The organism is Acinetobacter halotolerans (assembly GCF_004208515.1).
GTDB lineage: Bacteria > Pseudomonadota > Gammaproteobacteria > Pseudomonadales > Moraxellaceae > Acinetobacter > Acinetobacter halotolerans.
This window is the reverse complement of record NZ_SGIM01000011.1, coordinates 1-57,671: the sequence shown is the minus strand read 5'-3', so window position 1 is coordinate 57,671 and position 57,671 is coordinate 1. Positions and strand designations below refer to the sequence as shown.

Here is a 57,671-nt window from a genome sequence, read left to right as displayed (position 1 = left end):
AGGCGCTGGACATTTGGTACAATTACTCAACGAGATCCCATGCGCATTTGGATAACGATACACAATCTTGCCATTAAATTGCCCATTATCACCTTTTCGAATTTCGATAATTGAAAGCTGTTGACCCGTTCTCTCTTCGATGCTTTTCCAATAACCCTCGATAGCGGCAGCGAAAGTCGTTGTACTTGCGAACGCAATACAAAGCCCCATGAAGACATGCTTATACATATTAACCCCATTAAAAAGTAACCTATTTATATTTATAGATTTAATGATTAAAAAAATAGCATATTTAAAGAGAGCTTACACTGTACGCCCCAGTACTTGACTATATAAATTTTCTAACAATCAAATACGTACAGTGTAATTTTAAAATTATAATTTAAGGGTTAGCACTGTCAGTGCGAATCCAAACCTGTGTGCGCCCAAGTGCTGAAATCCCCATATATCCACGCATACGCATACGCTTGCCATCCGCGCTCAATTGCGCTTTGCCCTTGTAAATATTACCTGTTTTAGGTTCAAGTATTCGGCCATCAATATATTGATCTGGATTTTGTGGGTCTTGTTTCAAGCCCCAAGCGATTTGTAACCCCAATATGGGTTTGTTTTTAAAAGGCTCAGGACATTTAACACAGTTCGTTAGAACGGTGCCACCACCAGGGACTGGATAGCGATAGGCAATTGTGCCCGTGTAAGTTCCATCCGTTTTCTTTTTGACTTCAATGATCGAAAGTAGCTCACCACTACGATCATCAATACTTTTCCAAAAACCTTCTGGCGTTGCAGCATGACCCATTGTAGTCAAGACGGCCAAAGAGATTCCCATGATTCCATTCATGAGTAATTTTTTTTGCATACATTGCTCCATTATGCGACACAGATCCATCTGTTCTATATTTTCATGCCAATGCTCAGCAGCAGTCAACCGAATATAAGGATATTTAACTGATTAAATTCAATAAAAACACCAACCTATTCACATATTTATAATCAAAGCATCATGAGTTTACATTAAACTTTTTGATCCGAACCATCATCAATCCGCACTTACACAGCGATATAATCTTTGCATCACTTCTGCTGTCAGCAATGTATAATCTGTTTTTTACAAATTGCAAGTTGAGTATCAATGGAGTTACAGATTCTACAAAAACAGTTAGATGAAAGTAGCCATTGCCCTTTGTGCCAAGCATCTATGTTTTGGATAGAGGCAGAACAATATACCCAAGACTTTCAATTTCATGAGTGTAGTCATTGCCAACATCGGGTATTTAGCAGTGATAGTAAATTAAATTGTCACTGTGCTCAGTGCACCACCCAACGTAAAAAACAAACGCAACAAACCCTGCTACAAGAACAGCGTAAATACAAAATAAAAGATGACGTTGTTTATGGTCTCAATCAGCTTAGTTTTTTACATAAGTTATTCTTATTGAGCCTATTGGATAATTATGCCCGTGAAGACGTTCAACATGACGAACTGATTCACTGGAAGCAGATTAAATATCATCACTTTACGCCTAACTACTTATTTCAGCATCAGATTGTTCAGGAATTACTTAAGCTGGGTGTGTTAAGACCACAAGATTCAGATATAGAGACAGAGCACTTTTATTTAAATCTTCGTTTAGATGGTTATTCAGATCCTAGCCTGTTTAGCGTAGCTCAACAATTACGCTATTGGTTTTATGAAAACCTGAGTTCTGGTATCCCTTTTAAAAGCACGGAAGAGGTGAAAGATACACTCTATATGGTGCTATATCAGGAGATCATTCAGTTCACGCAGTTCTACTGCAGAACTTGGGGAATTCAGATTGCAGGCAACCGTCCTTTCCAAACCTTCTGTTTTCGTTTGATGGAAGGTTTAGCTGTAGGACAGATTTATTATCTGATTCAAACTGCGCTCGAATACCTACATAAACAAAAAGTGTTACAAGCTCGTAATGATAAATTTATTAATACCAATTTATTAAAAAAAACCCTAGAGCAATATCGCGAACGTGCTTTAACCGAACGCTGGGAAACCTCAACCTTACCAAGACCTCATAACATTCCATTGAGTAAAATGAGTGAAATTTTATTATTTAAATTCTTGGGTTATGATGAAAGTGTCTTTTTTCAGCCTGTTTGGAAGTCTTGGCGAAAAATAGAACCTCGTTTAAATTTCTATTCAGTAAAACGTTGCATGTATTGTGGTTCAAATGATCTGATTGTGGACTATGATGCCGAAGATTATGTTTCCCTCATCTGTCGTCAGTGTAAACATCAAGATCATTATTTTACACGTTAAAAAATCTAGGATTTAGTATGTCACAAAAACAACAACTGATTGATCAAGTGATCCAAGCTTGGCACGCCTTACAACAACAATCACCATTGGTTCAATGTATTACCAATAGCGTAGCCAACAATTATGTGGCAAATGTGCTGTTGGCTGCGGGCGCATCACCAGCCATGATTGACAATCCCTTTGAGGCTGAAAGTTTTACCCAAATCAGTTCAGCGTTAAATATTAATGTCGGCACACCTACCACAGAACAAACCCAAGCAATGCTGATTTCAGCTAAAACAGCCCAGCAACATCAAGTGCCATGGGTGCTTGATCCTGTCGGTTATGGTGAGATTTTAAAATGGCGTAGCGAAACCGTGGATCAACTTCTCCAGTTTCAACCGACTATCATTCGCGGTAATGCCTCAGAAATGAGTGCACTCGCAGGTAATTTAACCCAATCAAAAGGTGTAGACAGCACGCTCAATAGTCAAGATGTGTATGCTCAAGCACAAAGTTTGCTCCAACATACTGAGTGTATCGCGATCTCAGGTGAATCTGACTATATTATTTCTAAGGAACTCGGCATAGTGATTCAGGTGAATGGTGGCTGCCATTTACAGCCGAAGATTACCGCAACTGGCTGTGCTTTAGGTGCCTTAACAGCGGCTTACGGTGCTGTAAGTTCACCAACCATTGCAGCTCTTGCCTCACATATTCATTTCTCCATTGCTGGTCGGCTGGCCTATGATCAAGCACAAAATGTGGGGAGTTTTAATGTGATGTTTTTGGATTATGTTCATATGTTAGATGAAAACTTAATACGCCAATATCATAGTATCCAATGTCTTGAATCCGTCTAATACGCGTAGACATTTACAGATTGATCTCACTCGAATAGAGGAATTCTATATATGATGATTCATCTGATTATTCAATATTAATATTTTTGAATTATGAAACCATTTCTCACTCGAGTTGAACTTCTCAATACCATTCCAGATGACTTTCCGTTTTTACATCTTTATCCAATAGAATTTAAGAAAAATATCACCGTGATCACGGGTGAAAATGGAAGTGGAAAATCAACGATTTTGGAGGCTTTAGCGTTAAAATTTGGTTGTGCAGCTGAAGGTGGGAGTATCAACTTTAATTATAAAACTGAAGATACACATTTTGATTATAGCCCCCACCTGCGTATCCATAAATCTGCACGCAGGATCAAAGATATCTTTTTCTATCGATCAGAAACGTACTATAACTTTCTCACGGAAATGCGCCAGCTCGATGCAGCAGCCAGTTTTAGTCCGCCTATACGAAATGCTTATGGTGGTAAAGATTTACACATGATGTCCCATGGTGAAGCAATGAAAGCGCTGATTGATCATCGTTTTCGAGCAGAGGGTTTATATATCTTAGATGAACCCGAAGCCGCTCTTTCGATTAGTAATCAAATCAATTTTATTGAAAAAGTGATCCAACTAAGTCAAGCAGGTGCGCAATTTATCATTGCAACACATTCACCAATCATCATGCTAATGCCAAATATTCAACTGCTGCAACTCACTGAGAATAGCTTTAGAGAGGTCAATTTCAGTGATACGCATATTGCTTATATGTATAAAGAAATTCTGAACTCAAACGGCGAGTTTATTAAGCAGATCATTGATATTGATTGATTTTATATTTAAAAAACATTCGTTCTTCAAGGCTTGTTGCTGCTACAAGTGGAAGCGATCATCGCTGTTGCATAATGAAACCTAGAATCTTCAAAACTAAGCTGTTGACTTGAAATAATGTTCTCTTGGCATATCAATGACTTCAACGCAAAGCTGAATCGGATATCCAATCTCAGCTTTCATATAGCTTTTTTGTTCAAGAATCGCCAACAGCGTATCACCTAGAGTTTTCTTCTGTTGTTCAGTTCGACCACTTAGCAAATAGAGTTTCAAATGGATATAAGCTTCTTGAGTTTCACCCAAACCAATCAAGAAAACCTCATCTTTGAAAATACGAGACTTGATATCATTTGCACTAAATAATGCCGTCTCATACAAAGCAGCATTGACTTGTTTAAGTAATTTTTGCTGATCTAAATTTGTTAAATTTGCTGAATAATTTGCAATGATATGTGGCATTTTTCGATCCTACTCTACAAACAACAACGCCAAACGCACTTGATCATACGCCATTCTAGGACTCGTTGCTTCCACGATTGGGCGTAGTTTGATAGAACCATCATCGGTAAAATGCTCTGGGTTTTTTCTCTTGTGCAAACGTTTATAAATCTTACGTACTTCTTCGATCACCTCTTCCCCTGGGCTCGCCACAGAAATATCTAAGCTCTGCTCTTTATGTAATCGCGCCAAATGATTGATAATCGTGGCAGGTGTTAAACCACGTTCATGTGCAATATCTTCAATCTCATAGCCTTCTTCAAATAAAGCACGTGTTTCATCTAAAGTTGCTGCGGCATAACTCTGTTTACTGCCTTTTGAAAGTTTCTTTTCATTGCGATTGATTTCGGTCGCGTTTAATGTACCGCCGCAATGCCGAATAAATGCATTGTGCTGAGTAGTCAGATCCTCATTTGCAAAGTTTGTTTCTGCTTCATCAGACAATTCCTGAAAACGGCGGTCTGCTTTGATTGCCAAACTATCCAGTGCTAAAGCCTGCTCATTAAAACCCAATAACCGAAGACCAGTGAGCGATTTTAATCGAGATAATGCAACATAGCCCTGACCTTTTTCAAAGGTATTGGTGAGGTTAATTTCTGCCGCCTCTAGGGTCATCCCCTGACTTTTATGAATGGTAATCGCCCAAGCTAAACGCAAAGGGATTTGCTGAAAACTGGCAATGGCTTTACCCGCCTCATTTTCAATCGACCAAGTTTCAGGTTCAACCAACAAAGTCGTGCCATCGGTGAGTTTAACTTTAGGCAACAAGCCCTGTTTATCATCATCTTCAAAACCAATCACTTCACCTAAACTGCCATTGATATATCCCATATCAAAGTTGTTTTTTACAAACATGACTTTGGCGTGTTTTTTTAAGGTTAGTTCTTCAGGCGCACGTACAGAAGATTTTAAGGTTTCAATCAGTTTTTCATTACCATCAATAACTGCATTGAATTGGTGACTTTCGTTCTCGATACCATTTAAATGTTGATAGTTGATATTATCAACATCCATATTGTGCGTATATAAACGGGTAAAAGTGTCGCCAATATCCTGCTGGCGTGATTGTTGTAAAGCCGTAATATGATCTGGCTGAATATTTTGTGCACGAATGGCATTCAAAATCTGATTCAGAATTTCATCATCCTGACGATGTTGTTCGGTTAAATAGCATACTCGAAACTTTGCCTCTACCCACGCATCAGACATAAAGCAAAATTTATCTCGATTTGCTTCACCATTACGTCCGACAGGAGGCAACTGAAAGAAGTCACCCGCTACAATCACTTGTATGCCGCCAAAGGCTTCATCACTTTCTTTAAAGAATTTTAGAACTTGATTGACTAAATTAAGTTGTTTGGCATGCAACATTGAAATTTCATCAATAATCAGCACTTGGGCATTTTCTAAATGTTCTTTTAGATATTTTCGTTCTTTCATTCGTTTGAGGTCATCATCACTCAAACGATCTTTAATACCAATTCCAGCCCAAGTATGAATGGTCATACCGTTCATATGTGTTGCAGCAATACCCGTTGAAGCAGTGATCGCAACAGGGACTTTACGTGCTTTCAAATAATGAATGTATTGATTCAATGTATAGGTTTTACCTGCACCCGCCGAACCAGTTAAAAATACATTTTCACCTGCTTTTAAAAGTTTCAGTGCAGTCTCTTGTTTCATAATTACCTACCTTCTCGCAGCACATAGCTTAACGAGTTTCAATAAAAAGTGAAACGGCGAAGCCAAATTTTATAAAAAACATCACTCAATCCATGCAGATAAATCGGGAGTATTACTTGGTAGGTCTTTGGTAGGTAGTAAATATTTAATGCAATCACAATACTGGGTTCATGGTGCAACGCATCATCTATAACAAACAATGGACTTATGGAAGAAGGATTCACTCCATGGCTTTTAAAAATATTGCAGATCAAACAAACGGTTTTTATATTCCTTGCGTATCACTCTTTGGACCAGGTTGCGCCAAAGAAATTGGAAGCAAAGCACGAGATTTAGATGCCAAAAAAGCGTTAATTGTAACCGATGAAGGTTTATTCAAATTTGGTGTCGCAGATACTATTGCACAGTATCTCACCGAGGCTGGTATAGAAAGCCACATTTTTGCTGGCGCAGAACCGAACCCAACAGATATCAATGTTCATAATGGCGTAGCGGCCTATGTAAACAACCAATGTGATTTTATTGTGTCATTGGGTGGCGGTTCATCGCATGACTGTGCAAAAGGGGTTGGTTTGGTCACCGCAGGTGGCGGACATATCCGCGATTACGAAGGTATCGACAAAAGCAAAGTACCGATGACCCCTTTAATTGCAATCAATACAACTGCTGGAACAGCATCAGAAATGACACGGTTCTGCATCATCACCAACACAGACACCCACGTGAAGATGGCGATTGTCGACTGGCGTTGTACACCGCTGATTGCCATTGATGACCCTAAACTTATGGTGGCAAAACCTGCGGGTTTAACGGCAGCAACGGGAATGGATGCTTTGACCCATGCAATCGAAGCCTATGTATCGACAGCAGCCAATCCGATTACCGATGCCTGTGCAGAGAAAGCCATCAGTATGATTAGCCAATGGCTACAACCTGCCGTTGCAAACGGCGAAAATATTGAAGCACGTGATGCGATGAGCTATGCCCAATACCTTGCAGGTATGGCATTTAACAACGCATCCTTAGGTTATGTACACGCTATGGCACACCAGTTAGGTGGTTTCTATAACCTACCGCATGGCGTCTGTAATGCAATTTTATTACCACATGTAAGCCAATTTAATCTGATTGCCTGCCAAGATCGTTATGCCAAGATTGCAGAATTAATGGGTGTTAATATTCAAGGTTTAACCGTTGCTGAAGCAGCATACGCCGCAATTGATGCCATTCAGGAGCTTTCAAGTTCTATTGGTATCCCCTCTGGTTTAACTGAACTTGGCGTTAAACCTGAAGATCTACCGATCATGGCTGAAAATGCGCAAAAAGATGCCTGCATGTTAACGAATCCGCGTAAAGCGACCCATGCTCAAGTCGTGGAAATCTTTAAAGCAGCGCTATAACCCCAACCAAACTCGAGTCACAAAACCACGTTATGGTAAGTCAAACCTCTCCGACCATTGGCTTACTTTTTGGGGGAGTGTACTTCCTAGCATCCCCCTTTTTTTATTCACGTTTAGCTTCAACAAAACAAAATCGATTGACAATTCGCCAAATTCATTAAAGGATACTCAGCATGTCTTAATACAAAGTCTCAATAAAAATGAATACAACCCAGCTTTCTTCAAACCTTTACACTCCTGATCTTTTAGGAGATGGCTATGAACAACAAGTCCTGAATTATCCTGATGATTATGAAGGCCAAGTCGTCGCCACACTGATCCGTAAAAAATCAAAACAACCAACCACCAAAGCAGTGCTCTACATTCACGGATTCTTAGATTATTTCTTTCAGACGGAAATGGCAGCACAGTTTAATGCACAGGGTTATGACTTTTATGCATTAGATCTAAGAAAATACGGGCGTTCTAAATTAGCGCATCAAATTTTTTATAATGTATTAGATCTGCATGAATATGATGCTGAGATTAGCCAAGCCTTAGATATTATTTCCCAAGAAAAACACGACAAAGTTTTACTCGCTGGACATTCAACTGGTGGCTTAACCGCTACACTTTATGCTGCACACCACCCGAACCATCCTTTGATTAAAGGTCTATGGGCAAATAGCCCTTTTTATGATTTTAATTTAAGTCTGGTAGAAAGAAAATTTGGTATCCCGATGCTCAGTCGTATCGGAAAAAAACTACCCAAAGTAAAATTTCCAAGCCAACTCAATCGTTGGTATACCACAAGCTTGCACAAAGATCTCAAGGGTGAGTGGGATTTCAATTTAGAATGGAAACCGACCAGCGCACCAACAGTTCAACTCAGTTTTGTACATGCAATTCATACGGCACAAAAAGAGATTCATCGTGGCGTAAAACTAAATATTCCAGCATTAATTATGCACTCGCATCAAACCAAGAACCCAAAAAAATGGGGCGTTGATGCAACTCAAAGTGATGTCATTTTAGATGTTAAACACATTAAAAAATACGCGAAGAAAATGAAAGGAGATATCTCTATTGTCTCAATTCACAATGGCTTGCATGATTTAGTCCTTTCCGCTCTACCCGTGCGTAAACAAGTTTATCAAGAACTCTTTCAATGGCTAGAGCAGAAAATCAACTAACTTCTTTTTAGTTGTTCATCATATTTAGCAAGTAATTGGTGTGCAGGATGTTCAATGGGTAATAACTCCATTAAACGTTCTACCGCATCAATTGCTTCTGGAAAATGTGCTAAATGTTTAAGCAACAAATCTGTTTCTTGCGTCTTAAAAATTGCATCACTCAACCGAGATTCGAGACAATCTCGCCAAGCAGATAAAAATGGACTTTCTGTTTTCGCTAGAAACACTCCACTATACAATTGTAACGCTGAACTGAGATATCCAGCATCTAAGGCTTGTTCCACTTGCAAAAAGTCAGCCTCAATATGAACCAGCAAACGATATGGCCGTGAGCCTAACAAACCACCTAAAACATCTCTTAGTTGCGACATTTCTGCCTTCAACGTTCCCATACTCACCTTACGTTCGCCATAAAGCGCCTGATATAAATGTTCAAGCGTTAGCCCATGAGGACATAGGGCCAAAATCGCCAAGATTTCAATTTGGCGAGGCGTTAATAACAGACTTTTACCATTGAATTTGACTTGTGGTGTTGCAAATGCACGGATATATAAATGCTGACGTTGTTGCTCAAGTAAAGCGGACTGGATAATGGATGCACAGCGTTCAGCCGCTAAAATCCCAAACGTATTATGATTCTTCCACGTGGTAGATAAATCAACCACACCTAGTGTTTGTTTTGAATATGGGTCAATAATGGGTGCGGCATAACATACCCAATCATGCAACGATTCCATATAGTGCTCATTGGAAAAAACACAGCTCGATTGCTGTGTTTTGAGTGACAGTGCCAAAGCATTGGTACCAACTAATTCTTCACGCCATTGTCCACCCTTCACAAAATGAACCTGTTCAGCAGCACTTTGCATTTGAGGGCTGGGTGCTGTCCAAATAATAGTACTACCGATATCTCCCACAGCGATCACCATAGAAGATTGTTCCGCAATATGACGCAAATCATCAGCACATCGTTGTAATGCTAAGTCTAAAGTATTCTGTGAAGTAGATTTTTTTTCGAGTAATGGTGCTGCCATACGTTCTTTAGGAATATCAGCCGATATAGAGCGTTCCCATGAACTGGCTATACTTTGACCGAGTTTGGCTGCGTTTTGAGGAGAGAGACTATTTTGCGCGCGCAGTTGATCAGTCAATGCCCTTTGCTGCACTAAATCCTTTTTTGTGAACATTTGTAAGTTCCTTATATATCCACATTGGTATTCCAACCTTTCTCCAACCTTCTTATTTATATACTAAATACACAGAGTACGAAAGTACCTACTGACAGGGTTCTTGTTAGTCTTTAGTCCTAAAATGCAAAGGAATACATATATGCGTTATATCGATCCGAACCAATCTGGTTCAAAAATTCAATTCAAATCTCAATATGAAAATTTTATTGGCGGTCAATGGGTTGCACCTGTAAAAGGTCAATATTTTGACAATATTTCTCCTGTTAATGGTCAAGCTTTTACCCGCATACCTCGCTCATCGGCGGAGGATGTAGAATTGGCCTTAGATGCAGCTCATAAAGCCAAAATCGAATGGAACAAATCATCTCCAACCACACGCTCTAACCTACTTCTTAAAATAGCAGATCGTTTAGAAGCTCACTTAGAAATGCTTGCTGTTGCAGAAACTTGGGACAATGGCAAACCTGTTCGCGAAACACTTGCCGCTGACATTCCATTAGCCATAGACCATTTCCGCTATTTCGCTGGCTGTATCCGTGCCCAAGAAGGCGGCATTTCTGAAATCGATGAAGATACCATCGCCTATCATTTCCATGAACCACTCGGTGTTGTTGGACAAATTATTCCTTGGAATTTCCCAATCTTAATGGCAGCTTGGAAACTTGCGCCTGCTTTAGCTGCGGGTAACTGCGTGGTGCTCAAGCCTGCTGAACAAACTCCAGTGGGTATTTTGTTGGTGGCTGAACTTATTCAAGATATTTTACCTGCAGGTGTGCTCAATATCGTCAATGGTTATGGTGCTGAAGTAGGTCGTCCACTGGCAACCAGTCCTCGTATCGCCAAAATTGCATTTACAGGTTCGACCCAAGTCGGTCAGTTGGTGATGCAATATGCAACTGAAAATATCATCCCAGTAACTTTAGAGCTTGGAGGTAAATCACCGAACCTGTTCTTTGAAGACGTAATGGATAAAGACGATGACTTTTTAGAGAAAACGCTTGAAGGTTTTGCTATGTTTGCCTTAAACCAAGGTGAAGTCTGTACATGTCCATCTCGAGCACTGGTACAAGAAAGTATCGCAGATCAGTTCCTCGAAAAAGCCATTGAGCGAGTCAAACGTATTAAAACAGGTCATCCGCTTGATACAGAAACCATGATTGGTGCTCAAGCCTCACAGGAACAACAAGAGAAAATCTTACGCTGTATCGATACTGGGCGACAAGAAGGTGCCGAGATTTTAGTGGGTGGCGGTGATCGAAAAGAAGTGGGCAATGGTTTTTATATCGAACCGACCATATTTAAAGGTCATAACAGCATGCAGATTTTCCAAGAAGAAATTTTTGGCCCTGTTCTCTCCGTGACCACCTTTAAAGATTTCGATGATGCCATCAAAATTGCGAATGACACCATGTATGGTTTAGGTGCTGGTGTATGGTCACGCTCAGCACACACTTCTTATCGTGCTGGACGTGCGATAGAGTCAGGCCGTGTTTGGACCAATTGTTATCATATTTATCCTGCACATGCCGCTTTCGGTGGATATAAAAAATCAGGTATAGGCCGAGAAAATCATCGCATGATGCTAGATCATTATCAACAAACCAAAAATCTATTGGTGAGTTATTCAACTAAGCCAATGGGCTTCTTCTAATATGTTGCACTAAAATGGAACATATCAAATTAGGATAATGATCCATTCTGATTTCTCTTAGACAAAAAGCAAGCAGTGTAACCTGCTTGCTTTTCCATTTTTATGGCTATTTCATTTTTAGACATGTAATTCCCGAGTATTTTTACCATTTGGAATAAAAATAAGGCAGAAAATTAAAACCAAACACATTTCGGCATTGCTTTTGCATTGATTCATTCAAACCAACTCATTGGAGTTTTGCATGAGCCAATCAGAATCTACCGCTATAACACCCCCATCCTCAGAGGTCGCATCCACCGAATATTTTGCCCAAAGGCAGCTTAAACAAGGTTCTGTTGGCTGGTTACTTTTGATCGGTCTGGGCGTTGCGTATGTAATCTCAGGAGACTTCGCTGGATGGAATTATGGAATTGCCCAAGGTGGATGGGGCGGCATGTTTGTCGCTACGATATTGGTCGCGATCATGTACCTTTGCTTATGTCTGTCTATGTCAGAAATGGCAACCATGCTTCCTACGGCAGGAGGAGGATATAGTTTTGCGCGTGTCGCTTTTGGTTCTTTGGGTGGTTATTTAACGGGCACGGCGATTTTAATCGAATACGCAATCGCACCAGCAGCCATTGCTGTTTTTATTGGTAGTTATTGTGAATCCTTATTTGGCATGAATGGATGGCAAGTTTATCTCGCCTGTTATTTGCTTTTTATGGCGATTCATTTAAAAGGTGCAGGTGAAGCACTCAAACTCATGTTTGCGATTACTCTGATCGCGGTCATGGCGCTATTGGTTTTTATCATTGCGATGCTGCCCCATTTTCAATTGCAAAATTTATTTGATATCGCCGCAGGTACACAAACGGGTGCAAGCTTATTTCTTCCACATGGTTATATGGGGATTTGGGCTGCCGTGCCTTTTGCGATTTGGTTTTTTCTCGCTGTTGAAGGTGTACCACTCGCAGCAGAAGAAGCTAAAGATCCTGCAAAATCACTACCTCGTGGCTTGATTGGATCAATGTTGATTTTGACTTGTTTTGCCTTGCTGGTACTTTTCCTAAGTGCGGGTGCAGTGGGTGCAAGTACCATGCAAAATGCGGCTGCACCACTAGTAGAAGGTTTGGCTATTGTCTATGGGCAAAACAGCTGGGTTACCAGTTTTGTCAATTTCGTCGGCTTAGCAGGTTTGATTGCCAGTTTCTTTTCAATTATCTATGCCTATTCGCGTCAAATGTTTGCGCTGTCTCGTGCAGGCTATTTACCAAGGGTCTTATCACTCACCAATAAGAATAAAGCCCCCTATCTGGCAATCATTGTGCCGGGCATTATCGGTTTTCTACTTTCACTTAGCAAAGAAGGCGACATGCTGATTCTAATTGCTGTGTTTGGCGCAACGATTTCGTATGTGTTGATGATGGCGGCACATCTCAAATTACGTTTAAGCAAAGCAAATTTGCATCGCCCTTATAAGACGCCTGGTGGTATTCTGACTTCGAGTATTGCATTGGTTTTTGCATTGCTTGCGGTACTGGCAGGCTTTTTAGTCAATCCTAAAGTTTGGCTGATTGCGGCTGCTATTTATGCCTTATTTATTGCATACTTCATGCTATATAGCCGACATCACTTGGTCTCAGGAACACCTGAAGAAGAGTTTGCCAAGGTGCAAAGCTCACAACAAGAATTAAAATAATTGGGGATATCCGATGCGTTATAAAAATATCATCGCCAATCAACAATACGTTTTTGCAGATCTCAAAAGTGTCATGGCCAAAGCGACACCATTGAGATCAGGTGATGAGCTTGCAGGTGTCGCTGCTCACGATGCCACTGAGCGTGTGGCTGCTCAAATGACTTTGGCAGACATTCCCCTCAAAAACTTTTTAAATGAAGTCTTGATCGACTATGATCTAGATGAAATCACCCGACTGATCATTGATGAACATGATAAAAATGCCTTTGCGCCTATTGCTCATTTTACCGTAGGTGATTTGCGTAACTGGTTATTAAGTGAAGATGCCAACACGGAAAAACTACGTTTTGTCGCCAAAGGTTTAACCCCAGAAATGGTTGCCGCGGTGAGTAAAATTATGCGGAATCAAGATCTGATTTTAGTCGCTAGCAAATGTGAGGTGGTGACTCAATTTCGCAATACCATTGGTTTGAAAGGACATCTCTCAACACGCTTGCAACCCAATCATCCTACAGATGATATTTTAGGTATATCTGCCAGTATTTTAGATGGACTGATGTATGCAAATGGTGATGCAGTGATTGGGATCAACCCAGCAACCGACAATTTGCACAATTTGGCTGAGCTGTTAAAGCTACTTGATCATGTCATTCAAGAATATCAAATTCCGACTCAGTCTTGCGTGCTTACGCATATCAGTTCTGCCATCCAACTCGCGGAACAGAATATTCCGATTGATCTCATGTTTCAGTCGATTGCTGGAACACAAGCGGCAAATACAGGATTTGGTATTTCTTTGGCACTTTTACAAGAAGGTCATGAAGCCACCCTCGCTTTAAAACGAGGCACAGTCGGCCAAAATGTCATGTATTTTGAAACAGGACAAGGCAGCGCTTTATCCAGTAATGCCCACCATGGCGTTGATCAACAAACGCTTGAAACTCGGGCTTATGCCGTTGCACGAAAATTCAACCCTTTACTGGTCAATACCGTCGTTGGTTTCATCGGACCTGAATATCTTTACGATGGTAAACAAATTATTCGTGCTGGATTAGAAGATCATTTTTGTGGCAAGCTACTTGGCTTACCGATGGGATGCGATATTTGTTATACCAATCATGCTGATGCCGATCAAAATGATATGGACAATTTACTCACCCTATTTGGAACAGCCGGTATCAATTTTATTATGGGGATTCCGGGATCAGATGACATCATGCTGAATTATCAAACGACCTCCTTTCATGATGCCTTGTATTTAAGGCAACTATTGGGTTTGAAACCTGCACCTGAGTTTTCTATCTGGTTAGAACAACAAGGCATTTTACGGCAACAACAGCATCACATTCAGTGGGCAGAACATATGCCCGATCAATTTGCCAAATTACTCATGCACTAGGAGCTTTGGATGAAACTGAACAAAGATCAAACTTTTCCAGCTCAACCCCATCTTGATGTATGGCAAAAGCTCAAGCAATTTACCGATGCAAGAATCGCACTTGGACGAACAGGTTGTAGTGTTCCAACCAAAGCACTGCTTGAATTTCAACTCTCTCACGCACAAGCCAAAGATGCCGTTTATCAATCACTCAATATTGATCACATTTCAGATCAACTGAAACAGCTTGGTTTTGAAACCACACATGTTGAAAGCTGTGCCGACAACAAAGAAATATTTCTAAAACGACCTGACTTAGGCCGTCAACTCAGTGAAACGTCTCGTCAAAAATTAAAAAATATTCAACTCACCTCAAACTTTGATGTTTGCATCGTCATTGGAGATGGTTTGTCTGCACGTGCCATTGAAGAAAACGCCATTCCTTTTGTTCATCAATTACACACCTATATGAAACAAGAGAATTGGACACTTGCCCCCATCTCAATTGCAACAGGTAGTCGTGTTGCACTAGGCGATGAAGTAGCACAAATTTTTAACGCATCGATGCTTATTATGCTGATTGGCGAGCGCCCAGGCCTAAGCTCCCCAGATAGCATGGGCATTTATTACACTTGGCAAGCCCATGTCGGCAGCATCGATTCAGAACGCAATTGTATTTCTAATGTGCGTACAGCAGGTTTAAGTATTGAGATCGCTGCACAACGCTTATTCGCGCTGATGAAAAAGTCAAAGCAGATACAACGCTCTGGCGTTGCGTTAAAAGATGAGCATCAAATTCCAGTTGTAGAACAGCATCAAAAAAGGCAACTCTTTTTCCGTGACTCAAGCAACGATTAGCTCAGCATCGATATTCAAAAATGCGATAGATACTTTATTTCTCACACACTTTTCTTTGAGTATAGAATGTTTATACTTGCATTGATGTTAATCATGACTAGATAAAACTCGATGATAAATACTGAATCCTTACCTAAAACTATTTATGCTATCCAACATCTTGCCTTTGAAGATTTAGGCTCATTGGAAGATACCTTTTACCAACTTGGTTTCCGAGTTCGCTATTTTGAGGCGGGTGTAGATGATCTTAGCCCCGCGCTCAATTATGAGGGTCTAACCATCATTTTAGGTGGGCCGATTGGGGTGTATGAAAGCGAAGACTACCCTTTTTTAGTCGATGAAATTGCAGGACTCAAACAACGTTTGACTGCAAATAAACCAACGATTGGTATTTGCTTAGGTGCTCAGTTAATTGCTCATGCGCTAGGTGCCAAAGTTTATGCTGGACATCAAAAAGAAATTGGTTGGGGTCTACTCGAAATTAAAGCTGATGAGCCTAATATTCTATCGCCACTGAAAGATACTCACGTCCTACATTGGCATGGTGATACTTTTGATTTGCCTGAGAACGCCACTTTACTTGCAAGTTCTGACATTTATCCCAATCAGGCTTTTTCGATTGGGAATAATATATTAGCTTTACAATTTCACTTAGAAATTGCAGAGCAGAGTTTTGAAAAATGGCTCATTGGTCATACCTGCGAAATACGTCATGCTGGCCTATCTATTCCGCAACTCCGACAAGATAACCTATGCTATGCCGCACAGTCAGAACAACAATCTCATAAAATCATGAAAAAGTTTATAGAGAATATTCGCCTTTAAAGATCAAACCTAGCTAAAAAATCACAGGTCTAAGTCATATAGGCTTAACCTGTGAAAGATTAGGTTACTGAATTTATGAAACTGATAAGAAAGTTAAAACCTTTGCCAACAAAAACTAAAAAATATCACGTCTAGAAAGCCAATGCTACAAAATGTAAACATTAAAACCATCAATAATCCACAAGATAATTTGAAAAAAAACCCAAATAAACAATAGAATATAAATATTATATGTTTTTACATTTTGTTTTTTTGTAGGAGGTGGATAGCGTTATGCTAAAATTTATAAAGAGTTTCCATACGATTAATACGTACTTAATTTCTGCAACGTTTTTACTCATATTTATTGTTATCTACTTCTATATTAATCCATGAAAAAGCACATCAAAGATTCATAAAAAAGCCCAATCGTTAAATTGGGCTTTTTTTATACCGTAATCGAAGATCGCCCTTCTATATAAAAAACGCCCAACGAAATTCATCAGGCGTTTTATTGAAATAAGTATCAACCTATTTCAGGGCTAGACACAAATTAGTTTGCATATACTGGGAATTTTGCACAAACAGTTTCAACTTTAGCTTTAACATCAGCGATGACTTTCTCATCACCTTTGCTATCAATAATGTCAGCGATCCAACCAGCAAGTTCACGTACTTCAGCTTCACCGAAGCCACGTGTCGTTACCGCAGGCGTACCAATACGGATACCAGAAGTAACGAATGGAGAACGCGGATCATTTGGAACGGCATTTTTGTTTACTGTGATATGAGCAGCACCTAACCAAGCATCTGCATCTTTACCAGTTACATCTTCTTGTTTAATCAATGACAACAAGAATAAATGGTTTTCTGTACCACCAGAAACAACATCGTAACCACGTGAAATGAAGACTTCAGCCATCGCTTGAGCATTCTTAACAACTTGTTGTTGGTAAGTTTTAAACTCTTCTGACATCGCTTCTTTGAAACAGATTGCTTTAGCAGCAATCGCATGCATCAAAGGGCCACCTTGGTTACCTGGGAAAACAGCAGATTGAAGTTTTTTCTCAATTTCTTCATTTGCTTTCGCAAGGATTAAACCAGAACGCGGACCACGAAGGGTTTTATGCGTCGTTGTGGTTGTTACGTCAGCAATTTGCACTGGGTTTGGATAAACACCAGCAGCAACTAAACCAGCAACATGCGCCATATCAACAAATAGATAAGCACCTACTTTGTCAGCGATGTCACGGAAACGCTGCCAATCAACGATTTGGCTATAAGCAGAGAAACCCGCCACGATCATACGTGGTTTGTGCTCTAGGGCTAAACGCTCAACTTCTTCATAATCGATTTCACCAGTTTCAGTATTTAAACCATACTGAATCGCATTATAAGTTTTACCAGAGAAGCTAACTTTAGCACCATGCGTCAAGTGACCACCATGCGCCAAGCTCATACCCAATACTGTATCGCCTGGATTAAGAAGCGCTAAGTAAACGGCAGAGTTCGCTTGAGAACCCGCATGTGGTTGAACGTTTGCATAATCAGCACCGAACAATTCTTTTGCACGATCAATTGCAAGTTGTTCGATCACGTCCACATATTCACAACCGCCATAATAGCGTTTGCCAGGATAGCCTTCTGCATATTTGTTAGTAAGTTTTGATCCCTGTGCTTCCATCACAGCTTGAGAGCAATAGTTTTCAGATGCAATTAACTCAATATGAGCTTCTTGGCGTACGCCTTCAGAAGCAATCGCTTGAGCAATTTCTGGATCAAATTCAGCAATAGAAATATTGGCAAACATTAGCGGAGGGTCCTATAAATTAGGGCTTTTAAGCCGTGCTAAAGATTGGTGCGAATTATAGCATGAAGTTTATAAGTAAGAAGAATGAAGTTTGCTTAATTATCAATAAAACTCGCTCATGTTGATAAAAATTTCACTTTTGATTAATTAGGATTTTTCCTTAAACTTATTATTGAGCTTTATAATTAATTGTCTAGATAAAATGATTCGCATCAACGGAAAAATTCAGCATTTAAAAATATATGATTTTTACTGTGTTAGAAATCGAAAATATGAAACTCAGATAGAACAAGAGCAAGCTGCTTTAGCACAAACACTCATGGCAAAGTTGTTTGATGTTGATGCTCGCGTTTTAGCTTATAGGATAAATAAAACTTATAAAATATATAGTTTTAAAATTGCTCACCATACAGTTATGGGGATTGCTCAACATATTTTTTTTCAAGAAGGCGATGAACTCTACGTCGTTATCGATCCCAATAGCTTTACTGACATAAGCCTTGCATATGCAATCTACCACCCAGAACAAAAATTGATTTACTCACTTCCTCAACATGGCTTCACTATAGAAGGTTTAAAAAAAAGACAGAAAACAATTGGACTGTCATTCTTTATACTAGGTTTTTTAATAAATATTTTCTTTTTAGTTAAATGGGAATCTCACGAAGAAATTTTTATAGAATCAGCATTAGCTGTTCTCATAAGTTTATCTTTAGCCTTAATCGCATATTTTTCGGCTGGACTACTATATAAACAAGCAGTTCATGAAAGTATGCAAATTTATAAAACATTCGGTTTCAATGACATTGAAAAAATTGATTTTAAATCAGAAATCTACAAGCACAAGTCGACTGGAACAATATGTTCAGATATTTCTTACTTAAAAGTAAAAATTCGGGAATAATTTATTTGTAAATTATTCCCGATGAGTTAGTCATTAGCTGGCATTGTTGCTTTAACATCATTCACAATATTATTGATATTAAGAGCATAAGCTGTGCCGTGATCCCATTCAGCGTTAGTGAAATATTGAATATTTGAACCCTTATTGTTTGCGGTTAATACCAACAAATCCGTGGCCGCTTTGGGAACGGTTGCATCCTTCCCACCCTGATAAATAATCACAGGTTGATTTAGTTTTACTTGGGCTGGTTGAGAATCCTTTTCTAAGAACGATTTAACCAAAGGAATGGTCATAAAATTCATTTGAGTTCGTGGATAATTTGTTAAATTAACATTACTTTTTAAATGCTCCTGCATAGCAGCACCAAACTTATCTCCTAGTACATCTGCACAATCTTGTTCTGCTCTACTCGCAATTAGATCAGTTGGCGATTTAAAAATATTTGAATAACCAAAAGTAGGTTCTTGATTACGCAGACCAGCGGTAATGAGTGCTGTAAAGGTGTCCAGTTGTGCATACGCTGGAATTTGTTGATTTACAGGTGCATTTTCAACAGATTGCTCCCCCAATGCTAAGATCGCTGCGAGATTGGATGCAGGCGCAACCGCAATCGTTCCTTTATAATCAAGTTTGGCACGACTCGCGTATTGTGCAGCTCCTAAAGCGGCATGACCTCCCTGAGAATGCCCTACTGTCATCCATTGACGTGAAGTAAGTTTACCTTGCCCAGATAAATAAGCACGAGCAGCAACAACTGCATCAGTAATTGAATATGCCTCGCTTTTCACATTTAAAAATGGATGTAGTTCGCGACCACTAGGCTCACCTAGTCCTTCATAGTCAGGTGCAACAACGACATAACCAGCGGCAAGTAATTGGCTGATCATACCTTTTATATAATCATTTGTTGCATTACGACTCGGTGCACATTGATCAGCAACCCCTGTTGTACCATGTGCCCAAGCAACAATCTTCCAGCCTGTTGCTGGCATTGGTCCACCAGGTACAAACAACAAACTGGTTGCTAATGTTTCTTTACCATTCACGCCCAACATCTTATACGTCAGAATTAAACTTTCAGAAGCAACAGCACTAAAGTCTGACTTCGTATAAGGTTCAGGGATACTTGCAACAGGATCTTTTATATTATTTTCAGGAATTTCAGGTTTTGGAACAAATATCGTCGTCCCATTATCGTCACCGCCGCCGCAAGCTGTAAGTAATAAGCTCGTACTCAGCATCGCAACCGTTAATAACTTCATATGCATCTCGTTTTTCCTTAACTATTTTATTTATGATTTTATCCTTAGAAATGACTCCTCTAAGGCAATTACAGCAACAAGAATTACGCCTATTACAAAATTGTTTCAAGTACTTTTTTATCATTTATTCTATTTTTTGACTTTTCTTTATGCAACGCGCTCTCAATTTTTTAAAATATCAAGCAATACAATCGATCATTCGCCCCGCTTTTATAGAATTTCTTGTAAGATAATAAAATTCTAAATTCGTCTTAGGTTTAACATCATGCAAGCCATTATCTTAGATACTGAAACACATACGCTAAATGGTTTGCCGATTGAAATCGCTTATGCACCCATCGAAATAGAAAATGGAAAATTAAGCTTAGATAAAAAGAAAATCTTTGATCAGCTCTATCAAGTCGGTCAACCGATTTCCTTTGCCGCAATGGCGGTGCATCATATTTTAGAATCAGATCTAATCGATCAACCGTTTTACAATACCTTCCAACTGCCAGAACAAACCACTTATATCATTGGTCATAATGTTGATTATGATGTGACAGCCATCGCCAAATGTGGTGTGGATACTTCAAAATTAAAACCGATTTGTACATTAGCGCTCGCACGACGAGTATGGGAAGATGCTGAAGCACACAATATTTCAGCTTTAATTTATTTAATCGCGAAAGGCAGCGATAAGGCACGAGAAATGTTAAAAGGCGCGCATCGTGCTGATGCTGATATCATCTTAACAGCCAATATTTTGATGCACATTATTCATCAGTTGGACATTCAAAATATTGAACAACTTTATCTTGCCTCAGAAGAAGCACGTATTCCTAAAACGATCACTTTTGGTAAACATAAAGGTACCGCCATTCAAGACTTACCAGCCGACTATATTCAATGGTTACTACGCCAAGATGATTTAGATATTTATTTACGTAAAGCTTTAGAGACCAAACTCATTAAATAAAATATCAACCCAATGATATTTAATAAATTATTAACATAAATGTCATTATTCAAACGTATCTTAGCCCCTATCAATTTTTTGATTGGGGGATACAAAAAAGATGTCACATTTTTTTAAGACAGAACTTGGACAACACGCGCTCCAACAACGTAATATTGCTCTGAATGCGCGTCAACGTCGTTTATTACTGCTGATTGATCATGAAGATTTCCAGACACTTGATCACGATTATAAGAAAAAAATTGCCCCAACTGAGCTGGTTCAACAATTAATCGACATGGGCTTATTGGCTGAGCAAACTTCATCAACTACAAAAACTAAGATCCAAGAAAATTTATACATAGAAAATCATAAGACGAACAATTTAACGCAATCTATGCCGACACAAAGCGTAGATACAACAATACCGACGAACAATGAAAATATTGAAGAGGTGCTTGCGTTAGAAAAACTTTCTTTTGTCGAAGTTCAGCAAGTCATGATTCAAACACTAACCACCTATTGCGGTTTAATGGCAAAACCATTGATTCAGCAGATACAACAAAGCAAAACTATATCTCAACTCAAACTTTGTCAGATGCAATGGATTACGTCTCTACAGGAATCTCGCATTGCACCAAGTCAGTTGAATCAAACGTTGAAATTGATTAATTACTCAGTGCAGCATTTATAGTGTATATCGGGATGAGTATTTCTAAATAAGAGTAAAATCGTTGTTTTAATAATCAAGAAGCATTTTTGTTTAAAGGTATATATTTACCTATAAGTATTTTTTGCCTATGATGTGGCACACATGCGCTCATAGCTCAACTGGATAGAGTACAGGTCTCCGAAGCCTGTGGCGTGGGTTCGAGTCCCGCTGAGCGCACCACATTTGCTTTTCGCCACTTCTCAAAAACATTGTAATACAACAATACTTAATTTTACTTATTATTCATGCTTTCTCATGAATTACCGCATAAATAACGATACTGATTGCGGTAAGCGATAAATTATTTAAAAAAGTTACCGTAAATGTCAAAACAAAGTTATCTGGTTTACAGATAAAAAATTAAAGTTAATTCTAAAGAATATACTGAACTAGATCATTTTCAATTCTTCTTTAATTTAGATAAAAATTCACTGATTCAATTTAAAAAAAACGTTATAACAATATGATATAAAATTACTTTAGGCGTGGGTCCAATGTCTAATTCAACAAATCCATTTCACTCTAAAACATTTACAATTCTATGGATAGCAACCGTCTGTTCCAATATTGGCACATGGATGCATGATGTCGGTGCGGGCTGGTTAATGGCAGGTTTAACCGACTCACCGATTTGGGTCGCACTCATTCAAACTGCTACTTCATTACCGATATTTTTATTAGCGTTACCCGCAGGCGCTTTCGCTGATATTTTTGATCGACGAAAAATTCTACTGATCACTCAGTCATTTTTAGCGCTGTTCGCATTATTATTAGGATATTTAGTCTATATTAATGCAGTTACACCACTCACGATTATCGGCATTACCTTTTTAATGGGAGTTGGTACGGCATTTACTGCACCAGTTTGGCAAGCAATCGTTCCAAGTCTTGTTCCCAAAGACGCTTTGCAACAAGCAGTTGCTGTAAACAGCGTGGGGATTAATATCAGTCGAGCAATTGGCCCTGCAATCGCTGGTCTGATCATTACAACCTTGGGTATAGCTTACCCATTTTTCTTAAATGCACTCACTTTTTTAGTCGTAATCACCGCGCTATTTTGGTGGAAACCAGCACCAACGCTGCAACGGCAACTACCCAAAGAAGACCTACTCGGCGCGATTCGTACTGGTATACGCTACGCTTTTCATAGTCAGGCATTAAAGAACACTTTATTTCGTGCGATCAGTTTTTTCCTATTCGCCAGCGCCTATTGGGCGATGTTGCCTTTAATCGCAAAAGAGGTCTTGAAAGGTGGTGCATCCACCTACGGAACACTTTTGGCATTGGTCGGTGTCGGTGCTGTCGTCGGTGCATTTACCTTGCCAAAGCTAAAAAAGAAGCTAAATACCGATCAATTGGTAGTTTTTGGTAGTTTAGGCACAGCACTGGCCATGTTTGTTTTTGCTTTAATCCCGAATCTGGGTTTGGCTTATATGGCTAGTTTTATCGCTGGATTTTCTTGGCTTACAGTGCTCACCAATCTCAATGTATCTGCCCAAGTGTCATTACCTGAATGGGTTCGTGCTCGAGGATTAGCAATCTTTGTCACTTTTTTCTTCGGCTCCATGAGTCTTGGCAGTTTGATTTGGGGACAACTTGCTTCTATTACCAGTATTCAAACCAGCTTATTAACAGCCTCAATCTGCTTATGTTTGGTTTTACCGATTAGCCGCTTCTTTAATTTAGCTAAGGGACAAGAGCTGAACTTAGCACCATCTTCACACTGGCCTGCCCCGCTGGTCATAGATGAAATTCGTCCAGATCGAGGACCTGTGATGATTTTTATTGAATACCAGATTTCAGCACAAAATCGAGATAAATTTGTTGAACTGATGGATATGTTTAAACATCAACGATATAGAGATGGTGCTTACTCGTGGGGGATTTTTCAAGATTCAAATAATGACAGCAAGTTTATTGAATATTTCTTGGTAAGCTCATGGGTAGAACATTTACGTCAACATGAAAGAGTCACTTTTGAGGATCAAAAACTACAAGCTGAGATACATGCACTACATCGTGGTGATACGCCACCCAAGGTAAGTCACTTTATTGCTCCATAAATTTATGCTCAATCCCTAAGTGAAGATCTTAGGGATTTCTTTATGATTCAGCTTTTATTTGAGCCAAGTGTAAACGTAATATACGTCGTATTTCCAGAATAGCTTCTGGTGTTTCTTGGATAGAATGCCCACCACGAATAATCAACTCTGAAGCAGCCTTGGGTAAATGAGAACTTTGATAAGGCACTATACCATCTGTCATTCTATCGACCGATTGTCCTGAAGTTGAATTACCGACAATCGAATGATAAATAACATTTTTTCTAGGTTGAATCTCTTTGCTGAGCTGCATAAATTTAGAACCATGACTCAAATCACCCGCACCATTTTCAATCAAACCTTTTTCATTTGACCTACTCAACTGCTGACCTTGCTCAACCGCAGTATAAAACTCATGTGGCAATTTTATAATTTTACGGGCAAATTGTGTAAACCAACGATCAGCATATTGCGTGCCTTGATGAGGCGCAGCAATAAAAATAGCTCGGGAAAAGTTGGTTAATGGCTCAAATTGAAAACGTTGTTTAATGACGGCTTGTTGTTGATATTGTGCCAACTGCGCTGTATTCATTTTCTCTACAGCTGCTGATGAGATATCAGCCTGACTCACAAGCAATCGACTAATTACCCCACCCATACTATGACCGATCAAAACAGCTTGATGGGCAGCTTGGCTTGAAGCATCAAGTTGATTAAATGCTTGTTGCAACAAAGCATGAATTTGGTAGCGGCTTTCGAAAATTGGCATATTTGTTGAGTAAAAAACATTCCAAACTTGATAGTTATCTCTTAAATCATCAGCCCCAATGATATCATTGGTAAGCGAAACCCATGCTTCTGGACTACTGGCAAGTCCATGAATCAAAACTATAACGCGTTTGTTTGGGTTATAAGGCTCCAACATATACAAATGTGGCATGATTAAATTTCGTTCTTTATTAATTAAAGTCCAATAACCAAGTGCACCTAAATTGTATTTAGCAAGCCAAGCACCATACGGCGCTGAATAATTTCCTGTAATGACATAAGGGTATCCTTCAACGTCAAACCGTGTTGTCTGAAAAGGATCAAATAAATGTATTTTAAAGCTTGAATTTCCTAATATTTCATTGATTGAACTGGCTTTTTTAGGTTCTGCTATCGCAGTAATTGGAAAAAATTTAGGTGCATGGATATTAGGATTCGGCTGCCCTTTATAATAGTCATGTGGGTTTAAAATAAATTTCGGCTGAATCGGTTTTTCTTCACGCTCCGCAACAAACTCAGCGCCTAAACCATCCTGACGATTTACAATATTAAATCCAGAAAAGTTCATGTTATAACTAGATTTAAATGAGTTGAGCGGGAGTGCTTCTAACGCTGGATATTTTTTAAAATCTAAAATATAACAGTGTGATTCAAAGCAAATATCGCTCAGTCGACCATCACGTTTAAATGCACTTGTAAGCATTTGGGAAATCGAGACATTATAAATAATTCGTACTTGATTCAACCGATAATCAAAGATACGTTCTTGAGCTGAGCTATTTGACTTAAAGAGATAAACATAACTATAGCGAAGACTCTTATCTAAAAAATGTAATTTCTGATCTAGACAACTACTCATTTGACCAAGCATACCGCACCTGTCAGTATTCATGCTCATCGCTTTAGCCAAATAAATTTCACTCACCGCTGCATAGAAATCATCTTTTTTATCATTAATATTTTTGATTTGATTAACACAATCATCTACATTATTCAGGCATTGCGCTTGATTGGTTTTCGTCAAATAAAGTAAGTTTTCCGTTTGATAACTAAATTTATTGGTGAGTAGAAAGTTATCAACTTTACTCTTTAATGAGTGACTTAATTTTTCTTCTTTTAAATGAATCGCCTGACATGCGCTGATTAAAAACAGACAGCCCAACATCAGAGGAAAATTTGAATAGCTCATCTTGCAAATTTTCCTCTCACTCAATAAAAACAACGCTTATTCTTGTTTTGCTGAACAATAATCTTCAATATGCTTATTTGGAAAAAACCACAACATTGCCAACAAAATCAAGATAAATAGCGTAATACGGGTATCAACAAAGCTCAAAAAAATAGAACTGGCGTACAAGATAACAGAAGCTGCAAGTTTTTTATCTTTGCCCAAGACCTTCCGAGCTATAGAGCTTTCACCTTGCTCGCGTATAATCAATCTTTGGAGAATATCATAAGACAACGAACACATGAATAAAATAAAAGCAAAAGTCGCTGTTGGGATGGGTGCATAATTACTCTGCGCTGACCACGCTGTTGTAAAAGGAATCATGGTGAGCCAGAAAATGAGATGTAGATTAACCCACATGATTTTTCCATTTACCGTTTTGACTAATTGAAACAAATGATGATGATTACTCCAATAAATACCTAGATAAATAAAGCTCAGTACATAGCTGAGAATCGCATGAAACTCATGCTGTAAAGCTGCAAAAGTATTACCCTGCGGAATATTAAGCTCAATTAACATTACCGTGATGACAATAGCAATTACGCCATCACTAATTGCTTCCAATCTACTTTTATTCATTTTTAACCTCTAAGTGTCAGGCATAATAAAAAGGTCTTGAGAAGCTAAAAATGATAGATACAAGACTGGTAAAATAAAGAATGCAACACTCCAAAAATCTAAATAAACATATAGCAATGCACCTAAAAAAGCCCCAATAACGAAACCTAAAACAATACTTAGACTATGCTCAAGCTTACTTCGATTTTCTGCGGATCGATTCCGAAGATAGTTAGAAATATCAATGCCGAGTTGAGTCGTGTTCCCTGTCATCATCGTACTTGGACTGATATGCTTAATCAGTGTTTTACTCGAAGTATTACGTATCGCCAAAGCAATAAGTCCTAATCCCCCAGTCACCGCAATGGTAATGCTATCTGGGTTGGTAAAAGGTTCAAAATAAATACCCGCCAGCATAAAAGCTGTTAGAAATATTGCTTCCGCCAGAAATAAAGCAGATAAGGTTTTACTTTTTTGACTACTTTTATCAATCAAATATTTAGTGATTGCAACAGTTAGAATAAATAGCGGAATAGCGGCTAATTTAATCCACAACCCTGCACCGCCTTTAACCCAAGCAGCACCAGCTAAAACCAAGTTACCTGTTACGTGTGCTGTAAAAAATCCAAATAAAGCGATAAAGCCGATCGTATCAATCGCACCACCAACTATCGTCAGTAAAACAGGATCACGGCATGTTCTCCAGACACTATGTTTTCTCTCAAATTCGGTTTGCATTATTTCCACCTTATTTATTGTTTGATTAGAAGTTTAAACGTGTGGTTAATCCAAAAACCCAAGCATCCTTGACCTCTTTGAGACCACCTGCCTGATGTACAAACTGGAGATTAGGACGAAACATCACACTAGGTGACCAATTAAATGTGTAATTCAGCTCAACATTTGTTTCATCATATTGAACAGGCACATATGCTGGATTTTGATAATCTGTAATTTGATTGACCTTATTTTCCAATTCCTGCCGTACTCGTAATCGCTTATTTACTTCCGTTCTTGCTAAACCCAATCCCATCGAGTCATTTGGTCGTGCATTAAATAAGCCTTTATATTGCAAAGCAATCTGTTGTGAACTCAGCAGCTCTGAAGTGGCTTTATCATTGATATTTAAATTGAGAAAAAAGGTTAGTCCACGTTTAGGATCATCAGAATGTTGTGTCAACTGTTGTTGTGCCACAAACCAAGTATTGTATTTGCCTGAATGTACTTGTCGTTGTTGAGCTAATAATTGGGCTTCGCCTTGCGCATCTCTTAACACATCAATCGCGTCAGCCGTACTATAAAATGCACCGAAGCGATAGATGCCATTTAGACCATTTGGCTGTGGTCTCCAAACCCACTCCACAGGGATTAACACACCTTTTGAACCATCCGTACTTAGATTAAAGCCTTTACTCCTTTTTGTATTTTCAGGATTGGATTCATACACGCCTATAGCTAAAGTTGAAGCGGAATTGAGATCATATTTAATATTTGCAGCCCAAACCGTAATGGGCCAGTTATACCAGAGTTCAGAAACAGTTTTACCGACTTGAGAGCCACAAAGTGTTAAGTTTTGGAACTCGCAGGGTGCAGAATTGAAATCTTCCCCCATATTCATTCGACCTAGCTTTACAGTGATTCCTTGTTGCTCAAAACCCTTTTGAATCGAAGCCTGACTCAATCGCCAAACAGGGCCACGTCCACTAATCTCTTGCACGTTACTAAATTGACCAGTTCTTGGATCAGCTATACGGTCCGTAGATAATGATCGACCATCTCGTTTGCTGATACTAATTTTTGCTTGAGTATTCTGCCAACCACTCAATTTCTCCAGATCTAAAGTCGTTCCAAAAGTCCACTGATTAGCATTACGAACAGTTGAATCATCGTTAAAGCCACCATCTATATTGGTCGCGGTTTCATTGGTGAAAGAGAGATTAAAATCAATACCTTGATCAGATAGATTGTTACGCTTTCCGTTCCAATCTCCTAATAAATACTGACGATTTTGTGAATAAAATTCATCTGCATAGATATAAGTCGATGTAGTCAGACTACAAAGATAAAAACCACAAAGCGCCATTGTTCTTGTTTGAATCGAAAGATATTTCATCACTCCCCCTACAAAAGAAATTAAAAAGAGGCTAGATGTATGATTTAAAGATCTACAATACTGAATAATTTATATGCTTTTAAATCACACCTAGCGTTATAGGCTATGAAGGGAAAAAGTCTTTAATCAGAGGTATGAGTTTTTCACCCACAACCATACCCAACAATCCAACTAAAGCAACAATTGGTGGAGCTGGCGAACGTACATTTAAAACGTAATACAACACGCCGACCAACAACCCCACTCCCAAAGATAAGAGGTACATTTTCATCGCGGAAATCTCAGAGGTATGACCAATCAAGTCATACCTCAGCAAAAGAAAGGATTAAAATGCGAAGCAAGAACAGCCTAATGCTCCCCAGAAAGATTTTTTATCTTTCACAGGAACATCGAGAACCCAAGCATGACTATGACCATGCATGCCACAACTATTGGTGCATGCACAAGCGGCAGACTTAGCTTGCAATGGTTGATTAGAAGGTGCATTGCGATTTTCTGTAGCCCGCCAGTACCCCCCAAATTTTCTCACAGGCGACCATGTTGGTGAGGCTGGAGGTAACGGTGAATCATCTTGTTTAAATTCAGCACCCGCATATACGATTTTTCCACCGAAAACGGTCATTACTGATTCAATATTTTTTATTTCTTCAGCCTCAACTGAGAAATAATCATCGGATAGGACAACTAAATCGGCTAACTCACCTTGCACTAAAGCACCTTTGACACTCGCTTCACCTGAGAACCATGCAGAACCTTTGGTCCAAAGTTTCAATGCAGTCTGACGGTCTAATAAATTTTTCTCATCGTATAACGGTAGTCCACCTACGGTTTTTCCTGTCGTTAACCAATATAGGCAAATCCAAGGATTGTACGACGCTACCCGGGTCGCATCTGTACCTGCCCCAACTGGCACACCTAACTCAAGCATTTTTTTCACTGGTGGCGTAGCTTTGGCTGCATCAGCACCATAACGATTAACAAAATATTCACCCTGGAAAGCCATACGATGTTGAATTGCGATACCACCACCCAAAGCACCAATTCGCTCTATGTTCTTTTCTGACACTGTTTCTGCGTGATCAATAATAAATCGAGTGGCAAAAGGTTTGCGTTCATTGACGCGTTCAAATACATCGAGGAATCGCTCAATACTTTCATCATAAGTCGCATGAATACGGAATGGCCATTTTTTCTCAGCAAGCAACTCTACGATGCGCTCTAACTCTGCATCCATACTCTTAACCAGTTCTGGACGTGGCTCGAGAAAGTTCTCGAAATCCGCAGCAGACCATGTCAAGTTTTCACCTGCACCATTCATTTGTAAGAATGCATCACCATCACCAGGAAAGGTCATCTCAGTCCACTTTTGATAATCCTGATATTCCTGACCTGCTTTCTGGGCAAATAGGTTGTAAGCAACACGTACCGTCATTTGCTCTTTTTGGTGCAGATGTTGAATGACATCATAATCTTCAGGATAGTTTTGCCCGCCACCACCTGCATCAATTAACGAGGTAATACCTAAGCGATTCAACTCACGCATAAAGTGACGCGTAGAATTGATTTGATCATCTCGTTCAAGGATTGGTGCTTTGCCCAAAGTTGAATATAGAATCATCGCTGACGGTGTTGCCAACAATAGGCCTGTCGGTTCACCTTTTTCATTGCGTTGAATCGTTCCACCAGGTGGATCTGGCGTATCTTTATTAAAACCTAGTGCATCCAAGGCCGCACGATTTAGCATCGCTTTAGCATATAAATGTAGAATAAATACAGGCGTATCTGGTGCAGCTTTGTTTATTTCATCTAATGTCGGCATTCGACGTTCAACAAATTGAAATTCATTCCAGCCCCCCACAACACGTACCCATTGAGGCGCTGGAGTATTTTCAGCCTGTTCTTTTAACAAGCGTAATGCATCAGCAACAGAAGGCACACCCTCCCAACGCAATTCCATGTTGTAATGCAAACCACCACGAATTAAATGTAAGTGACTGTCATTCAAACCTGGAATTACACGACGACCATTTAAATCGACCACTTTAGTAGTTGCCGTTGCCATTTTCATGATCGCATCATTATTATCAACAGCAACAACCTTACCCTCAGTAATTGCAATCGCTTGAGCTTCTGGTTGCTGTGGATTTAACGTGGTAATTTTTGCATTTCTTAGAATTAAATCAATTTGAGACATACTTTCACCCCACCAATTTGTGTAATGATTAAAAAGAAAGGCATGAGATCATGCCTTTCTATAGCGTTTTTATTTTGCAGGAACAGGTGGAATAACGTTATGTTTAGTCGTTGTACGCTCAGGTGCTTTATGCACCATTGTATAAGCATAGTCTACGCCCATACCATAAGCTCCCGAATGTTCACGCACAATCTCCATTACCGCATCATAAGTTTCACGGTGCGCCCAATCACGTTGCCATTCGAGTAAAACTTGTTGCCATGTCACAGGCACTACGCCTGCTTGAATCATACGTTGCATTGCATAATCATGTGCTTCTTTTGAAGTCCCACCTGAAGCATCAGCAACCATATAAATTTCATAATCGCCTTCAAGCATTGCACCGAAAGCAAATGTGTTATTACACACTTCGGTCCACAACCCAGACACAATAATTTTTTTACGGTTATTTTTAGCTAAGGCATCACGAACTTTTTGGTCATCCCATGAGTTCATTGAAGTACGTTCAAGCAAAGGCGCATCTGGAAAAACATCTAATAACTCTGGATAGGTATGACCAGAGAAACTTTCTGTTTCAACCGTTGTAATCGTAGTAGGAATCCCGAAGACTTTAGCTGCTTTAGCCAAACCCACAGTATTGTTCTTCAATACTTGACGATCAATTGACTGAACTCCAAAAGCCATCTGCGGTTGGTGATCAATAAAAATAACTTGGCAGTTAGTTGGCGATAATTGTTCTAAAAGTGATTTGTTCATTTTTAACTCGTTCGATGTAAACAACGTACTATTATGAAAACAAAACGTAATGTAAAAAAATAGATGGCGAAATTGAATCAGTTTGTCTGTAATTTAAAGACAATTAGAAACAAACTTGCTTCGTTGCGTTAAATACATGAATATAAATTTAATAATTTTCAAATGGATAAACTATGGACAGAATCGATTGCATCAATACGTTTTTAAGCGTCGTAGAACATGGAAACTTTAGTGCTTCAGCAAAAAATTTAAATATTTCAAGAGATTTAGTCTCCAAAAGAATTCAATATCTTGAAAATGATTTGAAGGTTTCACTTTTCATCAGAACAACTCGACGAATGAATCTAACCCCATGTGGAGAAAAGTTTTATCAACACGCGAAAGTCATGATGAGTGAATTAGAATGGGCGAAATATGAGATTAGTTATGATCAACAATATCCAGAAGGTGAATTAAAAATTAATGCGCCACTCTCATTTAGCCGTGATGTGTTGACGGATATCATTTCAGAGTTTATCCGTCAGTTCCCCTATATTAAAATCGATTTACATTTAACAGACAGCTTTGTAGATATTTATGAACAACAATTTGACCTGACATTAAGAGTAGATGATAAAGCGGATAACAACTTTCAAAATACTGTGATCGCGACATATAAACGTAGTTTTTATGCATCAAAAGATTATTTAGAAAAAAAAGGAATGCCCACGACGATCGATGACCTGAAACAACATGATATCTTGCTGTATAGCCAAAAAAACAGCCACAATAGAATCACCCTAAGTAAAAATGAAACAACTGAGTTGATTCAATGTTATCCAAAATTCATCTGCAATAATGGCGACCTTTTGCTGGATTTATGCACCAAAGGACATGGTATCGTCTTTTTACCAGATTTCATCGCTAAAAAATATTTTGATGCTGGAGAAATTTCCAGATGTTTAGAAGACTACCATAGCCCAATGATGAACTTTTATGCTCTCTATCCAAATGGTCAAAATATTTCGAAGAAGTTACAAATTTTCATTGATTTCTTGATTAAGCAATTCAATAAAATTAACGCTTGATATGCCCTTTAATTAATGAATGATTATTTACATGATTCTGGTCGTATAGGTCCCATCATTCTAATTACTTGTACTTATATCATCTTACAACAATGCTGTTGTAGTGCTGTTCTATATATAGAACAAGATAAACCATTTTCCCACTTGGTTTATTTTTCCATATCGCTCAGAATACTCATTCTATTTAACAACGTGAGACGTTCATGACTGATGCTTTGGTGTTGAGCGATTTGTCCAAAACTTATCGTAATGGTTTTCAGGCGTTAAAAGGTATTAATTTGACCGTGCCTGAAGGTGAATTTTATGCATTATTAGGACCTAATGGTGCAGGTAAATCGACGACGATTAGTATCATTAGCTCTTTAACCAAAAAAACATCGGGTTCAGTTGAAATTTTTGGGCATGACTTAGATACCCACCCTTCACATGCTAAGCAATGTCTGGGTGTTGTTCCTCAAGAATTCAATTTTGGTCAATTTGAAAAAACCTTTGATATTTTAGTGACCCAAGCAGGTTATTACGGTATTCCAAAAAAACTGGCGGAACAACGTGCCGAATTATATTTAGAAAAACTTGGCTTATGGGACAAACGAAACATTCAATCTCGTATGCTCTCTGGTGGTATGAAACGCCGCTTGATGATTGCACGTGCCATGATGCATGAACCTAAGTTGCTGATTCTGGATGAACCAACGGCTGGTGTCGATATTGAGTTACGTCGCTCGATGTGGGATTTCCTGACGGAAATGAACGAGAATGGAACGTCAATCATTCTGACGACCCACTATCTAGAAGAAGCTGAAATGTTATGCCGTCGTATAGCGATCATCGACCGTGGCGTAATAAAAGAAGATACCTCAATGAAAGGTTTCCTGAATCAAATGAATGAAGAATCATTCATTTGTGATCTGGTAGAACCGATCAATTCGATTGATTTTAATATTATTGGGTTCAACTTTAAATTAATTGATCCTGTGACCTTAGAGGTGACGATGGATAAAGCACATAACATGAATGATTTATTCTTATTGTTACAGTCACAAAATATCCACGTCAGTAGTATGCGAAATAAATCGAACCGCTTAGAAGAATTATTCGTCAAAATGGTTGAGAAGAATCTTGCAGGAGCGGATCAATGAACTTTAGTCAATTAAGAACCGCACTGTGGACTTTAGTCGTTAAAGAAATTCGCCGTTTTATGCGGATCTGGCCACAAACCTTACTGCCCCCTGCAATCACGATGAGTTTGTACTTTGTGATTTTTGGCAACTTAGTCGGCTCACGCATCGGTGAAATGGGCGGCTTTAGCTATATGCAGTTTATTATCCCCGGCTTAATTATGATGGCGGTCATCACCAACAGCTATGCCAATGTATCCTCGAGTTTCTTCAGTGCGAAATTCCAAAAAAGCATTGAAGAGCTGATTATGAGTCCTGTACCTCTACATTTAATCCTGTGGGGTTATGTGATTGGTGGCGTCTCTCGTGGTGTATTGGTTGGCTTGATTGTGACGATCATGAGTTTATTCTTTACCCATTTAGAAATTCATAATTTCTTTGTGACCATTTATACTGTCATTATTACTTCGTTATTGTTTTCACTTGGTGGTTTCATCAACGCTGTGTATGCAAAGTCATTTGATGATATTTCAATTATCCCAACCTTTGTACTGACACCCCTGACCTATTTAGGCGGTGTATTTTATGCGATTAGTGCGTTAAGCCCATTTTGGCAAAACTTATCTTTAATTAACCCAATTGTATATATGGTCAATGCCTTCCGTTTTGGTATTTTAGGGCATAGTGACGTGAATGTTTCACTTTCATTAGCCATTGTGACCTTATGCTGTGTTGTCCTTTATGCAATTGCATACCATTTATTATCTCGTGGTTCAGGAATGCGTGAATGAGTGTAGAACATTCTTTATTGGGGCAAGAGACCCAATATCCGACTCAATATCAGCCAGAAGTTTTATTTCCAATCTCTCGTGCTGAATCTCGTCACCAATATGCAGATGTTGAAGGGATCACGCAAGGTAAAGATTGGTGGCATGTGTTTGAAATTTCTTGGTTAAATCCACAAGGATTACCTCAAGTCGCGATTGGCCGTATTACCTTGCCTGCAAGCTCGCCAAACCTGATCGAATCTAAATCACTCAAGCTTTATTTTAATAGTTTGAATTTCACTCAATTTGCGTCTAGACAAGTATTCATTGAAACTGTTCAAGGGGATTTATCCAAAGCCGCTGGCGCAAGTGTGGAGCTTCAATTGTTTCACGTGGATGATCTAGAGATAACCAAACCTACAGGCATTTGTATTGATGATCTTATTCCTGAACGTTTATCTGAACATCCTGATGCAACATTGTTGCAACTTGATACTGCGACGCCTGACGATGTAGAAGTTGAGCTTTATTCCCATCTACTCAGAAGTAATTGTCCTGTGACAGGACAACCAGATTGGGGCACTGTTTTTATTCGTTTTCAAGGCAAAAGACCTTGTTATCGCAGCATATTAGCTTATATTATCTCGTATCGTCAGCATAATGGTTTTCATGAGCAGTGCGTTGAACAAATATTTGCGGATATTTGGCAATTGCTTAAACCAGAAAAGCTGATGGTCTATGCAACTTATACTCGTCGTGGAGGATTGGATATTAATCCATGCCGAGTTTCAGATTTGTCATGGATGCCCGAGCCAATTCGCTTGGCACGACAATAAAACGAATAAATTTGATATAGAGGACGTTCTTCAATGACCAGTTATTTCGGTATTCTTCCTTCTGCAAGCTTGAGTCAGGATATTCAACTTGCGCAAGCCAATCGTGACAGTAAAGAACCACAATACCCTTTACGTGATAAAATTTCTCTACAGCTTACTGATGAGTTAATTGACACCATGTTGGTTCATTTGGTTCAACAATTTCCACCAAGTGACAAACGAGATACCACTGAAGAACTTGCCCAAAAAATTCGTAGCATTGTTTCAACTTTAATGAAGCAGCTCTTAGGCAAAACATCCAATGATCAGGTTCTAGAATCATTGAAGTTTATGGAAAAAAGCTTGTTTATCGACAATGAAGGTAAACAACGTATTGGTACTGTACTACCTGATAGTCTTGTTACTGATATGAAAAAAAGTTTTGCTGAAGTTGAAGCTGGTAATGGCAAAGAACAACGTGATGCGTTAACACAACAGTTTAAAACGTTCGCAGATGCACTAATTCATCATTTTATGACCGAGTACAATAAAACACTTGGTCTAGGCATGGTAAAACGCGGTGTAGCAAGTGTGGCAACTAGTGGTGTAGAGACAGCTGTTCACATCGTAATTAAGAAATTAATTCCGAGCCTAAGCCAAGCAGAGCTTGCAGTGTTTGCTAAACATTTCGATCAATTATTGGTACAGAAATAATCTTCTGCTCCTGAAAAAACGGCTATTACAAAATAGCCGTTTTTTTATGCCAAATAAAACGTATAAGTGTCACAAATTCTAAATTTTCATTGTCTAAATCAGCGTTTATGTTAGCATTCTCGGAGCGTAGCTTTACCTGATTTAGAATCACATGTCCCCAAGCTCACAATACAAATTTCTGCGTCAAGCACCCCGCGATGGTTTAAGTACAGCCACGCAGCTTTCTCGTTGGCAACAATTACATATTGACCCCTGGCTATGCCTTTTCTTGATCTTAAATGCCATCCTTGGATTGACTATTTTATATAGTGCTTCCGCTCAGAATGTTGGCTTAGTCACGAGGCAAGCAATAAGTTTTGCTATCGGTTTTGGAGTGATGTTGAGCTTAGCTCAAATTCCACCCAAAGTTTATCAAGCCTTCTCTCCTTACTTTTACGTTTTTGGTGTGTTGTCACTACTTGCCGTCATGGTGTTTGGTGAAGTGCGTATGGGCGCACAACGGTGGATTGATATTCCGGGCTTCGGTAGTGTGCAACCCAGTGAGTTTATGAAAGTCGGCATGCCGATGATGATTGCATGGTTCTTGTCTCGCAAAGCTCTGCCCCCTAGCTTTTCTCAAGTCATGCTCTCATTAGTCCTGATCATTATTCCTTTTTTACTGATCGCAGAGCAACCAGACTTAGGCACATCATTACTGGTTATTGCAAGTGGTATCTTTGTGCTCTTTTTAAGTGGTTTATCTTGGAAGCTAATCGCCGCAGCAGCAGGTGCTGTCGCCATTATCATTCCGATTGCATGGACATTTTTACTGCATGGCTACCAACGTCAACGTGTACTGACGCTTTTAAATCCAGAAGCTGATGCCTTGGGCACAGGTTGGAATATTATTCAATCAAAAACAGCGATTGGTTCAGGTGGGCTCTCTGGAAAAGGCTTCTTAGAAGGCACTCAATCCCATCTGCATTTTCTTCCTGAAGGTCATACCGACTTTATTATTGCCGCATATTCTGAAGAATTTGGTCTAATTGGTGTCACCCTACTGATTTTTCTATATTTAGCAATTATTTTTAGAACATTCCAAATCGGGTTACAAAGCTTCCATAACTATGGACGTTTGATTGCTGGAGCATTTGGTTTGTCATTTTTTGTTTATGTATTTGTAAATGCTGGTATGGTCAGTGGTATTTTACCCGTAGTGGGTGTGCCTTTGCCATTCATGAGTTACGGCGGAACTGCGATTATAACGCTGATGTCTACTTTTGGACTGGTTATGTCCATTCATACGCATCGATAACGAGGAATCTTATAAACATATGTTGCATAAAACTTTAAATAATACAGTTAAATTTCTTAGCTTGAGTGCCAGTTTATTTCTAAGCTGTAATTGGGCACATGCAAATGAATTTTACACCCATCCAAATTATATGGCTTTTAAACAAAAAGCGATGACAACATATAATTTGAGCGGTGAACAAATCGATACTGCGATGAGTGGTGCGCGTAATATTCCTAACATTCTCAACATTATGACGCGTCCTGGTGAAAGTAAACCTTGGTACGACTATCGTTCGATGTTTTTAGCTGAAGGAACGATTCAGCGTGGCGTCCGTTTTAAAAATCAATACGAAGATATACTCAATCGTGCAGAACAGCAATTTGGTGTACCTAAAGCCGTCATTCTAGGGGTTCTAGGGGTAGAAACAGGATACGGTGCAAATAAAGGCTCTTTTGTCACCCGTGATGCTTTAGCAACGCTTGCATTTGGTTACCCTCGTCGTGCTGATTACTTTAGTGATGAACTAGCAGCGCTGATCGCATGGACCCATAAAGAAGGCTATCCAACCAATAGTATTGTAGGCTCATATGCTGGCGCAATTGGCTATCCACAATTTATGCCAAGTAATATTCAAAAACTCGGCGTAGATTATGATGGTAATGGTCATATTGACTTAAGAAACTCTGCTGTAGACGCAATTGGATCAATCGCTAACTATTTAGCTAAACATGGTTGGGAACGAGATCGACCAATTGGCTTCCCTGCTCGCTATTTAGGAAATGATCCAGAAAGTGTAATTGCGAAGGATTTGACCTTACCTAGACCTTACGGTGAACTCAAGCGCTTGGGTATATCGCCTGTTAACCCTTTGGTAAAAATCGATGATTTAGACCTTGTAAATGTCATTGAATTACAAGATCGTTCTGGTCCTATCTATTATATAACTTATCCAAATTTCCAAGTCATTACGACCTACAACAGAAGCCGTATGTATGCGACTGCTGTATGGTTATTAGGCACTGAAGTAGCTAGTCGATAGACTAGCTTTTTTAACTTTTAAACAAAGTCAATAATTTTATTATTAAAAAAGTGCATTTTTTGGACCAAATTCATATTTAGTTACAATATTGTTCATTTTTTAATCAAAAACTGTATGTTTTTGTTCTTTTTGTTGCTATTTATCTTTATTGACTAGACACACTTCATAACCGATGAATATTATCCACCCCAAGTGTACGGGCTGTTCAAACTCTTTAAGTGGTTACAACCGCCCCCAAATTGCAAATTGCAAAAGTGAATAATTAGACATGTGCACTATATTTCAGACAGTTTGATTGAAATAGAAAAGCATGTTCTCTAGGAGTTTATACAATGCAGTTTTCGCTAAAATATATTCTAGCGCTGACAGCCGGCTTAAGTTTAAGCCCGTTACATGCAGAAATGGTACAATCTTCATCATTAAATAATGATGTGGAAGGATCAAACTTAGCCGCTCGTGTTTTAAGTAAAGATTCTCAAAATTTTAATTCGCGTCTTTCTAACGTCAATAGTCTTTCAATCACTGAGCGTTCGGGTGACCAAGTACGTCGCCAAACGATTGCAGCAAAAATTGACATCCCTGAAGAAGAGCCTTCAGTGATTGAAAAGCTAAATGCAGTTGCTTCGAACACAGTTCGTAAGTTTAGCCAAACTGGCGTTGCATCTTGGTATGGTCGTCAATTTCATGGCCGTAAAACAGCAAGTGGTGAAACATTCGACATGAATGCAATGACCGCTGCTCACCGTAGCCTTCCACTAAACTGTTATATCCGTGTAACAAATCGCGATAACGGTAAAAGTGTTGTAGTAAAGGTAAATGACCGTGGTCCTTTCCATGGTAATCGTGTTCTTGATTTATCTTATGGTGCAGCGAAGCAAATCGGACTTACAAATGCAGGTCTTGGTAAAGTGAGCATCGAACGTGTAGACGGACCTAACTCTTAAGTTACAGTCAGTCACACCATCCATAAAAGCCACCTAGTGTGGCTTTTAGTATTTTTACACAGCAACACACACCATACCACCCTGCAGATATTTTGACCCATCCATCTTTCTTCGGTATATTGAGATAATTAAAAATAACCAAGATCGCAAGGAGAGCGCTGTGAAATCAATCGACGAATGGTTCGACGAATACAGTGAAAGTCATCAAAACCAAACCAATAAAAAAATCCATTGGGTATGTGTTCCCGCGATTCTTTTTTCGATTATTGGTATTCTTGCGCACTTTAGTACGTTATTAACCGCGCTATTACTGGTTTTAACTTTAGTTTTCTATGCTCGTCTAGATATTGTGCTTGCGGTTGCAATGGCTGCTTTACTCGCTGTTATGGCATGGCTGATTATTATCTTACCTGTAGGCATCGGTTTCTATATCGGCATATTCGTCATCGCTTGGATTGGTCAATTTTACGGGCATAAAGTGGAAGGCAAAAAACCATCTTTCTTTAAAGACTTACAATTCCTCCTGATTGGCCCTGTATGGTGTATGGACGCTTATTTAGCTAAAGTCCTACCTAAATGGAAATCTCGTCAGAAATTGGCGCTTACAAGCTGATTTAGCGCATATCTTCACAACAACTTATAAAGGAAGATGGTTACTGATACATGCTTCCTTTATATTTCAACCATCCATCAATATGTTTTCTTCTTGGGTCGTGGTGTGTCCAATGGATTACCCCACCTTTATTGTTATATTCATACACCCCATAAAACTCAACCGTTTCACCTTTTTGTAGCCCCTCTATTCGTGGTGCCAAATCTATATTATGGGCAATCAAAACCGTCAAACCATTGTCCAACTCTAAAATCATCCTTTGATGTCTTGAGCCATCATTATCATCAGGCAAAATCGCTTTCACCGTTCCTTGTGAACGTACCTGAAGCTTACTTCGTTGCTGCTGAAAGGCTTGCATGATCTTGGCTTGGTCATCAACGGTACGCTGTTCAAGAGATGAAGACTCGCCGAGTTGTGTACCCTTTTGCTTCAGATCTAAACCGACATAAGCAAAGATCAGCAAAGCAACAATGATCAAGATGAACATATTATTTTTCTGAGTTTTCATAGCAACCTTTTTATCAAATACAAAATAGCAAAATGCCAATCAATTTGATTGGCATTTAGATCATACAATGTCTAGCACACTTAGAATAGACGATTCATCCCATTCAAGGCAGCAACACGATATGCTTCTGCCATTGTCGGATAGTTAAATGTCGTTTCTACAAAATACTTCAAGGTATTGTTTGGGCTATGCATCACCACCTGCCCAATGTGAATAATCTCAGCCGCATTATTACCAAAGCAGTGAATACCTAATACTTCCAAAGTATCACGATGGAATAAAATCTTTAATTCGCCGACCGTATCACCTGTGATTTGCGCACGTGCCAAATGACGGAAAGAAGCCTGTCCTACTTCGTATGGGATTTTTTCTTCAGTCAGCTCTTGCTCGGTTTTTCCAATCGAAGAAATCTCTGGAATGGTATAAATTCCAGTTGGCACATCTTTAATTGGTTTGACATTTTTTTCGCCAACCATATTTGCACCAGCACAACGCCCTTGGTCATAGGCAGCAGATGCTAGTGATGGCCAACCAATGACATCACCCGCAGCAAAAATATTTTCTACTTCGGTTTGATATTGATCATTAACCATCAACTGACCGCGGCTATTTGGCACTAAACCAACATTTTCCAAACCTAAACCATCGGTATTGCCTGAACGACCATTACACCATAAGATCGCATCAGCTTTGATTTTCTTACCGCTAAGTAAATGCAATACCACATGATCATCGAAAGTTTCTAAGCGATCAATTTGTTCATTATGACGAATCAAAACGCCTTGTTCACGCAAATGATAAGATAAGGCATCAGCAATCTCATCATCCAAATAACTCAATAACTTTTGCTGGGTATTGATTAGGTCGACCTTATGATCTAATCCAATGAAAATAGACGCATATTCACATCCAATAACACCCGCGCCATAAATGATAATTTTTTGAATCGTATAATCTAAATCTAAAATCTTGTCTGAATCAAATACACGTGGATGATTAAAATCTAATCCTTGGGGTTGATAAGGACGACTGCCCGTAGCAATCACGATTTGTTTGCAAATAATCGTGTCTTTAATACCATCCTGACTAAAAATCAAGACTGTGTTTTTGTCATGGATATACGCACGACCATGAAAAGTTTCGATTTTATTGCGATCATAAAAACGTGTATGCGTATCGACTTGTTGTTGAATCACTTTGTGCGCGTTACGTAACACCTGTTTCATGGTGAATTGTTTCCACTCACCTACTTTTTGAAACATTGGATCACGTTGATAACGAATAATACTTGAAACTGTTTGACGTAATGCTTTACTTGGAATCGTACCGACATGCGCACAGTTACCACCGAGTTGATCACGAACATCAACAATCGCAACACGCTTACCTGCTTTTGCCAGCTTCATTGCCGCGCCTTCACCAGCTGGGCCAGAACCGAGAATGACTGCATCATATTTTACAATATTCCCACCAACGACCTCTTTCTTACGTGGCATTCAAAGCTCCTTGACTGTTAAACGTTTACTACTATATACATGATAACCAATATGCGTTGAATTGATGTATTTCTCAACCATATATTTTATATATACACATTTTTAAAATGAATACCTATTTCGTCCTATACACTCGTAAATTTGACTATAATGTCTAGATATCTCAAGTTAAAGGTTGTAGAAAAGATATGTCTGAACACCGTAAAGCTGAACAGGGCTTAAAACTTCGTGGCGCTGAAAAAGTCGCAAGAATTCCTGTAAAAGTGATTCCTACGGTTGAAGTACCTCGTAAACCAGACTGGATTCGCGTCAAGATGGCTGCACCAGAAGAGGTTCAACGTATCAAAACAACCTTGCGCTCGCAAAAACTGCATACTGTTTGTGAAGAGGCTGCTTGCCCCAACCTACCAGAGTGTTTTGGTGGTGGTACAGCAACCTTTATGATCATGGGCGATATTTGTACACGTCGCTGTCCTTTCTGTGACGTTGCGCATGGTCGTCCAAATGCACTTGATGCGGATGAACCACGCCACATGGCTGAAACGATTTCGAATCTCGGCTTAAAATATGCCGTGATCACGTCAGTTGACCGTGATGATTTACTTGATGGCGGTGCTCAACATTTTGTTGACTGTATCAGAGAAGCTCGCGCGCTTAGTCCAAATACCTTGTTGGAAATTTTAGTTCCAGACTTCCGTGGACGCCTCGATATTGCGCTTCGCATCATGACCGAATGCCCGCCTGATGTTTTCAACCACAACATTGAAACAGTGCCACGCTTATATAAAGCCATGCGTCCAGGCTCTGACTACCAACATTCTTTAAATCTGTTAAAAATGTTTAAAGAATATTGTCCAGATATTCCAACGAAATGTGGCTTGATGGTTGGTATTGGTGAAACTGAAGAAGAAGTGATTGCCCTTTTGGATGATCTTAGAGCACATGACGTAGATTACATCACAATTGGTCAGTATTTACAGCCATCTAAACAACATGCGCCAATTGATCGTTTTGTCACACCTGAAGAATTCGAGCGTTATGCTGAGCATGGACGTAAATTAGGTTTTAGAAATATTTGGTCTGCACCAATGGTGCGTTCTAGTTATTTTGCTGATCGCCAATATCGTGGCGAACCTGTTCCTGCTGTTCGACGTAAAGCCGATCCTGCTAAAAAAATTGCAGTTCAAACAGTAGAAGCATAATCGCTCCCAAATAATAGAGAGAATCCCATGATTCTCTCTATTTTTTATATCTAAAAATCCTAACACACACAAATCACCACATCCTAAAAATTAAAATTTCTGATCAGCCGTGAAGTCCGCGTGAATAATTACAACTCAAAACCCAACTACAAAAAAATCACTTAAAAACATTGATTTACTTTCAATATCAGCACTTATATGCTGATTCTAGTTAATAATTTTTTTTAAATTAACAGCCAAAAATAAAGCGCTATATCTTTATTTAAAACAAGTCACTCAATCACAAAAGCCCCAAGTTTTATAAGTAATAAGGAATATTTCTTAAGGCTTTTTATGAACAAAAATATTAATCAGGATTTAAAAAATGAATACAAGAATACTATCATTGACCACTGCTGTCTTAGGCAGCCTATTCCTTTTGGGTTGTAATAATGACTCAAACAATAATTCCAATCCCTCTCCCACGAATACAGGCGATGTGCTGATTTTGACGGGCAATGGGATGATAAGTTCAATCAATCGTGATCAACCTGAAATGTTGGTTTCTAATTTAAAAATCACAAATCTACAATCTGGTGAACAACTGATTGGCATAGACCACCGTCCAAAAGATGGAAAATTATATGCCATCGGTACTATGGGCAATATCTATACGCTGAACCCTCAAACTGGACGTGCGACTTGGGTAAGTAAGTTAGTTGCTGATCCAGCGGACACTACAGATGGCAATGCACCATTTGACAAAATCACAGGTAATCCTGACCTGATGACTGTAAATTTTAATCCCGCAGCGGATCGCTTGCGAGTCATCGGCAATGATGGACAAAATCTGCGAATTAATGTTGATACGGGGGCGACGATCACAGATGGCAACATTAGTTTAGGTGCTGAATCAGTGGCTGTTATTGCTGCTGCATATACCAACGCAATCGCGGGAACTGGATCAACACGATTATTCAGTATTGACCAAAACACTGATCGTATCTATCTACAAAATGCAAATGCTGGCACATTGGGTAATTCAGCGATGCTTGCATCAGGTGTTGATGTTGAAGGCGGCGGTGGTTTTGATATTGACCCGATTAATAACGTTGGCTATGCCGCCCTTAAAGTAGCAGGCACATATCAACTCCACCACCTCAATGTTGCTGCCGTCGGCTCAGAAAATGCTGCCGTTGTTGAAAGCAAAAACTTGCCAAATGTATTTCAGACTTCTGGTATTCGAGGTTTAGCACTCGCAAGTGCTGCCGATAGCGGCGCACATACATATGGTTTGAGTGCCAACAACCAGTTGATTCATTTTATGGCAAATACACCAAATTCAGTTAAACAAACCAATATTACCGGTTTAAAAGTGGCAGAAAAGATTATTGGAATCGATTTTAGATTTAAAACCACAACTGACAAATCTGGCATGTTATATGGTCTCAGTGACCAATCAAATCTATATACCATCAATACTCAAACAGGTATGGCAACACTTCAATCCTCACTGAAAGCAGCGATGGGCGATGACAATCCTTTCACAACTCTACTTGGTACAAGCTTTGCTGTTGACTTTAACCCTGCTGCTGATCGTTTACGTGTCATTAGTAATACAGGACAAAGTTTACGCATCAATGTTGATACAGGTGACACCATTACTGATGGTGACTTAAACGGTATCGATGATGCGGTTGTCAGCGCAGCAGCCTATACCAACAGTTTCCAAACACCTATCACAATGATTGGCACAGAACTATTTAACTTAGATCAAGGCAACCAACTTTTAGTTAAACAAAGCCCACCAAATGATGGTGTACTCAATTCAATTGGTGCTTTAGGCATCAACTTAGGGCTAGATAATGGCTTTGACATTGCGGGTGGAGACAATGGTTTTGCTTTAGCGACCGTGTCTGGAATGACCGGACCATCCGTTTTATATCGCATCGATTTAAACAGCGATACAACGATTATGACACCAAGAGCTAGACTCGCCATTAGTGTAGACGGTACACCAAATCTGGCGGCTTCAACAATTGGTAGCAGCACTACCCCACAACTGATAGACCTCGCGATTATGTTGAAGTAAATACTATTTATTGTCTTAATAAAAAACACCGCATGTTCAAATGCGGTGTTTTTTTAACTTATAAAAATTTATGCAATATGCTTTTGCACAATGATCGAACCCACTGAATAACCAGCACCGAACGAAGAGATCACGGCATATTCACCATCATTGACCTGTTCACCGGTACGATGCATCGCAATGATTACACCAGCAGATGAGGTATTTGCAAACTCATCTAAAATAATTGGCGCACGTGCTAAATCAGCCTCTTTACCCACAACTAATTTTAAAATCAGTTCATTCATATTGGCATTGGCTTGGTGTAACCAGAAACGCTTAACCTGCTCAGCTGTCAATTCGAGTTTTTCTAATTGCGCAGTAATGATTTTTGCAACAAGTGGGCAAACTTCTTTAAATACCTTACGTCCATCTTGACGGAATAATTTATCATCCACCACCGCATCTTCACTACGGTTCAAGAAACCAAAGTTATTACGAATATTGTTTGAGAATTGCGTGAACAAATGAATATCTAAAATTTCATAACCTGATTTTGTTTCAGTTTCTTCGATAATCGATGCTGTCGCAACATCACCAAAAATAAAGTGTGCATCACGGGTACGATAGTCTAAATGACCTGATGTAATCTCAACATTGAGCAGTAAAACACGGCGGGCACCACACTTCACCGCATCATAGGCTTGCTTTAAACCAAACGTGGCGGCAGAACAAGCCACATTCATATCATACGCATAACCTTGAATGCCAAGTGCGGATTGGATCTCAATCGCCACTGCTGGATAAGCACGTTGCATATTTGAACAAGCTAAAATCACAACATCGATGTCTTCTGCGGTAACACCTGCATTTTCCATCGCTTGTTTTGCTGCAATCACACCCCACTCTGCTTGAAGTGAAAGCTCATCATTGCTACGTTCTTGTAAACGAGGACGTAAACGCTTTGGATCAAGAATACCAGACTTCTCAACCACATAACGGCGCTGAATACCTGATGCTTTTTCAATAAACTCAGGGCTTGAACCGCGTAATGGCTCTAATTCACCTGCTGCAATTTTGTCAGCATGTTCTTGATTATATTGTTCTACATAAGCATTTAAACTTTCCACCAATTCTGCATTGGAAATAGATTCGGTCGGGTGAAATAACCCTGTACCTGTTATACGAATGCCCATGTAAAACTCCTGTAAAGAATGGTTCTAGCTTTCATTATTGCTCAGTTTAACCGATTGATAATCGATCCCATAGTTTTTGTAATCTATTTGGTGAAATTGGCATCTTTGTTTTCATCGGTTGAGAAAACAAGGAAATTCGCAACTCCTCCATCATCAAATACAATTCTTTGATTTTAGGATCATTTTTAAATTTAAATAGCTTGTCCATCCAAGGATCGACTTCATCAATTGCCGCAAGGTCTCTTTGTAGATTATTGGGCAATCTATCTAAACGCAATAGCAAAGCTTTTAAATAACGCGGGTATTCCTGCCAAAGATCAGCGGGACGACTATAAACAAAGTTTGCGAGGGACATAAGATCCAGTTGATCTTCGATGTCATCTACGCTGCGAGTGAAAATGGTTTGATCGAGGGCGAGCAATTCACGGCGAACTTGCTGCCATTGCGTAAATATTTCAGTCAAATCAGTCAATGTCTGCTGACCCAAAGATAAAAAATGCTTTTTGGTATTCGCTAATAAGCTTTCAAACTCAGTAGCATCAATAGGAAGCGTTTGAATCGAAACTTGCAAAGTCGCGTAAACCAACATTTGTTCCAACTTTGCTTTATCACCTAATGGTGAATAAGCCAATGCTAATGGTTTAGAAATTTGCTTCTTCAACTGACGAATCAAATCACCAAGTTGCATGTGAACAAGGCGAATTACCCCTTCTCTATGCTGTTTAATTGCTTCTTCTTGATCGTTAAAAGTCTGAATCACAACACCTGATTCGTCTTTTACATCCAAATCAGCAAATGCTTTACTTGGTACAAGTGCTTGATATTGTTTCACCAATACACCCGTCACTTTTTGTGAAGCCTCAAAAACAAAATGCTCAGGAAAAGTTTTAAACTCACCCTCATGTTGCTTTACAGCGCGATGCGTTTCTACACGACAACGCGCTTTTAACTCATCCAAGTCACGACCTTGGGCAATTAATTTACCTTTTTCATCGAGAACTTTAATAAAAGGAATAAGGTATTGATCAATTCGTTCAAAAGAAAAATCTTTTTCAGTGATTTGCTCACCGCGTAAAGCAAATGCCAAGTAACTAAATAGATGCGATCGTAAATGAACTGCATCTATGCCTTGTATCAACTTTCTCGTGGTATCAGGAATAGGCACAAGGTTACGACGTTTATCTTTTGGCAATGCTTTTAACAGCGCCTCAATTAAATTTTGTCGCCAACCTGGAATGCCCCATGACCATTGATTTTCATCAACTTGCGCTAAAGCTTGCACAGGAATCTTCACGGTCGCACCATCTTCATCATGACTTGGGTCAAAACGATAGCTGGCCGCTAAGCGTAATTGTCCATTATGTAAATAGTCAGGAAACTGTTGTGTAGTTGGGCGATCATTCATCCACAAGGCGTCATCATCAACGAATAAATAACGTGGATGTTCAGGCTCTACCGTTGCTCGCCAATCTTCAAAACTACGACGACTGGCGATTTCGGTCGGAACTTTATTGGCATAAAACTGATAAATCGTTTCTTCATCAACCACCAAATCACGACGACGTAATTTGTCTTCAACGCGCTCAACTTCCTCAAGTTTTAATAAGTTGTGCTTTAGGAATGGCGGAGTAATCCCCAAATGCCCTGTCGTTAACGCATCTCGCAAAAAGATTTCATGTGCAGCAGCTTGGTCCACTTTTTCAAAATTGATCAGCCGCTTAGGTTCAATAATCAACCCAAATAATGAAATCTGATCATAGGCGTTGACGATACCCGCTTTTTTCGACCAGTGTGGTTCAAAATAGTGGTGTTTCAATAAATCGCCAGCAGCCAATAAAATCCATTCAGAATCAATTTTCGCCAACGTCCTCAAATAGACTTGAGACGTTTCCACCATCTCAAACGCCATCACCCAAGCGGTATTGGTCTTATGTAAAGTGCTGGCTGGAAATACCTTCGCTTTTTGTTGGCGCACCGCCATAAAGGTATTTCGTTCATCCGTTTTGTTGGCGATAAAGGAAAGTAAACCTGTTAACAAAGCACGGTGTAAATTCTCATAATTGGCTGGTTTTTCATTAAAGCTAAGTTTCAAACCTTCAGCCAATTCAACCAACTGCTGATAAGTTTGTTTCCATTCGCGTAAACGCAACCAACTTAAAAAATGGTTCCGCGCAAATTGACGACGCTTACTTTCTGATTGTGTCTCTGGGCTGGTTTGTAAGGTATCCCATAGCTTTAAATAGAATAAAAAGTCAGAATCGGTTTCTTTAAATAAGGCATGCTTTTGATCCGCCTGCATTTGTTTATCCGCAGGACGTTCACGCGGATCTTGAACAGCCAAAGCACTGACAATCACCAAAATTTCTTTCAGCACACCAAAATGCGCACCACCAATAATCATACGCGCCAAACGAGGATCAATCGGCATACGTGCCATCATTTGACCGATTTTGGTTAACCCGCCTTTCTTCTTATGGGCGGATTGAGTGTGCTCATTATAAGCGCCCAACTCAACCAACAACTTACGTCCATCATTGACTAAACGGAAATCAGGTGGCTCGATAAAATCGAAATCTTCCAAATCGCCCAATCCCAAACTTTGCATTTGTAAAATCACAGAGGCAAGATTGGTTCGCTTAATTTCTGGTTCGGTAAACTCTGGGCGGCTAAGGAAGTCATCTTCACTATAAAGGCGAATACAGACACCTGCTGCAATACGTCCACAACGCCCTTTACGTTGGTTCGCCGCAGCTTGTGAAATCGCCTCAATCGGTAAACGTTGTACCCGCGAACGATAGTTATAACGTGAAAGACGTGCAAAACCACTATCAATCACATAACGTATATTCGGTACAGTAAGTGCCGTTTCAGCAACGTTAGTGGCAATAATAATCCGTCGCCCTTTTCCACTCGGACTAAAAATCTTTTGTTGTTCTGCAATCGCTAGACGTGCATATAAAGGCAACACTTCGGTATGACGAGGGCCATGTTTTTGCAGGGTTTCCTGTAATTCCCGAATCTCTTGCTCAGTGCTGGCAAAAATTAAAATATCAGCATGTTCAGGATGACCTTTGCTATCCGCATCAGCAAAACATTCTTCTACCGCTTGTACGACCGCACGCGGTAAATTTTCCTCAAAATCATCAAACTCATCATCATCACTACCGACAATATTCAGTTCAGAAATTGGGCGATAACGAAGCTCAACAGGGAAACTCCGCCCTTCAACTTCAAATATGGGTGCATTGTAAAAATACTGACTAAAACGATTTACATCAAGCGTAGCTGAGGTCACGATCACTTTTAAATCTGGGCGTTTCGGCAAAAGTTGCTTTAAATAGCCCATGATAAAATCAATATTGAGCGAACGCTCATGTGCTTCATCTATAATAATCGTGTCATATTTCGACAAAAAACGATCATGCGTCAGTTCAGCAAGCAAAATACCATCCGTCATTAAACGAACGATAGAGTCTTGTGACCCTTGCTCATTAAAACGGATTTTAAAGCCGATGGATTCGCCTAACTTTTCGCCCACTTCTTCTGCGATACGCTGCGATACACTGCGTGCCGCCAACCTACGCGGTTGAGTATGCCCGATCATGCCTGTCAAACCACGACCAGCCAGCATTGCGATCTGAGGAAGCTGTGTGGTTTTTCCTGAGCCAGTTTCCCCAGCCACAATGATTACTTGATGTTTTTGAATTGCTTCAATCAAACGATCAGCGTACTGGGTAACAGGTAGGTCTTGATTGAGTTTGATCTTTGGGAGACGCGCTAAACGTTGTTTAACTTTTTGATTTGATTGTGCAAATAGCTTTTCAATTTCTGCTGTTTCGGTATTTTTATCTTTGCGCAGTCGATTTAAACGGTGACGGTCACGTGCCATAACCCATTGATCTACATTTAAATGACTCTGCACTGAACAGCTTTCCTGAAAATAAAATAATCGGCTATTTTACGCTTTAAAGTGTTGCTATGCAAAGCAACTGCACCAATCCTGTTGGGAAATTGATGCAGATTGATCAATATCTTCAGGATTTAGATGACGAATCAAAACGTTGAAAAAAACGTTTTACGTATTTTTTAAAGGGCCAAGTAAACTGCTTCACAAAACTATTTGGAATTTTATAGCCTACCGTGCCATACACACTTGCCAAATGATTTGGCATATATACACTTTTAAAAATGACATCATACGCAGGGATAAATGCTGCATAATTTTTATCAATTGCAGGCTTTTCAGAAGAATGGTGCCAGTGATGAAACTCTGGTGTCGCAATAACCCAACGTAAATAAGGAAATCGAAAACGCACGTTGGAATGAATAAATATGGCGTGAAAAGAAATAAAGATCAGGTATGCAAACACCGCTGAAGTATGAAAACCCAAAAGAAAAATAGGTAAAGTTGCTAAAAAACGTGTCATTAACACTTCAACAGCATGCAAACGCGAAGATGCCAGCCAATCCATATATTCAGTAGAATGATGAATAGCATGAAAACGCCAAAGGAAATTCACTTCATGCATCGCTCGGTGCAGCCAATACACTACAAAATCCACAACAATAAGCAACTCGATGAACTGTAACCAAATCGGTTGTGCCTGCACATAAGGCACAATTGGATTATTTGGTAAATGAGTGATCCAATATTGGATTGGCATGACCGTTAAAAAAGTGAACAACTGAATACCGATGTGACTAAACATGAAGTATTTCATATCTGTCACCCAACCCACTCTTAGAATTTTTTGATCAGGATTCTTGGCGAAAAAGCCCTCAAGCGGAATAAATATAACAGCCAAGATTACAAGCGTCAGGACGAAATAATCAATTCCAGCATAAAAAGGAAGACTTGGAAGCATCGGCGCTTTGATTAAGCCACAGCCAAGGACAGCGGCAACTAAAGCAAAACATAATCCGTAAAAACCATATCGATTTTGACGAATGATTGAGCTAAATGCGCCAAAACCGACACTCAGAACAATAGCCAATATTAAACTAAAGTAAAAGACTTCATAATATTGCGCATAAAATGGTCGGAGTTCGGGTGTTGTAAATACAGTAGGAAATAAAAAACACAAAGCGCCGAATGCACTGAGCAAACCCAATGACATTGAAATAAAAGCGCTAATTTTCCCCAAACCCATATTTAGTTCTAAGTTTTCGAATCTTGTTCTTAAGTGATCAGTCATTGTTGGTGTTAATTCGCTATCTCGAGCAAAAAAGCTCACAAATTAAATTATAGTTCAGAAATCAAACATTTTTTATAAATTTTTCAATCCTACCCTTGAATTTTGATGATATAGACTGCATGTTGTCTAACGCATTAATTTTAAAATGTCCTGTCATCTTGACGTCATGAACTTGAAGTCAAATCAGGATAGATTGGGTGAAAATATAGATTTAAATCGATCAATTCATTTTTCCGATTCTAGTCATGTAAAAATACTATTTCCCCAATAATGAAAAATTATCTATTCTATATCTCGTAAACACGTTCCTAGTTTAAAGATATACCGCAATCATGGAGACAATGATGAGCTTAATTAATACTGAAGTTAAACCATTTAAAGCAACTGCATACCATCATGGTCAATTCGTTGAAGTTACTGAAGCAGATCTTAAAGGTAAATGGTCTGTTGTATTCTTCTACCCAGCTGACTTTACTTTTGTTTGTCCAACTGAATTAGAAGATTTGGCTGACAACTATGCTGAATTCCAAAAATTGAATGTTGAGATCTACGGTGTTTCTACTGACACTCACTTCACGCACAAAGCTTGGCATGACACTTCAGAAGCGATCAAGAAAATCCAATATCCATTAATTGGCGATCCAACTTGGACATTGTCTAAAAACTTCGATGTTTTAATTGAGTCTGCTGGTCTTGCTGATCGTGGTACTTTCGTTATCGATCCAGAAGGTAAAATCCAAATCGTTGAGATCAACGCTGGTGGTATCGGTCGTGACGCTCAAGAATTACTTCGTAAAGTAAAAGCTGCACAATACGTTCACGCTCATCCAGGTGAAGTATGCCCAGCGAAATGGAAAGAAGGCGAAGCAACACTTGCTCCATCTATCGACTTAGTTGGTAAAATCTAATTCATTAGATTCAACCTATAAGTCTGAAACCACCCTTCTGGGTGGTTTCTTTTTATCAAAAAAAACTATAAATATCTGCTCATTTACACTTCGATTTAATCGCATTTTTTTTACAATTCTTATACTTATAACTTCATAGCAAAGTTCATTTATCAATTGTCAGCTTCTGAGACTTGGGGTACTGTCAAATGATGGAATAAAGCGTTTTTTATATGAACATGGGTCTACTGTAGATATGGGGGCAAATGTATGGAAAAAACTGTTATTGTAACCTCTTGGAAATATGACGTTTCTTCACGTTATTTAAAAATATTTTATAACAATGGTTCAGGTGAACTTTACCATCCTGTCCCAAAATTTATTTACGATAATTTACTCCGCTCTACTGACAAAGCTGCATTTGTACACAAATATCTTGAATTTGACCTACATTTTAAACGACTCTCTATTTCAGCTTCCTCATAAAAAAATCAGCCCGATTTGGGCTGATTTCTGTTGCTAACATGAGGAGATCTATAGTCCCTAATCACGCAACATCCGTTTGCTCTGCATATTTCTCAAACATTTTTTCTTTGGCACTCGGATGCATGTTGATTTTAGCTAAATCACCGTTGTAGTGCTGCACGACTCGATCATCCATAATTTTTGACCACCATGCAGGAACAAATGCAGGGAGAATCATTGCACCATAGCCTGCGGGTAATTGAGGTGCATCGTCAAAATGACGTAAGGTTTGAAAACTTCTCGCTGGGTTGGCGTGATGATCCGAATGTCGTTGTAATTGGTACAAAAACAAATTGGTCACCACATTATTATTGTTCCAACTATGCTCAGGCAATGTTCGCTCATATTTTCCATTGGCTTGCTTTTCACGTTTCAAACCATAATGTTCGATGTAATTTACTGATTCAAACAGCGTTACTGCATACGCCGCCTGAGTCACTTGAAACGGTATTGAACGTGCACCAAATTTGCTAAACATCACTGCATGATAAATGGCTGACATTGCCCAACCATGTAAAAGCTCATTTTCTTTACATAGAAATGGTAATTTTTTACGAGCTAAACGGCTCTTTTCGATTTCAATCGCAGACTTAAAACTACCAATGACAGTTCGAGGCAAGAACTTCCAAAAAGTTTCGCCAAATTGTGATGAAGCGGGATCTTCTGGTGTAGCAACACGACGATGGTGACCATAAGGATGTTCTATCCGAAAATGATTATACCCTGATGGTGCCAATGCCAAATGCGATAAATAATGTTCTAGCTTGCCACTTTTATGACTCAGCTCATGTGCAGTATTAATCGCGACACCATTCACCATGCCGATTAATGTTCCCAATAAAACTTGATCAGCGACAGACGTATTATTTCGACTTGCGAGATATGTGCCGTAGATATTTACAGCATATTGCAAGGGAATATACAGTTTAACAATACGTGCATAATATGGATCAGCTTCCAGATCTGCGATTGCATCAATCGGTGGATTTTCAGTGTCTTCACCAATCAGTTTATCCAAACTTGGAATGACACCATGCAAAAACAAAGGACCAAATGAAGCAAAAAACTTTTTCGTTTTTTTAGGACCAAATTGATAACCAGCTAAGCCACTCATGGCAATTGCAGGTACAGCCAAACCTAATAACCACCAATGACGTTTTTTATCTTTGAACCGTGTTGTTGCGTGCGCTACATCTAGTTGAGTATGCATATTCATTAGAAACTCCTCAATCAATTACTCTTCTTGCTTCCATCAATTGTGTTCTTTTAAAGTGAGTCTTTATTATCATTTTAAGACTTGGTATTATCATTTTAAGACTACATGGACTGTTAATTGTGCAAAACCAACAAATTCCAGTTATTCCTTCGCGTTACTATATACGATTGATTGATATTTTAATCCAAACAAATCAATATGATAACAACTCATTAACATTACTACGTGATCAACTTTCTACGACTGAACTCCTTACGATTCAACAGATTGAACAATTTATTGAAATGGGTTTGAACCTCCCCAATACCGCAGATCTTGCATTCCAATTAGGCAAAAATATCAAGCTAAGCTCACATAGTCTGGTCGGTTACGCCCTGATGACCAGCCCTGATCTTGAACATGCTTTACGTCTGATCGCTCAATACTTCCGGCTGATTATGCCAAGTTTTAAGCTTACGATTCAGTTTCAACATGATCAGCAAAAAGTTGAGTTATTATTTGAACCGATATTACAAATGAATAAACAGTGTCTCGCCTTTCACATTGAAGCGATTGCAGTGGCTTTTTATTACAGTTTATTAGAATTAGCTGGAAATCAGTTACAGCGATATCAGGTTTATCTCAGTGTACCCGAACCAAAATATAAAGAACAGTATATCCATTTAATCAAAGCTAATTTTCATTTTAATGATCATTGGATTACAGGCGTTCGTGTGATGATGGATCAACAGCAGCTCTCACTTCCCTTGCCTTTAGCCGATGCCTATAGTTTAAAAGTGGTCGAACAGCGTTGTCAGGAGCAAATTCAAAGAATTTATCATCAGGGAGAAATTGTCGAATGGGTTAGTATGATGCTTCGTCAAGCGAATCAAATACCCACATTAAATGAATGTGCCAAAGTCTTAAATATTTCGACCAAAACATTGCAACGTTATTTGCAAAAGTACGGTGTCGAATTCCACCAACTAAAGCAAAAGATCAGTACCGAACGTGCCATTGATCTATTAGAAAATTCCAAGTTTACCATTACCCATATTGCCTATGAATTAGGGTACTCAAACCCAGCCAACTTCACCCGCGCTTTTAATAAAATACAAGGGTGTAGTCCACAGGCTTATCGTTTAGAGTATCAAAGTAGAAGTCAGTTATTTGACAACCACCATACATAAACCAGCTCCCACCGGTAAAATACTACTCATATAGTGTTCATCTTGTTTAATCAATTCTAACATTGGCTTAACTTCGGCTGGATGCGAAATGACATTATCAATAATCAAGGTGCTGCCAGAGGATTGTAATAATCGTTTTAAGTCTTCCCAATAACTCACATAACTGCCACGTTCTGCATCTAACAAGATGAGATCAAAGGGTTCCATTGCTTGTTTCAAATAGTCAGCGGCATCGCCCACCCAAAAATCAATAAACCCTTCTAACTCAAAATCTTCTGCATATTTTTTAGCTTGCGCACTCCGAAATGCATTGATTTCTAAAGTGAGCACTCTCCCTTGAACAGTTTTGGCTGCTTCTGCCAACCATAAGGTGGAATATCCTGTGGAAGTTCCAATTTCAAGAATGCGTTTTGATTGCTGAGTACGTACCAGCATTGCCAGTAATTTAGCTGATTCTGCTTCAATATTGCGATAACGCCTTAGGCGATCAGACTGTCGAGCATCATGTTGTTTAAATTCATCATATAAATCAGCAATACGTTGCAAAAAAACAGTGTTGGTCATATCTGACTCTCCATGATGCTCAAACTATAAAATATCGAGTTTAGGTCGCTTGCACCAACTTAAATCGTGGAATAATTTGTCCATCATCAAGTTGCACAGTTTCAGTAAACATGGCGAATGGACGTACCCACATCGAGTAATCACCATATAAACATTGATAAACCACCAGTTCTTCTTCTGTTTCACTATGTCGAGCCACATTAAACACCTGATAAAGCTGCCCTTTATAATGTTGATAGATACCACGTTGTAACGCCATTTCGCTTACCTTTTTAGTTATGCCATGAAATGATTGCATTTATATAACAAGATCAATCCTAATCAAACTTTTAAAGATATCAATGATCAAAAAATGCGATAACGGCAGCATTAATCCCAAAAACCGATCAAACCCATAAAAACATACTGTTTTACCTATTTAGTGCTTTTGCGTACTATAGCCGCATTGAATGAATTTAGCCGACTTGAATTGTTGAGAATTTGGAGACATCGATGTTAGATCAAAATATTAAAACGCAATTAAAAGCTTACCTAGAACGTTTAGAAAGTCCGATCGAGTTGGTTGCTGCTTTAGATGATTCCGACAAAGCCGCAAAAATCAAAGAACTTGTCACCGAAATTGCGGAATTGTCTGATCAGGTGACCGCACGTTTTGATGGTTCAAACGCTCGCCGTCCAAGTTTTGGGGTAGCTAAAGCAGGTGAACAGCCACGTGTATTCTTTGCTGGCTTGCCGATGGGACATGAGTTCACTTCTTTGATCTTGGCATTATTACAAGTGTCTGGTTATGCCCCTAAGGTCTCTGATGAAGTGTTGAATCAGATTAAAGGCTTAAATCTTGCGGCAAACTTTGATGTATTTATTTCATTGAGCTGTCATAACTGTCCAGATGTGGTTCAGGCATTGAACTTGATCGCGATCAACAACCCAAATACCACCACCACCATGATTGATGGTGCCTTCTTCCAAGACGAAGTGGAACAACGCAAAATCTTGGCTGTACCGATGGTATTCCAAGATGATCAACACATTGGTCAAGGTCGCATGACTTTGGAAGAAATCATTGCCAAGTTAGATACCAACTCAGCAGAGAAAGATGCGGCAGCGATCAATGCCAAAGATGCCTTTGATGTCTTGGTGATTGGTGGTGGTCCAGCTGGGGCAACTGCAGCGATCTATGCGGCTCGTAAAGGGATCAATACCGGTATCGTGGCGGAACGCTTTGGTGGTCAAGTGATGGATACCATGGATATCGAGAACTTTACCTCTGTACAAAAAACCGTCGGCCCTAAGTTTGCTGCCGAGATGGAAGCGCATGTGCGTGAATATGATGTCGATATCATGAATCTACAACGTGTCAGCAAAATCATCGGTGCAGATCAAACAGCAACTGGCTTGGTTGAAGTTCAACTTGAAAATGGTGCAAAGCTCGAATCAAAAACCATTATTCTTTCTACAGGTGCGCGTTGGAGAGAAATGAATGTACCGGGTGAAGCAGAATACCGCACTCGTGGTGTAGCGTATTGCCCACACTGTGATGGTCCACTGTTCAAAGGTAAACGTGTTGCAGTGATTGGTGGCGGTAACTCTGGTGTGGAAGCTGCAATTGACCTTGCGGGTATTGTTGAGCATGTCACTTTGGTGGAATTTGATACCAAACTTCGTGCCGACCAAGTGTTACAGAACAAATTAAATAGTTTGCCAAATACCACCGTGATTCTGAATGCATTAAGTACTGAAGTATTGGGTGATGGTTC

51 protein-coding genes and 1 tRNA gene (1 of these 52 running past the window's edge) are annotated in these 57,671 nt (G+C 39.3%); 30 read left to right on the top strand and 22 right to left on the bottom strand.

Features of this window, described 5'->3' with window-relative positions; genetic code table 11:
* A protein-coding gene (locus EXE30_RS12735) for a DUF2147 domain-containing protein (protein WP_130162717.1) crosses the window boundary here: on the bottom strand, positions 1 to 228 show its 5' portion. Its footprint begins 234 nt before the window's first position; 228 of the gene's 462 nt are visible here — the first part of the coding sequence; its start codon is at positions 226 to 228; its stop codon lies beyond the left edge, outside the window.
* A gap of 154 nt (positions 229 to 382) precedes the next feature.
* Positions 383 to 859: a DUF2147 domain-containing protein gene (locus tag EXE30_RS12730; protein ID WP_130162716.1), complete on the bottom strand. Its 477-nt coding sequence runs from the start codon at positions 857 to 859 to the stop codon at positions 383 to 385.
* 273 nt (positions 860 to 1,132) lie between these two features.
* Here EXE30_RS12730 and EXE30_RS12725 point away from each other — a divergent pair, with 273 nt between their 5' ends.
* The 3 genes from EXE30_RS12725 to EXE30_RS12715 all read left to right on the top strand — a co-directional run bounded on the left by EXE30_RS12725 (position 1,133) and on the right by EXE30_RS12715 (position 3,951).
* Positions 1,133 to 2,293, top strand: a complete 1,161-nt coding sequence (locus tag EXE30_RS12725) for a hypothetical protein (RefSeq protein ID WP_130162715.1) — start codon at positions 1,133 to 1,135, stop codon at positions 2,291 to 2,293.
* A gap of 17 nt (positions 2,294 to 2,310) precedes the next feature.
* On the top strand, positions 2,311 to 3,135 hold the full coding sequence (gene thiM / locus EXE30_RS12720) for a hydroxyethylthiazole kinase (RefSeq protein WP_130162714.1): 825 nt from the start codon (positions 2,311 to 2,313) through the stop codon (positions 3,133 to 3,135).
* 93 nt (positions 3,136 to 3,228) lie between these two features.
* Positions 3,229 to 3,951, top strand: coding sequence for an AAA family ATPase (locus tag EXE30_RS12715; RefSeq protein WP_004671636.1), 723 nt, complete (start codon positions 3,229 to 3,231; stop codon positions 3,949 to 3,951).
* Positions 3,952 to 4,047: 96 nt separating this feature from the next.
* Here EXE30_RS12715 and EXE30_RS12710 read toward each other — a convergent pair whose 3' ends face one another.
* Together EXE30_RS12710 and EXE30_RS12705 are read right to left on the bottom strand one after the other, a co-directional pair.
* Positions 4,048 to 4,410 carry a 5-carboxymethyl-2-hydroxymuconate Delta-isomerase gene (locus EXE30_RS12710; RefSeq protein WP_130162713.1) on the bottom strand — a complete coding sequence of 121 codons (363 nt, stop codon included), beginning with the start codon at positions 4,408 to 4,410 and terminating at the stop codon, positions 4,048 to 4,050.
* A gap of 9 nt (positions 4,411 to 4,419) precedes the next feature.
* The gene (locus tag EXE30_RS12705; protein ID WP_130162712.1) at positions 4,420 to 6,132 is read right to left on the bottom strand and encodes an AAA family ATPase; all 1,713 of its coding nucleotides are present in this window, start codon (positions 6,130 to 6,132) and stop codon (positions 4,420 to 4,422) included.
* Between the two features lie 227 nt (positions 6,133 to 6,359).
* On the opposite strand from EXE30_RS12705, the gene mdh reads away from it, so the two are divergent.
* Both mdh and EXE30_RS12695 read left to right on the top strand, forming a co-directional pair.
* On the top strand, positions 6,360 to 7,532 hold the full coding sequence (gene mdh / locus EXE30_RS12700) for an iron-dependent methanol dehydrogenase (RefSeq protein ID WP_121929941.1): 1,173 nt from the start codon (positions 6,360 to 6,362) through the stop codon (positions 7,530 to 7,532).
* Between the two features lie 200 nt (positions 7,533 to 7,732).
* Positions 7,733 to 8,704, top strand: coding sequence for an alpha/beta hydrolase (locus tag EXE30_RS12695; protein WP_130162711.1), 972 nt, complete (start codon positions 7,733 to 7,735; stop codon positions 8,702 to 8,704).
* On the opposite strand, the gene EXE30_RS12690 is transcribed toward EXE30_RS12695, so the two are convergent.
* On the bottom strand, positions 8,701 to 9,891 hold the full coding sequence (locus EXE30_RS12690) for a helix-turn-helix domain-containing protein (RefSeq protein WP_130162710.1): 1,191 nt from the start codon (positions 9,889 to 9,891) through the stop codon (positions 8,701 to 8,703). The two genes, EXE30_RS12695 and EXE30_RS12690, sit on opposite strands and share 4 nt — an antisense overlap.
* Before the next feature lie 142 nt (positions 9,892 to 10,033).
* Between EXE30_RS12690 and exaC the strand changes: the two genes are divergently transcribed.
* From exaC to EXE30_RS12665, 5 genes are all read left to right on the top strand, one after another.
* On the top strand, positions 10,034 to 11,545 hold the full coding sequence (exaC, locus tag EXE30_RS12685; protein ID WP_121929944.1) for an acetaldehyde dehydrogenase ExaC: 1,512 nt from the start codon (positions 10,034 to 10,036) through the stop codon (positions 11,543 to 11,545).
* A gap of 241 nt (positions 11,546 to 11,786) precedes the next feature.
* Entirely contained in the window at positions 11,787 to 13,226 is a 1,440-nt protein-coding gene (gene eat / locus EXE30_RS12680; RefSeq protein WP_130162709.1) for an ethanolamine permease, read from the top strand.
* A 13-nt stretch (positions 13,227 to 13,239) separates the two neighbouring features.
* Positions 13,240 to 14,625, top strand: coding sequence for an ethanolamine ammonia-lyase subunit EutB (locus EXE30_RS12675; protein WP_130162708.1), 1,386 nt, complete (start codon positions 13,240 to 13,242; stop codon positions 14,623 to 14,625).
* Between the two features lie 9 nt (positions 14,626 to 14,634).
* On the top strand, positions 14,635 to 15,462 hold the full coding sequence (gene eutC, locus EXE30_RS12670) for an ethanolamine ammonia-lyase subunit EutC (protein ID WP_130162707.1): 828 nt from the start codon (positions 14,635 to 14,637) through the stop codon (positions 15,460 to 15,462).
* Between the two features lie 111 nt (positions 15,463 to 15,573).
* Positions 15,574 to 16,287 (top strand): glutamine amidotransferase, encoded by a 714-nt coding sequence (locus tag EXE30_RS12665; RefSeq protein ID WP_130162706.1) that lies wholly within the window; start codon positions 15,574 to 15,576, stop codon positions 16,285 to 16,287.
* A gap of 532 nt (positions 16,288 to 16,819) precedes the next feature.
* Here the strand turns inward: EXE30_RS12665 and glyA are convergent.
* The gene (gene glyA / locus EXE30_RS12660) at positions 16,820 to 18,076 is read right to left on the bottom strand and encodes a serine hydroxymethyltransferase (protein WP_004670686.1); all 1,257 of its coding nucleotides are present in this window, start codon (positions 18,074 to 18,076) and stop codon (positions 16,820 to 16,822) included.
* Positions 18,077 to 18,278: 202 nt separating this feature from the next.
* Between glyA and EXE30_RS12655 the strand changes: the two genes are divergently transcribed.
* Positions 18,279 to 18,980, top strand: coding sequence for a hypothetical protein (locus EXE30_RS12655; protein WP_130162705.1), 702 nt, complete (start codon positions 18,279 to 18,281; stop codon positions 18,978 to 18,980).
* 26 nt (positions 18,981 to 19,006) lie between these two features.
* Here EXE30_RS12655 and EXE30_RS12650 read toward each other — a convergent pair whose 3' ends face one another.
* Positions 19,007 to 20,248, bottom strand: a complete 1,242-nt coding sequence (locus tag EXE30_RS12650; RefSeq protein ID WP_130162704.1) for an alpha/beta hydrolase — start codon at positions 20,246 to 20,248, stop codon at positions 19,007 to 19,009.
* Between the two features lie 259 nt (positions 20,249 to 20,507).
* On the opposite strand from EXE30_RS12650, the gene EXE30_RS12645 reads away from it, so the two are divergent.
* The 4 genes from EXE30_RS12645 to EXE30_RS12630 all read left to right on the top strand — a co-directional run bounded on the left by EXE30_RS12645 (position 20,508) and on the right by EXE30_RS12630 (position 23,954).
* Positions 20,508 to 21,200 carry a 3'-5' exonuclease gene (locus EXE30_RS12645; protein ID WP_130162703.1) on the top strand — a complete coding sequence of 231 codons (693 nt, stop codon included), beginning with the start codon at positions 20,508 to 20,510 and terminating at the stop codon, positions 21,198 to 21,200.
* Positions 21,201 to 21,300: 100 nt separating this feature from the next.
* Positions 21,301 to 21,873, top strand: a complete 573-nt coding sequence (locus EXE30_RS12640) for a hypothetical protein (RefSeq protein ID WP_130162702.1) — start codon at positions 21,301 to 21,303, stop codon at positions 21,871 to 21,873.
* A 122-nt stretch (positions 21,874 to 21,995) separates the two neighbouring features.
* Positions 21,996 to 22,071: transfer RNA gene (locus EXE30_RS12635), tRNA-Arg, on the top strand.
* A 314-nt stretch (positions 22,072 to 22,385) separates the two neighbouring features.
* Positions 22,386 to 23,954, top strand: a complete 1,569-nt coding sequence (locus EXE30_RS12630; protein ID WP_130162701.1) for an MFS transporter — start codon at positions 22,386 to 22,388, stop codon at positions 23,952 to 23,954.
* A 40-nt stretch (positions 23,955 to 23,994) separates the two neighbouring features.
* Here the strand turns inward: EXE30_RS12630 and EXE30_RS12625 are convergent, their stop codons facing one another.
* The 7 genes from EXE30_RS12625 to EXE30_RS12595 all read right to left on the bottom strand — a co-directional run bounded on the left by EXE30_RS12625 (position 23,995) and on the right by EXE30_RS12595 (position 31,553).
* Positions 23,995 to 25,890, bottom strand: a complete 1,896-nt coding sequence (locus EXE30_RS12625; protein ID WP_130162700.1) for a lipase family alpha/beta hydrolase — start codon at positions 25,888 to 25,890, stop codon at positions 23,995 to 23,997.
* A 36-nt stretch (positions 25,891 to 25,926) separates the two neighbouring features.
* Positions 25,927 to 26,511, bottom strand: coding sequence for a TMEM175 family protein (locus EXE30_RS12620; RefSeq protein ID WP_130162699.1), 585 nt, complete (start codon positions 26,509 to 26,511; stop codon positions 25,927 to 25,929).
* 9 nt (positions 26,512 to 26,520) lie between these two features.
* The gene (locus tag EXE30_RS12615; protein ID WP_130162698.1) at positions 26,521 to 27,228 is read right to left on the bottom strand and encodes a YoaK family protein; all 708 of its coding nucleotides are present in this window, start codon (positions 27,226 to 27,228) and stop codon (positions 26,521 to 26,523) included.
* A gap of 25 nt (positions 27,229 to 27,253) precedes the next feature.
* The gene (locus tag EXE30_RS12610) at positions 27,254 to 28,603 is read right to left on the bottom strand and encodes a carbohydrate porin (RefSeq protein ID WP_130162697.1); all 1,350 of its coding nucleotides are present in this window, start codon (positions 28,601 to 28,603) and stop codon (positions 27,254 to 27,256) included.
* Between the two features lie 103 nt (positions 28,604 to 28,706).
* Positions 28,707 to 28,874 (bottom strand): DUF1427 family protein, encoded by a 168-nt coding sequence (locus tag EXE30_RS12605; protein ID WP_017394405.1) that lies wholly within the window; start codon positions 28,872 to 28,874, stop codon positions 28,707 to 28,709.
* A 54-nt stretch (positions 28,875 to 28,928) separates the two neighbouring features.
* Positions 28,929 to 30,797: an amidohydrolase gene (locus tag EXE30_RS12600; protein WP_130162696.1), complete on the bottom strand. Its 1,869-nt coding sequence runs from the start codon at positions 30,795 to 30,797 to the stop codon at positions 28,929 to 28,931.
* Positions 30,798 to 30,866: 69 nt separating this feature from the next.
* Positions 30,867 to 31,553: a hydrolase gene (locus EXE30_RS12595; RefSeq protein WP_130162695.1), complete on the bottom strand. Its 687-nt coding sequence runs from the start codon at positions 31,551 to 31,553 to the stop codon at positions 30,867 to 30,869.
* Between the two features lie 173 nt (positions 31,554 to 31,726).
* On the opposite strand from EXE30_RS12595, the gene EXE30_RS12590 reads away from it, so the two are divergent.
* The 9 genes from EXE30_RS12590 to EXE30_RS12550 all read left to right on the top strand — a co-directional run bounded on the left by EXE30_RS12590 (position 31,727) and on the right by EXE30_RS12550 (position 39,906).
* Entirely contained in the window at positions 31,727 to 32,620 is an 894-nt protein-coding gene (locus EXE30_RS12590; RefSeq protein ID WP_130162694.1) for a LysR family transcriptional regulator, read from the top strand.
* Between the two features lie 203 nt (positions 32,621 to 32,823).
* Positions 32,824 to 33,759 carry an ABC transporter ATP-binding protein gene (locus EXE30_RS12585; protein ID WP_130162693.1) on the top strand — a complete coding sequence of 312 codons (936 nt, stop codon included), beginning with the start codon at positions 32,824 to 32,826 and terminating at the stop codon, positions 33,757 to 33,759.
* Complete coding sequence (locus EXE30_RS12580; RefSeq protein ID WP_130162692.1) at positions 33,756 to 34,529, top strand: ABC transporter permease; 774 nt, start codon at positions 33,756 to 33,758, stop codon at positions 34,527 to 34,529. The genes EXE30_RS12585 and EXE30_RS12580 overlap by 4 nt, the downstream gene beginning before the upstream one ends.
* On the top strand, positions 34,526 to 35,341 hold the full coding sequence (queF, locus tag EXE30_RS12575) for an NADPH-dependent 7-cyano-7-deazaguanine reductase QueF (RefSeq protein WP_130162691.1): 816 nt from the start codon (positions 34,526 to 34,528) through the stop codon (positions 35,339 to 35,341). Before EXE30_RS12580 ends, queF begins: the two co-directional genes overlap by 4 nt.
* Positions 35,342 to 35,374: 33 nt before the next feature.
* Complete coding sequence (locus tag EXE30_RS12570; RefSeq protein WP_130162690.1) at positions 35,375 to 36,034, top strand: hypothetical protein; 660 nt, start codon at positions 35,375 to 35,377, stop codon at positions 36,032 to 36,034.
* Between the two features lie 151 nt (positions 36,035 to 36,185).
* On the top strand, positions 36,186 to 37,328 hold the full coding sequence (rodA, locus tag EXE30_RS12565; protein ID WP_130162689.1) for a rod shape-determining protein RodA: 1,143 nt from the start codon (positions 36,186 to 36,188) through the stop codon (positions 37,326 to 37,328).
* Positions 37,329 to 37,347: 19 nt separating this feature from the next.
* Entirely contained in the window at positions 37,348 to 38,349 is a 1,002-nt protein-coding gene (gene mltB, locus EXE30_RS12560) for a lytic murein transglycosylase B (protein ID WP_130162688.1), read from the top strand.
* Positions 38,350 to 38,681: 332 nt separating this feature from the next.
* Entirely contained in the window at positions 38,682 to 39,293 is a 612-nt protein-coding gene (locus EXE30_RS12555; protein ID WP_130162687.1) for a septal ring lytic transglycosylase RlpA family protein, read from the top strand.
* A 160-nt stretch (positions 39,294 to 39,453) separates the two neighbouring features.
* Positions 39,454 to 39,906, top strand: a complete 453-nt coding sequence (locus EXE30_RS12550; protein WP_130162686.1) for an Mpo1 family 2-hydroxy fatty acid dioxygenase — start codon at positions 39,454 to 39,456, stop codon at positions 39,904 to 39,906.
* 40 nt (positions 39,907 to 39,946) lie between these two features.
* On the opposite strand, the gene EXE30_RS12545 is transcribed toward EXE30_RS12550, so the two are convergent.
* Both EXE30_RS12545 and sthA read right to left on the bottom strand, forming a co-directional pair.
* Entirely contained in the window at positions 39,947 to 40,414 is a 468-nt protein-coding gene (locus tag EXE30_RS12545) for a DUF3465 domain-containing protein (protein WP_130162685.1), read from the bottom strand.
* 80 nt (positions 40,415 to 40,494) lie between these two features.
* Positions 40,495 to 41,910, bottom strand: a complete 1,416-nt coding sequence (gene sthA, locus EXE30_RS12540) for a Si-specific NAD(P)(+) transhydrogenase (RefSeq protein WP_130162684.1) — start codon at positions 41,908 to 41,910, stop codon at positions 40,495 to 40,497.
* Positions 41,911 to 42,098: 188 nt separating this feature from the next.
* On the opposite strand from sthA, the gene lipA reads away from it, so the two are divergent.
* Together lipA and EXE30_RS12530 are read left to right on the top strand one after the other, a co-directional pair.
* Positions 42,099 to 43,112 (top strand): lipoyl synthase, encoded by a 1,014-nt coding sequence (lipA, locus tag EXE30_RS12535; protein WP_004670670.1) that lies wholly within the window; start codon positions 42,099 to 42,101, stop codon positions 43,110 to 43,112.
* A gap of 364 nt (positions 43,113 to 43,476) precedes the next feature.
* Positions 43,477 to 45,183 (top strand): DUF4394 domain-containing protein, encoded by a 1,707-nt coding sequence (locus tag EXE30_RS12530; RefSeq protein WP_130162683.1) that lies wholly within the window; start codon positions 43,477 to 43,479, stop codon positions 45,181 to 45,183.
* Positions 45,184 to 45,251: 68 nt separating this feature from the next.
* Here EXE30_RS12530 and EXE30_RS12525 read toward each other — a convergent pair whose 3' ends face one another.
* The 3 genes from EXE30_RS12525 to EXE30_RS12515 form a co-directional block, all read right to left on the bottom strand.
* Positions 45,252 to 46,358, bottom strand: coding sequence for a beta-ketoacyl-ACP synthase III (locus EXE30_RS12525; protein ID WP_121929147.1), 1,107 nt, complete (start codon positions 46,356 to 46,358; stop codon positions 45,252 to 45,254).
* A gap of 46 nt (positions 46,359 to 46,404) precedes the next feature.
* A complete protein-coding gene (gene hrpA / locus EXE30_RS12520; protein ID WP_130162682.1) occupies positions 46,405 to 50,280 on the bottom strand; it encodes an ATP-dependent RNA helicase HrpA in 3,876 nt (1,291 codons plus the stop codon).
* A gap of 112 nt (positions 50,281 to 50,392) precedes the next feature.
* Complete coding sequence (locus tag EXE30_RS12515; protein ID WP_130162782.1) at positions 50,393 to 51,553, bottom strand: sterol desaturase family protein; 1,161 nt, start codon at positions 51,551 to 51,553, stop codon at positions 50,393 to 50,395.
* Between the two features lie 344 nt (positions 51,554 to 51,897).
* Here EXE30_RS12515 and ahpC point away from each other — a divergent pair, with 344 nt between their 5' ends.
* Positions 51,898 to 52,461, top strand: a complete 564-nt coding sequence (gene ahpC / locus EXE30_RS12510; protein ID WP_130162681.1) for an alkyl hydroperoxide reductase subunit C — start codon at positions 51,898 to 51,900, stop codon at positions 52,459 to 52,461.
* A gap of 249 nt (positions 52,462 to 52,710) precedes the next feature.
* On the top strand, positions 52,711 to 52,926 hold the full coding sequence (locus EXE30_RS12505) for a KTSC domain-containing protein (protein ID WP_004670664.1): 216 nt from the start codon (positions 52,711 to 52,713) through the stop codon (positions 52,924 to 52,926).
* A 61-nt stretch (positions 52,927 to 52,987) separates the two neighbouring features.
* Here EXE30_RS12505 and EXE30_RS12500 read toward each other — a convergent pair whose 3' ends face one another.
* Complete coding sequence (locus EXE30_RS12500; RefSeq protein ID WP_130162680.1) at positions 52,988 to 54,181, bottom strand: alkane 1-monooxygenase; 1,194 nt, start codon at positions 54,179 to 54,181, stop codon at positions 52,988 to 52,990.
* A 119-nt stretch (positions 54,182 to 54,300) separates the two neighbouring features.
* Here EXE30_RS12500 and EXE30_RS12495 point away from each other — a divergent pair, with 119 nt between their 5' ends.
* The gene (locus EXE30_RS12495; RefSeq protein WP_130162679.1) at positions 54,301 to 55,350 is read left to right on the top strand and encodes a helix-turn-helix domain-containing protein; all 1,050 of its coding nucleotides are present in this window, start codon (positions 54,301 to 54,303) and stop codon (positions 55,348 to 55,350) included.
* Here EXE30_RS12495 and EXE30_RS12490 read toward each other — a convergent pair.
* Both EXE30_RS12490 and EXE30_RS12485 read right to left on the bottom strand, forming a co-directional pair.
* The gene (locus EXE30_RS12490) at positions 55,327 to 55,914 is read right to left on the bottom strand and encodes an O-methyltransferase (RefSeq protein ID WP_130162678.1); all 588 of its coding nucleotides are present in this window, start codon (positions 55,912 to 55,914) and stop codon (positions 55,327 to 55,329) included. The genes EXE30_RS12495 and EXE30_RS12490 overlap by 24 nt on opposite strands.
* A 40-nt stretch (positions 55,915 to 55,954) precedes the next feature.
* Positions 55,955 to 56,173, bottom strand: coding sequence for a DUF1653 domain-containing protein (locus tag EXE30_RS12485; RefSeq protein WP_130162677.1), 219 nt, complete (start codon positions 56,171 to 56,173; stop codon positions 55,955 to 55,957).
* Positions 56,174 to 56,406: 233 nt separating this feature from the next.
* Here EXE30_RS12485 and ahpF point away from each other — a divergent pair.
* Positions 56,407 to 57,671 (top strand): alkyl hydroperoxide reductase subunit F (gene ahpF / locus EXE30_RS12480; protein ID WP_130162676.1); only part of this gene is annotated, 1,265 nt, incomplete at its 3' end.

Coding starts and splice junctions, on each gene's coding strand:
- EXE30_RS12730 (WP_130162716.1), bottom strand. CDS start 859: ATGCAAAAAAAATTACTCATGAATGGAATCATGGGAATCTCTTTGGCC.
- EXE30_RS12725 (WP_130162715.1), top strand. CDS start 1,133: ATGGAGTTACAGATTCTACAAAAACAGTTAGATGAAAGTAGCCATTGC.
- thiM (WP_130162714.1), top strand. CDS start 2,311: ATGTCACAAAAACAACAACTGATTGATCAAGTGATCCAAGCTTGGCAC.
- EXE30_RS12715 (WP_004671636.1), top strand. CDS start 3,229: ATGAAACCATTTCTCACTCGAGTTGAACTTCTCAATACCATTCCAGAT.
- EXE30_RS12710 (WP_130162713.1), bottom strand. CDS start 4,410: ATGCCACATATCATTGCAAATTATTCAGCAAATTTAACAAATTTAGAT.
- EXE30_RS12705 (WP_130162712.1), bottom strand. CDS start 6,132: ATGAAACAAGAGACTGCACTGAAACTTTTAAAAGCAGGTGAAAATGTA.
- mdh (WP_121929941.1), top strand. CDS start 6,360: ATGGCTTTTAAAAATATTGCAGATCAAACAAACGGTTTTTATATTCCT.
- EXE30_RS12695 (WP_130162711.1), top strand. CDS start 7,733: ATGAATACAACCCAGCTTTCTTCAAACCTTTACACTCCTGATCTTTTA.
- EXE30_RS12690 (WP_130162710.1), bottom strand. CDS start 9,891: ATGTTCACAAAAAAGGATTTAGTGCAGCAAAGGGCATTGACTGATCAA.
- exaC (WP_121929944.1), top strand. CDS start 10,034: ATGCGTTATATCGATCCGAACCAATCTGGTTCAAAAATTCAATTCAAA.
- eat (WP_130162709.1), top strand. CDS start 11,787: ATGAGCCAATCAGAATCTACCGCTATAACACCCCCATCCTCAGAGGTC.
- EXE30_RS12675 (WP_130162708.1), top strand. CDS start 13,240: ATGCGTTATAAAAATATCATCGCCAATCAACAATACGTTTTTGCAGAT.
- eutC (WP_130162707.1), top strand. CDS start 14,635: ATGAAACTGAACAAAGATCAAACTTTTCCAGCTCAACCCCATCTTGAT.
- EXE30_RS12665 (WP_130162706.1), top strand. CDS start 15,574: ATGATAAATACTGAATCCTTACCTAAAACTATTTATGCTATCCAACAT.
- glyA (WP_004670686.1), bottom strand. CDS start 18,076: ATGTTTGCCAATATTTCTATTGCTGAATTTGATCCAGAAATTGCTCAA.
- EXE30_RS12655 (WP_130162705.1), top strand. CDS start 18,279: ATGATTCGCATCAACGGAAAAATTCAGCATTTAAAAATATATGATTTT.
- EXE30_RS12650 (WP_130162704.1), bottom strand. CDS start 20,248: ATGCATATGAAGTTATTAACGGTTGCGATGCTGAGTACGAGCTTATTA.
- EXE30_RS12645 (WP_130162703.1), top strand. CDS start 20,508: ATGCAAGCCATTATCTTAGATACTGAAACACATACGCTAAATGGTTTG.
- EXE30_RS12640 (WP_130162702.1), top strand. CDS start 21,301: ATGTCACATTTTTTTAAGACAGAACTTGGACAACACGCGCTCCAACAA.
- EXE30_RS12630 (WP_130162701.1), top strand. CDS start 22,386: ATGTCTAATTCAACAAATCCATTTCACTCTAAAACATTTACAATTCTA.
- EXE30_RS12625 (WP_130162700.1), bottom strand. CDS start 25,890: ATGAGCTATTCAAATTTTCCTCTGATGTTGGGCTGTCTGTTTTTAATC.
- EXE30_RS12620 (WP_130162699.1), bottom strand. CDS start 26,511: ATGAATAAAAGTAGATTGGAAGCAATTAGTGATGGCGTAATTGCTATT.
- EXE30_RS12615 (WP_130162698.1), bottom strand. CDS start 27,228: ATGCAAACCGAATTTGAGAGAAAACATAGTGTCTGGAGAACATGCCGT.
- EXE30_RS12610 (WP_130162697.1), bottom strand. CDS start 28,603: ATGAAATATCTTTCGATTCAAACAAGAACAATGGCGCTTTGTGGTTTT.
- EXE30_RS12605 (WP_017394405.1), bottom strand. CDS start 28,874: ATGAAAATGTACCTCTTATCTTTGGGAGTGGGGTTGTTGGTCGGCGTG.
- EXE30_RS12600 (WP_130162696.1), bottom strand. CDS start 30,797: ATGTCTCAAATTGATTTAATTCTAAGAAATGCAAAAATTACCACGTTA.
- EXE30_RS12595 (WP_130162695.1), bottom strand. CDS start 31,553: ATGAACAAATCACTTTTAGAACAATTATCGCCAACTAACTGCCAAGTT.
- EXE30_RS12590 (WP_130162694.1), top strand. CDS start 31,727: ATGGACAGAATCGATTGCATCAATACGTTTTTAAGCGTCGTAGAACAT.
- EXE30_RS12585 (WP_130162693.1), top strand. CDS start 32,824: ATGACTGATGCTTTGGTGTTGAGCGATTTGTCCAAAACTTATCGTAAT.
- EXE30_RS12580 (WP_130162692.1), top strand. CDS start 33,756: ATGAACTTTAGTCAATTAAGAACCGCACTGTGGACTTTAGTCGTTAAA.
- queF (WP_130162691.1), top strand. CDS start 34,526: ATGAGTGTAGAACATTCTTTATTGGGGCAAGAGACCCAATATCCGACT.
- EXE30_RS12570 (WP_130162690.1), top strand. CDS start 35,375: ATGACCAGTTATTTCGGTATTCTTCCTTCTGCAAGCTTGAGTCAGGAT.
- rodA (WP_130162689.1), top strand. CDS start 36,186: ATGTCCCCAAGCTCACAATACAAATTTCTGCGTCAAGCACCCCGCGAT.
- mltB (WP_130162688.1), top strand. CDS start 37,348: ATGTTGCATAAAACTTTAAATAATACAGTTAAATTTCTTAGCTTGAGT.
- EXE30_RS12555 (WP_130162687.1), top strand. CDS start 38,682: ATGCAGTTTTCGCTAAAATATATTCTAGCGCTGACAGCCGGCTTAAGT.
- EXE30_RS12545 (WP_130162685.1), bottom strand. CDS start 40,414: ATGAAAACTCAGAAAAATAATATGTTCATCTTGATCATTGTTGCTTTG.
- sthA (WP_130162684.1), bottom strand. CDS start 41,910: ATGCCACGTAAGAAAGAGGTCGTTGGTGGGAATATTGTAAAATATGAT.
- lipA (WP_004670670.1), top strand. CDS start 42,099: ATGTCTGAACACCGTAAAGCTGAACAGGGCTTAAAACTTCGTGGCGCT.
- EXE30_RS12530 (WP_130162683.1), top strand. CDS start 43,477: ATGAATACAAGAATACTATCATTGACCACTGCTGTCTTAGGCAGCCTA.
- EXE30_RS12525 (WP_121929147.1), bottom strand. CDS start 46,358: ATGGGCATTCGTATAACAGGTACAGGGTTATTTCACCCGACCGAATCT.
- EXE30_RS12515 (WP_130162782.1), bottom strand. CDS start 51,553: ATGACTGATCACTTAAGAACAAGATTCGAAAACTTAGAACTAAATATG.
- ahpC (WP_130162681.1), top strand. CDS start 51,898: ATGAGCTTAATTAATACTGAAGTTAAACCATTTAAAGCAACTGCATAC.
- EXE30_RS12505 (WP_004670664.1), top strand. CDS start 52,711: ATGGAAAAAACTGTTATTGTAACCTCTTGGAAATATGACGTTTCTTCA.
- EXE30_RS12500 (WP_130162680.1), bottom strand. CDS start 54,181: ATGAATATGCATACTCAACTAGATGTAGCGCACGCAACAACACGGTTC.
- EXE30_RS12490 (WP_130162678.1), bottom strand. CDS start 55,914: ATGACCAACACTGTTTTTTTGCAACGTATTGCTGATTTATATGATGAA.
- EXE30_RS12485 (WP_130162677.1), bottom strand. CDS start 56,173: ATGGCGTTACAACGTGGTATCTATCAACATTATAAAGGGCAGCTTTAT.